The following is a 54,429-nucleotide window of genomic DNA, read 5'->3' as shown; positions in this document are numbered from 1 at the left end:
TGGCAACCGCGTCGGCGCGGCCGTCATTGATCGTTACCCACACGCCGGAATTCTGATCGGACTGGCGCTTCAGGTAGGTGTAGTCGGTGTCGGTCCAGGACAGCACCTTGGACTCCAGATTGTCGAGTATGAACTCGCCGAGGCTGGTGCGCACGGTCAGCACGGCATGGCCGTCGCCGTTCGGCTGGCGCGCTACCGTCATCAGCAGATTGCCGGCGGGAACGCCGAGCGCCATCAATTCGCGGCGCTTCTCCAGCGCATAATCCTCGCAGTCGCCGAAGCCGCTGTCGGGATAGGACCAGACCTCTTCCTTGCCCCACATTTCCATGTCGGTGCGCGGAACGATCCGGGTGTTGACCGAATTGTTGACGTTGACGATTGCCGCCCACAGCTTGCGGGTCAGTTCGACCGGCGCCTGCTTCGGTGTCCGCTGCGCGCATTCCTGCGGCAGCTTCTGGCAGAATTCGTAGTGACCAACCGGCTGTGTGGTGCGGCCGCCAGTGTGCATGTAGGCCGGCCCCGCTGCTTCCGCCGTTCCCCAAGCGGAAAGCTGCATCGCCATTGCCAAGAGCAACAGCTTGCCCCACGTCTTCGCCATTTGGTCAGTCTCCCCGTTTGAGAAGACAATGGCAGCGTTGGATTTATTTGACGCAAAAACGCGAAGTAGACATTGAGTAAAACCTCAATAGAATAAGCGTAAAATTTGATCTATTTTAATATAAAATCGTTCAGATCTCGACGCAAAACCGCGGTGTCGGGGGCTCGGATTCCGGGTGGAGCCATGGATTTGCGACGTGCCGCACCGCTAGAGCAGTTCACCGTTTCACGGAACACGGCGACCCGCTCTAACTCTTTGTTTTGGAGCAATTCCCAAGGGAAAGCGCTACGCGCTTTTCCCGGGAAAACCGCTTCACACTTTTCCTGGAATTGCTCCAGAAGAAGAACCAGATGGAATGCCGGGCAACAAAAAACCGGCCGCTAAGGGCCGGTTCGTTTTTGCTGCGTGTTGCCGATCGTTCAGGCGCGCGGCGCGTTGAACTCGGAATCAAGCGTTTCCGGGCGCTGGATGACAGCGAATTCGATGGCGACGCCGTCCTCGAAATGACGCACCACCTGGCCACGCATGGTTCCGAGCGTCACCTGGATGCCGAGCGCCGGCTTGACGTCGATCTCGACCGCCGCGCCCGACAATGACAGGTCGATGATGCGGCACTGGTACTGACGCCCGTCGGTGAGCTGCAGCACGCTGGTCGGGTTGCGCGGCGCCACGCGTTCGTGGCGGCGATCTTCCGGCAGGTCGAGCTCGTGCTTGTTGGCGAGCCAGGTCAACTGCGCGGCAAGCTTGTCCTTCTTGCGATCCGAGGCAATGACGGTCATGGCAAAGCCGTCCTGCGAGGTGCGCGTCACCACGCCCTCGATGCGGCCGATATGATCGATATAGGCAATGACTTTTTCGCCCGGCATGCCGACACGGTCGGTGCGCAGCGCGACGTTGCCCGGCGACATGTCGACCACCTGGCAGGGGTGTTCGGTGCGGTCCTCCAGCATGAAGCGCCCGTAGATCTTGACCCGGACGCGCTGAAAGTTACGCCTTTCGGCGCGGGACGGCGCATATTCGACCGCCGCTGACCTCATGACTGCCTACACCCCTTGGCATTCCCGCGCCGTGCGTGGAACTTCACGCCGAAACGCTACAGCAAATCAGGTTAACAAAGGGGAAAAGCGGGTCGCCAATACTTAAAGCCAGGCCCTGGATTTGAGCCTAAAGCGCGTCGCGTTTGAATGGATTCAGGCGACTCGCTTCAGGCCTTTGTCATTATGCATGTCGCTTTCTCAAAATCGGGGGCCAGTCCGGGGTCACTTTTGAGCGCCATGCATTATTCCCCACGCCCACCGTCGAACACGACCAAGTGGCGGATGCGACGCGACCGGCCGAGCGCCGAGATGGTCTCCGGGGCGTCGAGCTCGGTGGGAGCCAGTGAGGGAACCGGTATTTCCGGCCGGTTTTTCAGGAACATCGGTTCCTTGTCGGGATCGATGACGCGAATGGCGTCGATCAGCGCGTCGGTGATCGGGTCGGCGCCCAGCCAGAACGGCTTTTCGACGGCGCTGACGACGCCGAGGCAGCGCGGGTTCTCGACGCCGCCGTCGAGAGGCAAGGCAAGCAGTTCGAAGCGGTTGGAACGGCCGTTGCGGCTGAACCCCTCATAGGTGATGAGCACCACGGATTTCTGCTCGAAAACTCCGTGAATGAGCCGCGACACCAGCCGCTGGTCCTTCGCGCGCCACAACGAGGGAAACGAAAAACCCTTGAGTTCGCGGCCGTAGCCGGCGCAAAGCCTGGTGCCGGCAAGCCGGAACACCGCTTCGCCGCGCGTATCCTTTTCCAGGATGAAGGTGTCGGCCAAAAGCGCCTTGATATCGGCCGGTTCGACCTCCGAACGCTTTGGCGCAGCACGTCCATCACGCAGTCGGTTCCAATAATGGAACAGCGTGATTGATCCGTTCTGGTTCATGGTATGCAACTCCGCGCAATCTGCCGTCTGATGGTCCCATCGGTGAACAGAAAGGGCGCCCTCCGATGACCTACATGCGTTCCGGAGCAGGATGCGTGCCAGCGTCGTTAACACTTGTTCACGGGTCGGGGACGTTAAGGTTAACAAGTGGTTTACGTTGCGCGCCGACGGCCGTCGTGGCACACAAAAACCACTCCAGAAGCGGTCGTTTTAGCGACGACCAACAGCACTTCGGTCAAAGTTTTAGGGGAGCAAGGGGGCTCGACCAGCCGTTCAAGGGAAACCTTGGACGGCTTCTTTTTGATTCACGCCCGGTGATTCGCGGTCGAGATGCGTTGCGGCCAGCCAACAGCAACATTTGCCAATGGCTTCGAAGCGGTCGAGGCGTCTCGACGCCAAGCTTCCTGCCGTTGGCGAGCGATGAACGCGGCTGCCACCAGCTGGATCCCTCCAACTGATCCCTTCTCCTCTCCCTCGCTTACGGCCAGGAGATATCGTCGGGAGGGTGGGCTACCTGTCTTCCCTGGCCTAACCGCCGCTGATTGCCGTCAGGATAAAAACCTCGGTGCCGGGCGCGAGCCTGGTTTCCAGGGTTGCCTTCTCGCCATCGACGAAAACGTTCATATGGCGGCGGATGGCAGGGCGGGAATCGCACATCCGGTCGCGCATGCCGGGCCAGAGCGCGTCCAGCCCGTCGATCATTTCCTTCACAGTCGAGGCCGGCAGTTCGACCCGGCGCGGCGCGCCAGGAAACAGGTCGATGAGCACGCCCGGGAGCCGCGCGATAACATGGTGCACACTGCGGGCGGGGTTGTTCGACATTTGCCCTACTCTCCCACCACCATCGTCTCGACGGACAGAATCGTGGGCAGGTGCTGAGCGATCTCCGACCAGTCTTCGCCTTCGTTGGCGCTGGCAAAGAGCGAGCCGCCGCTGGTGCCGAAATAGACTCCGGCCGGCTCGAGGCTGTCGGTCGCCATAGCCTGCCGCAACACGCCCGCATAGCAGTTCTCCTGCGGCAGACCCTTGCGCTCGTCGAGCCATGTGGCGCCCGCATCCTCCGTCTTCCAGACCGCCGCCTTCGCGTCCGGCACGTAACGGCCGGCGCTGTCGCCGTTGAGCGGCAGAAGGAAGAGCGTGTCGGCGTCGCGCGGATGCGTGGCCGCAGGAAAACCGAAGGTCGAGGGAAGGCCCTTCTCGATGCTCTGCCAGTTCTTGCCGCCATCGTCGGAGCGGTACATGCCGCAATGGTTCTGCTGGTAGAGCCGGTCGGGCTTGCTGGGCGCCATCACCAGACAATGCACGCACTGGCCAAATTCTGGATAGTTTTGTCCTTCGGGCAGGAAGTCGGCGCGGGTGCCACGGTTGCGCGGCTCCCACGTCTTGCCGCCGTCCCAGGTGTAGAACACGCCTGCGGACGAGATGCCCACCCAGATCTGCGCCTCGTCTCTGGGGTGCGTGACGATGGAATGGAGGATGAGGCCCGCGCCACCTGGATTCCAGTCCTTGCGGCTTGGGTGATGCTGCAGACCCTCGATGTGGCTCCAGGTGGCCCCGCCGTCGTCGGAGCGAAACAGGCCGGCCGGCTGCACGCCGGCATAGAGGCTGCCGTTGCGCCTGGCGAGGCTCCACACCGCCTTGACCGGTTCCTCGCCAGCCGCATAGGCCAAGCCCTCGCTGGAATGCGTCCAGGTCTGGCCAAGGTCGTCCGACTTCCAGACCGCCGGACCGAACCATTCGTTGCCGCCGGCGCCGTAGATCGCGCCGGTCTCGGGGTCGCCGACGACATGGTTCATCGGCCAGTGCTCGCAGAACGGACCGCGCAGCTTCCACGACCCGCGCTTGCCATCGCTCTCGGCGATGAAGGCGCCTTTTTTCGTGCCGATGAGCACGAGGATTTTTTCCGGCATTTTCTCCTCCCGATTGCGTCCCTTTCATCAAGGACGGCGGAGCGCGGGCCTGGCCGACAGGGCCAACGATTTTTTTAGTCTAAACCCGTCGAGGCCAAGGTGAGAAGATATGCCGCCTGCCTGGCTCTGCCATCGGGGACAGCGCGATTTGTGCTGTCATCACCTGACGCCGCGCTGGAGCGCGCCATGCGAGGTGTTAGAGGATGCAGGGCAGTTTCAACCGAAGCATCCTTGCTCTAAAGCTCGCGGAACGAATCCCTGGACCCAAGTGAATGAGCGAACCGATAAGCCCCACCGAGACCGAACAGACCGAGGAGGCGCCGCCGCCGCGTCGCGAGCCGGTGTTCAACCTGCCACCGGTGGTGCTGGCGGTGATCGGCATCTGTGTGGCCGTCTTCCTGTTGCAGCAATATGTGCTGACCGAAGAGCAGCAGATAACGCTGCTCACCGACGGGGCCTTCATTCCTGTCCTCTACACCGGGCAATACGGCTTCGACTGGTTCCTCTTCACCCGTCCTTTCACCTATGCCTTCATGCATGGCGGCCTTGCCCATATTGCCATCAACATGGTTGCATTGGCCGCCTTCGGTTCGCCGCTGGCCAACCGTCTTGGCTGGTTCCGGTTCGCGTTGTTTTTCGCCGTCACCGGATTGGCCGCGGTGGTGCTGTTCTGGGCGGTCCACCCATTTGGTGAGGCGCCGCTAGTCGGCGCTTCCGGCGCGATATCGGGCATGATGGGTGCGGCGGCGCGTTTCGGGTTCCGTACCGACCGCTGGTCCGGCGGGGCTGCCTTTGCCGGCCCCGTGCTGCCGATCGCAATCGTTCTGCGCATGCGCGGCGTTGTCAACTTTCTCGGCGCCTGGATGATCATCAATCTTGTCACCGGCCTTTACGGCCTCGGGCTCGGCGAGGCCGGCCAGATCGCCTGGGAGGCGCATATTGGCGGCCTCGTTGCCGGCTTCTTCGGATTGCGCTGGTTCGACCGGCGCTGGCAGGCGCCTGAATGGGAAATCCCTGACGACCAGCACACTTGAAAAGCAACCGATCACGGCGCACGATGTTCACTCTTATGTGAAGCCGGTCAGGGGGGAGCTGGCTAGCCAAGCAGGAGGAGGAGGACGCCATGACGGTTAAGGCAATTCTCGAGAAAAAAGGCCATGACGTGTTCACGCTCGGGCCGAATGAAAAGCTGAGCGAAGCCATTCGAATCCTGGCCGACCACAAGATCGGTGCACTGGTCATCACCAATGGCGATCACAAGATCGTCGGCATCCTTTCCGAGCGTGACATCGTGCGGGTGGTTGCCAAGGAAGGCGCTGCCGCACTTGATATTGCGGTGCGCTCGGCGATGACGCCGAAAGTGAAGATCTGCAACGAGAACCACACGGTCAACGAGGTGATGGAGATCATGACCCGGGGCCGGTTCCGCCATCTGCCGGTGGAAAAGGACGGGATGCTCGATGGCATCGTGTCGATCGGCGACGTGGTCAAGCGTCGTATAGAGGATGTCGAACGCGAGGCTGACGAAATCAGGGCCTATATCGCTACGGCCTGACCCGCGATAAGAAACCGCCGGCCGGAATGCCGGCCGGCGGTATTTTGCCCTATCGGTTGTCGAGTTCGGAGCGGACGAGTTGCAGTCCGCGCCTTGTGATGCGGTAGGGGCCGCCATCGCAAGATGAAACCGCCTTCCTTCGCTCAGTTTTTAGGCGAAAGCGGCTGAAAAGGCCGGCATGCGGCTTTGGCCTTGTCTCTTTTGGCGGTTTGCACTAGCGAAGTTTCACATCCAAATATGCGTCTTATGCATATCCGAGAATTCAAAGTACGCAGGCCACCATGACCCTCATCGATACCCGCACGCCCGACGCCAAACGTTTTATCCCCGGCGCCACCGGCGATTGGGAGATCATCATCGGCCTCGAAGTCCATGCGCAGGTGACTTCGGAAGCAAAGCTGTTTTCCGGGGCGTCGACGACTTTCGGCGCGGCGCCCAACGCCAATGTCAGCCTGGTCGACGCGGCCATGCCCGGCATGCTGCCGGTCATCAACGAGGAATGCGTCAAGCAGGCGATCCGCACCGGTCTCGGACTGAAGGCGCAGATCAACCACAAGTCGGTGTTCGACCGGAAAAACTACTTCTATCCCGATCTGCCGCAGGGCTACCAGATCTCGCAGTTCAAGCAGCCGATCGTCGGCGAAGGCACGATCGTCATTTCGGTCGGCCCCGACCGGCAGGGCGAGTTCGAGGACATCGAGATCGGCATCGAGCGCCTGCACCTGGAACAGGACGCCGGCAAGTCGATGCACGACCAGCATCCGACCATGTCCTATGTCGATCTCAACCGCTCGGGCGTGGCGCTGATGGAGATCGTCTCCAAGCCCGACATGCGCTCGGCAGACGAGGCCAAGGCCTACGTCACCAAGCTGCGCACCATCGTGCGCTATCTCGGCACTTGCGACGGCAACATGGACGAAGGCTCGATGCGCGCCGACGTCAACGTGTCGGTGCGCAAGCCGGGCGGCGAATTCGGCACGCGCTGCGAGATCAAGAACGTCAACTCGATCCGTTTCATCGGCCAGGCCATCGAGTTCGAGGCGCGCCGCCAGATCGCCATCCTCGAGGATGGCGGCAAGATCGACCAGGAGACGCGGCTGTTCGACGCCGTCAAGGGCGAGACGCGCTCGATGCGCACCAAGGAAGAGGCGCATGACTACCGCTACTTCCCCGATCCCGATCTTCTGCCGCTGGAATTCGACCAGGCCTATGTCGATGCACTGGCCAAGGAGTTGCCGGAACTGCCCGACGACAAGAAGGCGCGGCTGATCTCTTCGCTGGGGCTGTCGACCTACGACGCCTCGATCCTTGTGTCGGAAAAGCCGATCGCCGATTATTTCGAACGCGTCGTTAGACCTAGTGATCTGGAGGTTTTTCCCGGCCAATTGCATCAAAAGAAGGCTCCGGGGGAGATCACAGTTAGAGATGCCAAAGTTGTGGCAAACTGGGTGATCAACGATCTTATGGCCGCCCTGAATAAAGCTGGCAAAACGATAGAGGAGTCGCCGATGTACCCTGGCCAGATCGGCGGCATCATCGACCTCATCAAGGAAGGCACCATCTCCGGCAAGATCGCCAAGGATCTGTTCGAGATCGTCTGGAACGAGGGCGGCGATCCGCGCCAGCTGGTCGAAAGCCGCGGCATGAAGCAGGTCACCGACACCGGCGCCATCGAGAAGGCGGTCGACGAGGTGATCGCCGCCAACCCCGACAAGGTCGAACAGGCCCGCGCCAAGCCGACCATGGCCGGCTGGTTCGTCGGCCAGGTGATGAAAGCAACCGGCGGCAAGGCCAACCCGCAGGCGGTCAACGACCTGGTCAAGGCCAAGCTCGGCATCGAATAGATGTTCGTCCGCACCGCCGGGGAACGCGACCTTGCCGCCATCCGCGCGTTGCTGGTCGAAACCTGGCACGCGACCTACGATGCGATCTATGGCGCCAAACGGGTGACCGAAATCACCGACGACTGGCATTCGATCGCCTCGCTCAAGGCGCGGCTGACGCGGCCGAATTCCGAGTTGCTGGTCGCCGATGACGGCAAGCGCATTGGCGGCATGGCTTTCGCCGCCGCTACTACGGATCCAAAGATCGTGCTGTTGAACCAGCTCTATGTGCTGCCCGCCTGCCAGAGGCAAGGCATCGGCCAGGCCTTGCTGGACGAGGTCGAGGCCAGCTTTCCCGAAGCGAACATCTTGCGCGTCGAGGTCGAAGAAGCCAACAAACCGGCCATCGACTTCTACCTCTCGAAAGGCTTTCTGCCGGCCGGCAGCACCACCGATTGCGGTGGCGGCTCGGGATTGCCGGCGCTGATCTTCGAGAAGGCTATCGGCTAGCGTCACCGGAACCGGCCGGGCGCAAGAAATCAGATCGCGTGCAGCGGCGGCGTCAATTCGCGCATCAGGAGCGCCAGCTCTCGTTGGTCGCCGGTGGCGGTCTTGTCGAAGATCGTCGCCAGTTGTGATTTGACGGTGCCATCCGAGACGCCGCTGGCAGCCGCGATTTCACGCCGTGTCAATCCGGCGGCGACATGGCCGGCGACACGCTTTTCCGCCGCGGTCAGGCCGAACAGTGCCGCGATCGCCTCCAGCGCCGGCACCGGTGCGGCGCCGGCAGCGGCAATGAAGATGGCGGCGGCGGCGCGTTGCGACATGCGGGCCGAAATGTCGCGTCGCGCCAGCGGCATGACATGCGCCACCGCCGGAGCCATGGCCCTCGCCAGGGGAATGTTGATGCCGGAAGGTCCGAGCGCGAATTCGTTTCGCGTGCCGAGCTGGACGGCGCTGCCGATCGCTGTGTTGGCATTGGCATAGGTGAAGGAGAGCTGGCCGCGAACCGAGGACACTGAGGTGTTTTGCGCGAGCAGCGCTTCGGCTGCCGGGTTGGCGAAAATGATCTGCATGTCGTCGGCGACGATCAGCACCGGATGGTCGAGGCTCTCGATGATCGAGGCAAAGATGTCAGCCTTGCGCCGCTCGGCCTCGAACAGGTCGCCGATGGTCACCGCTCGGCGGACATGTGGTGCGAGCGTGGAAATCAGGTCGATATCCCTGGCTGAAATCTGCGGTCTGTCCTTGTCGGTCACCACCATCAGCGTGCCGGTGCGGGTCGGCTGCTTCATCAGCGCCACCCAGAAGAAATCGTCGAGACGGTTGGGTTCCACCCACTCGCGCACGATGCGGCTTTCGATCCAGTTCTGCCGGGCATCGGGGCCTTGCAGCGCATAAACGCTATCGACGGTGAACGGCATGTCGATGTCCATCTTCGGCAGCGCCTTTAAGAAAGGCACTTCGCAGGCGTAGTCGCGCTGCAGCGGCTCAAGCAGTGCAGGGTCGCCGCAGGACATCGAAAACCGGGCGGAGTTGCTTGATGTGTCGACGACTGCCAGCATGGCAAGCCGGCCAATCGCCAATTTGCAGATCGCCTCGAGTGTCGACTGCCAACGCCCGACATCGGCAATCGAATCGTAGATAGCCTCGACGATCTGCGGCAGAGCGCGACCGAATATGTTGGCCTGGATAGACATAGAGCCTCGTATGTATCGCAGCGTAGTGGCAGGTAACACATTGTCTCTGCCTGAGGTCTCACACAACATTGCCGGGTACGTTACGTCTGTGAAACGTCTCACAGCGGCGTTTGGAGTGTTGTGATCGCTATCAGACCAGCCAATACGTGCCTGAGGGGCTGTTGTGTAAGAGCGCTCGGGCCAATCTGCGATACAAATCAAAGTGAACGAATTTGGAAATTTTCAGGGAATAAATGAGGAAACTTCCACATTGTCGATCAGCCTGGCCTTGCCAAGCCAGGCTGCGGCGAGGAGGCGGCCGTCGCTGTCACGCCGCCAGGGGGCAAGGGTCAGGCTCTCGCGCGCGGCGACATAGTCGACGCTGTCGAAGCCTGCCTCGAGAAGCGCGGCAGCAGCCTTGGCGGTCACGCTACTTTCGTCAGTGCCGGCTGCAAGCGCTGCCGCCGCCTGACGCAGGATGACATTGAGCTGCCGTGCGACACCGAGTTCGGCCGCGCCGAGATAGGCATTGCGCGACGACATTGCGAGGCCGTGCGCGTCGCGCACCGTTGGCGCGCCGACAATGTACACCGGCAGGTCGAGATCGCGGCAGAGTTTTCGGACGACGCAAAGCTGCTGGTAGTCCTTTTCGCCGAAAATAGCGCGATCGGGCAGGGCTTGCAGGAACAGCTTGGCCACGACCGTGGCGACGCCATCGAAGAAGGTCGGCCTGAAATCCGACTCCAGGCCAGCAGACGGGCCGCCAACCGAAATCTTCGTCGCAAAGCCAGTCGGGTACATCTCGGAAACCGTCGGCGTGAAGGCAAGATGGGCGCCGGCTTGCGTCAGCCGGTCGAGGTCACGCGCCAGCTGGCGCGGATATTTGTCGAGGTCTTCGCTTGGGGCGAACTGGGCTGGATTGACGAAGATCGAGACGATGCAGCGATCGGCCGTCGAAAGCGCGGCCCTGACCAGCGAGATATGGCCGTCATGCAGCGCGCCCATGGTCGGCACCATGGCGACGCTGAGGCCGTCGCGCCGCCAGTCGCGAATCTGCGCGCGAAGGGCAAGCACAGTGTCGACAACGACCGGCTGGTTCATGCGTTGTCCTTGCCTGTTTTTGCTGAAAAGACGTGGCTTGGTCCGGGGAAGGTTCGGCTGCGTACCTCTGCCGCGTAACGCTTGGCGGCGTTGGCGACCACGCTGCGCAAATCGGCATATTCCTTGACGAATTTCGGCACCCGGTCGACGGTCAGGCCGATCATGTCGTCGATGACCAGGATCTGGCCGTCGCAATCGCTACTGGCGCCGATGCCGATGGTCGGAATGGCGATGCGCCGGGTCAGATCGGCGGCGACGGTCTCGACCGTGCCTTCGATAACCAGCGAAAACGCGCCGGCCTTCTCGACTGCGTCGGCGTCACGCATGAGGGCGGCCACATTCTCCGGCGTGCGGCCCTTGATCTTGTAGCCGCCGTCCTTTTCCACCGATTGTGGCTGCAGGCCGATATGGCCCATGACTGGAATGCCGTCCGCGACGATTGCCGCGATCTGGCCAGCGACGTCAACGCCGCCCTCCAGCTTCACCGCGTGGCAGCCGGTTTCCTCGACGATGCGGCGCGCCGAGGCAACGGCTTGCGCGGCCGAATTCTCATAGCTGCCGGCCGGCATGTCGACCACCACGCAGGCCTTGGCCGACCCGCGCATCACAGCCTGGCCATGGGAGATCATCATCTCCAGCGAAGCGCCGAGCGTGGTCTCGTGGCCGTGCAGCACCATGGCAACGCTATCGCCGACCAGGAGCAGGTCGACATGGTCGTCGAGCAGGCGGGCGATGGGATAGGTGTAGGCGGTCAGGCAGACGATCGGCACGCCGCCCTTGCGGGTGCGTATCGTCTCCGCGCTGATCCTGACGACAGCTGGGGCCATTCCTCACCTCCCGCAGCCGGCGTTGACCAGCGCCGGCTGCGCAGAGCTTTAGGAACACACAGCCGGCTTGGCAAGCGCCTGTTCGCAGTTGCGAAATAGATCGGCCAATGACAGAGCCTTTCGGCATGCCGTCAGTGCCGCAGGCACCGCAAAACCCTTGCCTTCGCGAAGGCCTGACGCCATAAGCAGGAAGCAGGCACCGCCGCGCGCGCCGCGAGGATTTGAATGAAAACTTTCCTTCTGCAGTTTTTCACCTGGTGGAACAGCCAGACGCTGGGAACGCGTTTCCACACCTGGCGCCACGGCAGCAAGGTCGGCCAGGACGTGACCGGCAATGTCTACTACGAAGGCGGCGTCGATTCGGAAGGCCGCACCCGCCGCTGGGTCATCTACGCCAATTATTCGGAAGCCTCGGCGATTCCGCCAGGCTGGCACGGCTGGATGCATCACCGCGTCGATGTCGCGCCGCCGAGCGACGACTATCGCCCGCGCGAATGGGAAAAGGCGCACGAACCGAACCTCACGGGAACGCCGGCGGCCTATCGCCCGAAGGGCTCCGTGCTCACCAATCAGCACCGTCCGCAGGTGACGGGCGACTATGATGCGTGGACGCCTGGTTCTTGATCGCCGGCCGGTCTTTTGTCGCCACAATTGGCGTTTAGCTGCTTGCTGATATGACAACGGCGAATAGCCTTGGGCGTGACAGAATCACCCGGGCCCAAACCACCGGTATCTCCGCATGAACATTTTCAGCCTGACATCGATGGCCGGACTGACGGCAGTTGCCGCTGTTGCCATGTGCCCGACCGCGTTTGCGGCAGCCCAGGAGCCTGCCGCGGCGCCGGCAATCTCGGATCGCATCACCAACCCGGTCGCGGAATTTGCCGGCATCGACAAGATCACCGGCCGCATCATCACCTTCGATGTCTATATCGACGAAACCGTGCAGTTCGGCGCTTTGCAGGTGACGCCGCGCATCTGCTATTCGCGGCCGGAGAACGAGGAACCGAAGACCGATTCCTTCGTCGAGGTGGACGAGATCACGCTCGACCGCAAGATTCGCCGCATCTTCACCGGCTGGATGTTTGCCGAAAGCCCCGGCCTCAATGCCGTCGAGCACGCCGTCTATGACGTGTGGCTGAAGGGCTGCAAGCAGAAGTCGGATGTGCCGCCGCCCGATGCGGCCAAGGCCGAGACCCCCAAGGTCGATACCTCAAAGCCGAAGCCCGCTGCGGCTCCGGCTGCGGAACAGCCAGACCCCGCGGAACCGGACGCAACCACCACCAACTGATCTTCCGGAACCGTCGTGGCCACCATGCGTTGGGCCATGGATGACCGCGCATTTATGCGCTTGGAGGATTTCCAGATGTCAGACAGCAAGCGGATTACCGCCAGCAAGAAAGACCTGCTCGACCTCGAAAAGGGGTTCTGGACGGGTGACTCGGCCTACTACGCGGCCAATGCCGACACGGAATGCCTGGTCGCGTTTCCTGAGATGGCAAAGGCGATGGACAATGCCGATCTCGCCAAGACCGCGACCAAGCCCAACCGCTGGCGCGATCTGCGGATCGACCTCAAGGGCATCATCGAGCCCGGCAGCGACATTATCATGCTGACTTATGAGGCTCATGCCGTCAGGGAAAACGGCGAGCCCTACGCGGCGCTGGTCAGCACCGGCTACGTCCATCGCGTCACTGGATGGAAGATGATGTTCCATTCGCAGACGCCAATGGAGGCTGCTGCGAAAGGCTAATGGCCTCGGTCAGGGATAAAAAACCGCTTCGCCCTTCAGCGCATCGGCCAGCATCTTCTCGTATTTGCCACGCGGCACGTCGACCGCGCCGAAGCGCTTGAGGTGTTCGGTGGTGAATTGTGTGTCGAGCAACGCGAAGCCGCGCGCCTTCAGACGCTCGACCAGATGATAGAGGCACGTCTTGGAGGCGTCGGTCTCGCGAGCGAACATGCTTTCGCCGAAGAACACCCGGCCGAGCGACACGCCATAGAGGCCGCCGACCAGCCGTTCCTCGCGCCATGCTTCGACCGAATGGCAGTGCCCCAGCCGGTGCAGCTCGACATAAGCTTCGCGGATCGGCGCGTTGATCCAGGTCGAGCGACGTTCCTCGCGCTTTTCGGCGCAGCCGTCGATCGTCGCCTCGAAATCGAAGTCGAAGCGGATGTCGAATGGGTGCTTGCGGATCGTCTTCTTCAGGCTCTTCGGCGTGTGGAAACCGTCGAGCGGGATGATGCCGCGCGTCTCCGGCCGCACCCAGAACACCTCAGGGTCGGAAGCGCTCTCAGCCATCGGGAAGACGCCCGAGGCATAGGCCTTGAGCAAAAGGTCGGTCGGAATGCGATAGCCGGGCGCGTAGGGGCGGGTCATCGCGTCTTTGGTTTATTCCTCTTTGGCCAGATAATTTTCCAGCCAGTGGATGTCGTAGTCGCCATTGGCGATGTCGGCATTGCCGACGAGGTCGCRAAACAGCGGCAGCGTCGTCTTGATGCCGTCGACGACGAACTCGTCGAGCGCCCGGCGCAGCCGCATCATGCATTCGACCCGGTTTCGTCCATGCACGATCAGCTTGCCGATCAGGCTGTCGTAATAGGGCGGGATCTTGTAGCCGGAATAGACACCGGAATCGACGCGGATGCCGAGGCCGCCGGGCGTGTGGAAATGGGTGATCGTGCCGGGCGACGGCGTGAAGGTGCGCGGATCCTCGGCATTGATGCGGCATTCGATGGCGTGGCCGTTGAACTTGATGTCCTCCTGGCGCACCGAAAGTCCGCCACCGGAAGCGACGCGAATCTGCTCATGCACGAGATCGATGCCGGTGATCGCTTCCGTCACCGGATGTTCGACCTGCAAGCGCGTGTTCATTTCGATGAAGTAGAACTCGCCGTTCTCATAGAGGAACTCGATCGTGCCGGCGCCGGAATAGCCGAGATCGGCAATGGCCCTGGCACAGATGCCGCCGATGCGGGCGCGCTCCTCGGCGTTGAGGGCCGGCGAGGGCGCCTCTTCCCAGACCTTCTGGTGACGGCGCTGCAGCGAACAGTCGCGTTCGCCGAAATGCACGCCGCGGCCGGCGCCGTCGCCGAACACCTGCACCTCGATGTGGCGCGGCTTTTCCAGGTATTTCTCGATATAGACGGCGTCGTCGCCGAAGGCCGCACCGGCTTCCGTGCTCGCTGTCTGCAAGGCGATCTCAAGGTCAGCCTCGGTAAGAGCGACCTTCATGCCGCGCCCGCCGCCGCCCGCCGATGCCTTGATGATCACGGGATAGCCGATCTCGGCGGCAATGCGCCTGGCTTCCTTTTGATCGGTGACGGCGCCGTCGGAGCCTGGCACCACGGGGATGCCGAGGCGCTTTGCCGTGCGCTTGGCCTCGATCTTGTCGCCCATGATGCGGATATGGTCGCCCGACGGACCGATGAAGGTGATGTTATGGGCGGCCAGGATGTCGGCGAACTTGGCGTTCTCCGACAGGAAACCGTAGCCCGGATGCACGGCGTCGGCGCCGGTGATTTCGCAGGCGGCAACGATCTGGTGGATGTTGAGATAGCTGTCGCGCGACGGCGGTGGGCCGATGCACACGCTCTCGTCGGCGAGCCTGACATGCATGGCGTCAGCGTCGGCGGTCGAATGCACCACCACGGTCTGGATGCCGAGTTCCTTGCAGGCGCGCAGCACCCGAAGCGCGATTTCGCCGCGATTGGCGATGAGGATCTTCTGGAACATCCGGCCCGCTCTACTCGATCACGACGAGCGGCATGCCGTATTCGACCGGCTGGCCGTCCTCGAACAGGATCGCCGTCACCGTGCCGGGGCGCGGCGAAGGAATCTGGTTCATCGTCTTCATCGCCTCGATGATCAGCAGTGTCTGGCCTTCCTTGACCGTCTGGCCGACTTCGATGAACGCCTTGGCGTCGGGCGAGGGGGCAAGATAGGCAGTGCCGACCATCGGGGAGGGGACCGCGTTCTTGGACGGATCGGCCGCCGCGGGTGCGGCAGCTGCGCTCGCCGCGGGCTGCGCTGCCGGCGCATAGCCGGGCTGCGGTGCTGCAATGGCGTGGACGGCGGGCGCCTGGCGCGATACGCGCACCTTCAGGTCGCCGAGCTCGACCTCGATCTCGGTGAGGTTGGTGTCGTTCAGTATGCCCGCCAGATCGCGGATCAGTTGCTGGTCAACACCGGTCTTCTTTATCGACATTTTCGAGCCTTCTGTTTGTGGGCCGGTCATAGGCGTGCCGCCAGCGCCTGCAGCGCCAGCGAGTAGCCAAGCGGCCCGAACCCGCAGATCATGCCGACAGCAACCGGCGCAACCATGGAGACGTGGCGGAATGGTTCCCGCGCGTGGATGTTGGAGAGGTGAACTTCGGCGACGGGCAACGGCGCGATAGCGCGAATGGCGTCGTGAATGGCGATCGAGGTATGGCTGTAGGCACCCGGATTGATGACGATGCCGGCTGCCTTGTCGCCGGCCTCCTGGATCCAGTCGACGAGGTCGCCTTCATGGTTCGACTGGCGAAAATCGATCTCGAGGCCAAGTGCGGCGCCCGCCTGCTTGCAGTCGTCGGCGATCGCGGCAAGCGTCTTGCCGCCATAGATGCCGGGCTCGCGCTTGCCGAGCGCGTTCAGGTTGGGACCGTTCAGGACGAAAATCGTTTTCAAAAATGCCGACCTTTTCCGGCGCCAGCCTCAAGCCGGCGCGCAGGGCCTTCTATAATGGGCATAGCTGCCCGCGGAAAGAGCACAAGTGCGATCTTTCACTGTCCACAACAGGCGGAAATCTGCCCGTGAGAAATAGGCTCGCGCGCAAGATCAGAGCGCGGCTTTCGCCGCCTCGATCTTTTCGGCCAGCACTTGCTGGCCGAGCGCGCCGAACACCACCTCATTGCCGACCACATAGGACGGCGTTCCGGTGATGGCCAGCTTGTTGGCGAGGTCGTAGGTCTTGGTAAAAGCCTCGGTGATGGTCGGGTCCTTCATCTTCTCGCGCAAGGTCGCCTCATCGGCGCCGAGCGACAGCGCCACCTTGATGGCCGCCGCCTCCGTGGCGCGGCCCTGGCCGCCGAGCAGCGCATTGTGGAACTCGCCGTATTTTTCCGGCTTCATCAGGTGGAAAGCCATCGAGACGACGCTGGCCTTCTGTGAATCCGGACCGAGGATCGGGAATTCCTTGAGCACGAAGCGCAGGTCTGGATCGGACTTGGTCAGTGCTCGCATGTCCTCGATGGCGCGTTTGCAGAAGCCGCAATTGTAATCGTAGAACTCGACGATGGTGACCTTGCCGTTCGGATTGCCGACAACGCCGTCGAAGGTCGAGTTGAAGATCTGTTCCTTGGCGTCCTTGATGACGCCGAGGGCGGCGATCCGCTGTTCTTCCTTCTGCTTGGCCTCGAGCGCGTCCTGCACTTCGAGCAGAACCTCAGGGTTCTTCAGCAGATAGTCGCGGATGATGCCCTCGACCTCGGCGCGATCGATCTTGGTGTCCGAGGACGCTACCTGCATGATCTGCGCCGTATCGGCCTTAGCCATCTGCGGACTGCCGGCGACGAACCCGAAAGCCAGCATGGCAAGAGCAGCCGCCACTCCCGTCGTGCCGAGCAATATTGCCTTGTTCATCGTCTCATCCTCTTGCCGGTTCCAGTCTATCCTAGTCGCTACGGGCGACCGGAAGGTTCACTTCTTGAGTTTGCCTGAAGGGTTGTAGTTTATGATGTCCTGCGCCCGAATCCAGCCGGGCTCGCCGCGCTTCAAGTCTTTTTGCGCGCGCATGGCAAAGATTTTCGCATTCTTGTAGTCGCCAGAATAGAAATGGCCCTCGGCGGTGGCGAGTTCCGCCGCTGGGATGTTGCCGAGCTCGCCATAGGCCTGGGCCAGATAGCGGTACCCATCTGTGTTTTCCTTGTCGCGCCCGAGACCGTTGTTGATCTGCACCACGGCCTTCTTCAGCGAATCGGGCGTACCGATCGCCATCAGTGCCTGACCGAGCGAAACCGGCAGCAGACCTGACTTCACCGGATCGAGGCTGACCGCCTTGGCGTAGGCATCCGCCGCGTCCTTCGGCTTGTTGGCCTTCATCAGGATGTCGCCGCGCAATTCCTGGAAGTAGGGATTTTTCGGCTGTTCCTTGATCAAGGCGTTGGTCTTGGTCAGCGCCGCACCCAAATTGCCGTAGAGATAGGCCATCTGCGCTTCGCCATAGCGCGATGCGAGGCTGCCCGGGGCCTTGCGGATCAGCCGCGTCGCGGCAGCCTGGCCGCCCATATAGGCGGCGATCTTGATCCGCATCATGTCGTGCCGCTGCTGCAGTGCCGGTGGATCGACCTTGTCGACATTGGGGCTCTGCTTGACCAGCACTTCGAGATTGGCGATGCGCTCTTGCGGCATGGGATGGCTGATCCGGTACGGATCGACCTGCGTGCCGGACAAAGACAGCGCGTTCTGGAAGCGGGCGAAGGTCTTCAGCATGCCCATGCCGGACTGGCCGGTGGCATTGAGATAGGTGATCGCCGAGCGGTCGGCGGTCGACTCTTCGGTGCGCTGGTAGGCGAGGATGCTGCGCTGCGCCATCTCGCCGCCGCCGGCAGCGACGCCCATGCCGGCGCCGGCAAGGCCGCGGCTGTTGGTGGTTGCGCCGGCAACGATGGCGCCGGCGCCAAGCAGCGTGGCGATGATGGCCATCGTCTTGGCGCGCTCGAGCTGATCACGCAATTTCTGCTGGTGGCCGCCGGCGATGTGGCCGGCTTCGTGGGCGATGACACCGATAATCTCGTTGGGCGTTTCGGCCTGCATCAGCGCGCCGGTGTTGATGAACAGCCGGCGCCCGGTGACGAAGGCGTTGAAGCTCTGATCGTTGACCAGGACGATATCGACGCCGTCATTGGCGAGACCAGCCGCCTTGAAGATCGGCCGCGCATAGTCGCGCACCAGCGCCTCGATCTCGGCATCGCGCACCACCGGCACGGCCTGCGCAAACGCCGTCACCGAGCCGGAGATCGCAACGGCGGCGGCAAGCAAAAGCGTCGCGAAGCCGCGCGCTGTCTTCCCGATGGAAGATTTGGAAATCGTCGATTTGGGTCGGCTCAGCATGAGGGTCCACTGGTAAACGAGCGGGCGAACGATGAAAAGAGTCGGCACCGAAACTAGGTGAACTTGTGATCCTCACATCAATCGGGCATTTGTGCGGCGCTGCCACCCGGGTTGATCGCCTGGAGCGGCGGGTTTGGGCGGAAAGAGTGAGGTCAAATGGTTGTTTCGCTGTCGCGCCGCGGTGAAGTCGAGCCCTTTCACGCCATGGACATTCTGGCCGAGGCCAACCGGCTGAAGGCGACAGGCGTGCCTGTTGTGTCCATGGCCGTCGGCCAGCCATCCGATCCGGCTCCGGTGGGGGTCAGGGAAGCGGCGACGAATGCGCTGAAGATCGGCCGGATCGGCTATACCGATGCGCTGGGACTGGCGGATCTGCGCAAGGTGATCGCCGGACATTACGGCGATCACTACGGCATCGACGTCGCGCCGAACCGCATCGCCGTGACGACGGGATCGTCGGCCGCTTTCAATCTGGCCTTCCTGGCCATGTTCGATCCGGGCGACCGCGTCGCTATCGCGGCACCCGGCTATCCCGCCTACCGCAACATCATGGCCGCGCTCGGCATCGAGATCGTCGAGATCGAGCTCGGCAGCGACGCCTATCTGCATGCCGAGCATTTGAAATCGGCACATCGCGAAAAACCGCTGAAGGGCGTGTTGTTCGCGAGCCCGGCCAACCCGACCGGCGCGGTCATTCCCGCCGACGAGCTGTCGGCGCTGGTGGCGACTGCCGAGGAATTCGGCATCGCGGTGATTTCCGACGAGATCTATCACCGGCTGGCCTACGCCGCGCCGGACACCACGGCGCTGGCCTACGGCTCGGGCGTGACGGTGATCAATTCCTTCTCGAAATATTATTGCATGACCGGCTGGCGCATCGGCTGGATGGTGCTGCCGGAAGCGCTGGTCCGGCCAATCGAGCGCATTGCCCAGAGCCTCTACATCTCGCCGCCGGAACTGTCGCAGATCGCGGCGATCGAAGCCTTCAAGGCGACGGAAGAGCTGGAAGAGGTGAAGGCGCGCTATGCCTGGAACCGCGAGCTCTTGATGCAGCGCCTGCCGGAGCTTGGATTTCCGCTGGCGGCACCCATGGACGGCGCCTTCTACGCCTTTTGCGATGTAACCCGGCATACCAATGACAGCATGGCCTTTGCGCGCAAAATGCTGGCCGAGGCGCATGTGGCGGCGACGCCCGGCCGTGATTTCGATCCGCTGGCCGGACACCGCACGATGCGCTTTTCCTATGCCGGCAGCCATGACGACATGGTCGAGGCGATGGCGCGCATCGAGCGCTGGCTGAAATAGCGGGGACGACAATGCCGGAACTCGAACAAGCGCTGGCCGATGTTGCCACTGAGATGGCCGAGCGCACCGATCGCGGCGACGTCGCCACCTACATTCCGCAGCTCGGCAAGGTCGATCCGAAGAAATTCGGCATTGCCGCTGTCACCAATGACGGTCGCGTTCTTGTCGCCGGCGACGCAGACCAGGCGTTTTCGATCCAGAGCATTTCGAAGGTGTTTACGCTGACGCTGGCGCTCGGCAATGTCGGCGACGCACTCTGGCAGCGTGTTGGGCGGGAACCGTCGGGCAATCCGTTCAACTCGATCGTCCAGCTCGAGCATGAGAACGGCATTCCGCGCAATCCGTTCATCAATGCCGGCGCCATCGTTGTCTCCGACATCCTGCTTGCCGGCCACCAGCCGCGCGAGGCGATCGGCGAGATCCTGCGCTTCATCCAGTTCCTTGCCGATGATGAGACCATCATCATCGACCGCGAGGTCGCGGCCTCCGAACGCGCCACCGGATATCGCAACTTTGCGCTTGCCAACTACATGAAATCGTTTGGCAATCTCCACCATGCGCCGGAGCTGGCGCTGGGCGTCTACTTCCACCATTGCGCCATCGCCATGAGCTGCCGGCAACTGGCGCTTGCCGGCCGTTTCCTCGCCAATGGCGGCAAGAACCCGGCGACCGGCTATCAGGTGGTGTCGGCCGAGCGGGCGCGCCGCATTGGCGCCATGATGCTGGCCTGCGGCCACTATGACGGCTCCGGCGACTTTGCTTTCCGTGTCGGCATTCCCGGCAAAAGCGGCGTTGGCGGCGGCATATTGGGGATCGTGCCGGGCGTCGCCTCGCTCGCCGTGTGGTCGCCAGGCTTGAACGCCAACGGCAATTCAAAGCTGGGGTCGATCGCCTTGGAAAAACTGGCCAGGATGATGAACTGGTCGATCTTCGCTCCCTGACGGTTTCGGCCATTCCCCAGATACGAAAATCCCGCGCCGTCTTTCGAACGGCGCGGGATTTTTATTATTCAGGCAATCAGTTCAACTGACTGAAAAGTTTAGAAAAAACCCTTCCGCTGCCACCAGCCGGCACGCTTCGGCTTTTCCTCGGCCTTGGCCTCGTCGGCAACGCTGGAGGAAACCACCGGTACCACCGGCGTATCCGCCGCTACCGCTTTGCGACGTGAAGGACGGGCAGGCGCTTCCTCCTTGGCGGCCGGCGCGGGCGCGGGCGTCGCCGCCTCGGCCGGTGCAGCGTCCTCGACAGGTTCGGCTGGCGCTTCCGCAACCGTCTCGGCGGCGATTTCCGCTACGGCCTTCTTCGCCCTCGAGGCGCGCTTCTTCTTCGGCTTTTCGGCAACCGGTTCGTCGTCGTTCGCCGCCGCAGGAGCCGCAGCTTCTTCAACCGCTACCGCCGCGACAGGCTCGCTGACAGTCGCATCGGAGGCATCGGCCACCGAAACGTCAGTGGTTTCGCCGGCTTCGGTCTCCGTGCCGCCTTCGCCGTCCTCACGGCGATTGCGCTTGCCGCCACGCTTGCCGCGCCGGCGCTTCTTGCCCTGGGCGTCATCGGATGCTTCCACCGTTTCGATGGCGCCAACCGGGGCTTCGTCTTGCTGTGTTGCATCGTCATCGCCTGGTTCAGCGGCAAAGTCGTCGCCTGCTGCCGAGACCGAAGCACCGTCGGCCGCATGGCCAGGCTCGCGCTCGCCGTGCTCGCGGTCGCGATCCTTGCCGCCACGCCGCCTGCGGCGCTTGCGACGCTTGCGATCGCGGCCTTCGCCGTCCTCGGCCGATCTCGGCTGCTGCTGCGACTGCGGCTGCGCCGGGCGCGGCTGCTCGGCCTGCACCACGACCTCGTCGTCTTCCTCCTCGATGACGATCTCATCCTCGGGTTCTTCCGGCTCGACATAGGCCGGGAAGCTGCGTGCCTCGACAAAGCCTTCGGGCTTTTCGGCAATGGCGCCGCGGAAGATCGCATAGTGCTGCACACCGACCGTGTCATCGGCCTCGATGGTGATGGTCAGGCCGAAGCGACCTTCGAGTTCCACCAGCGTGCCGCGCTTGTGGTTGAGCACATAGAGCGCGGTTGCCGCCGGCGTCCGCACGGTGATGTGGCTACGCGAATCCTTGAGCAGGAATTCCTCGATCGCCCGCACCACCATCAGCGCCACCGACGAGTCGGAGCGCACATGGCCGGTGCCGCCGCAATGCGGGCAGGGCTTCATGGTCGATTCCAGCACACTGGCGCGGATACGCTGGCGCGACATCTCCATCAGGCCGAAATGCGAGATGCGGCCGACCTGGATGCGCGCCCGGTCGTTCTTGAGGTGATCCTTCAGCCGCTTTTCGACGGAGCGGTTGTTGCGGTTCTCCTCCATGTCGATGAAGTCGATGACGATCAGGCCGGCGAGATCGCGCAGCCTCAACTGCCGGGCGACTTCTTCCGCCGCTTCAAGGTTGGTGTGAAGCGCGGTGTCCTCGATCGAATGCTCCTTGGTGGAGCGGCCCGAATTGACGTCGATGGCGACCAGCGCTTCGGTCTGGTTGATGATGATGTAGCCGCCGCTCTTCAGCGTCACCTGTGGCTGCAGCATACGGTCGAGCTGCGCCTCGATGCCGTTGCGCACGAAGATCGGCGTCGTGTCGCGGAACGGCTGAACCACCTTGGCGTGGCTCGGCATCAGCATGCGCATGAAGTCCTTGGCCTCGCGATAGCCTTCCTCGCCGGAGACAAGGATCTCGTCGATATCCTTGTTGTAGAGGTCGCGCACCGAGCGCTTGATCAGGCTGCCTTCCTCATAAACGAGCGCGGGAGCGGTGGATTGCAGCGTCAGATTGCGGACGTTTTCCCAAAGCCGCATCAGATATTCGTAGTCGCGCTTGATCTCTGCCTTGGTACGGCTTTCGCCGGCGGTGCGCAGGATGACGCCCATGCCCTGCGGCACTTCGAGATCGGCAACGACCTCCTTCAGGCGCTTGCGGTCGACCGCGCTGGTGATCTTGCGCGAAATGCCGCCGCCGCGCGCCGTGTTGGGCATCAGCACCGAATAGCGGCCGGCAAGCGACAGATAGGTGGTGAGAGCAGCGCCCTTGTTGCCACGCTCTTCCTTGACAACCTGGACCAGCAGGATCTGCCGGCGCTTGATGACTTCCTGGATCTTGTACTGGCGGCGCACCGGCTTGCGGCGGTTGCGCACCTCTTCCAGCGCATCCTCGGCACCGACCGATTCAATCTCGTGGTCGTCGGGATGCGAGGACTGCACCTCTTCCAGCATGCCGCGATCATTGTCGGAGGATGTGGCTTCGCCGCTGTGATCGGCCGATACAGCTTCGCCGCTTGCCTCGCTGGAGGCGGCTTCGTCGCCGGCCTCAGCCTGCGGGACGGCTTCGGAGATCACATCCGCTTCGACGCTTGCCGCGATCGATGTCGGGCCGCCTTCTGACGGCTCGGCCTCGGATGTCTCGGTGTCGGAGCTTTCGCTGTCGCTGTGCCCGGCAGTATCGGCCGCGGCATGCTCGGAAGCAGGCCCTTCGGCAACGGCGTCGCTGCCGGTGTCGCCATGTTCGCCACCTTCATCATCGGTGCCGGCGTCGCGCTTGTGTTCGCCACGCTCGCGGCCTTTGCCGCCGCGCCGGCGGCCGCGCCGGCCGCGATCGCGGCTCTGGCGGTCGTCGCCGTCATTATCCTCGTTCTCCTCGTCCTCGGCTTCCTGCGCTTCGGCGCGCAGCAGAGCCTGGCGATCGGCGACCGGGATCTGGTAGTAGTCGGGGTGTATTTCACTGAAGGCGAGGAAACCGTGACGGTTACCACCATATTCGACAAAGGCTGCCTGAAGGGAAGGTTCGACGCGCGTTACGCGAGCGAGATAGATGTTTCCTTTGAGCTGCTTCTTGTCCTGGGATTCAAAGTCGAATTCTTCGATACGGTTACCGCGGATAACGACAACGCGTGTTTCCTCCGGGTGGGAGGCGTCTATCAGCATTTTGTTGGGCATTATTACGTTTCCTCCCGGCAGCCGTCAGCCGCAGCTTGCGAGGCAAAGCCCGCTGCTGCGTGTCTGTGATGTGGGTGCCGGATGTCTGAATGTCCGCGGGACGCCGCTTGAGCGCCATGGCGGTGCCGCCCGCAGCCAAAATGGCGCGGTTTGATGCGGACCTTTCCATGATTGCGCTTGAAGCCATCGTCACCAGCAGAACCTTTTGAACCAAAGCCCGGAAGTACCGGACCAGCTTGTTTGCTCATACAGAGCCGGCACGGGAACAAACCCGGCCGTTTTCCTCACGCAGGCGATTCCCCCGCCACGGGCGCACACCTGCGAAATTCGTCGCGATCACCTGAAGCCTTTTCGCTGGAAGCGAAAGGAGCCGCCTTTCATCTGACCTGTAGCGGGAAGCTGCGGGAGAAGCGGTTCCAGGATTGCAGTGATCCACCATCGCTTTTATGATTTGACGGGGTGGAAGGCAACCCCGATTTCGGATGCCGGCAAAAAGCAGTGCCGTAACGGAAGCACAGGCCCTAATCCTCAATGAAAAGGCTTGGTTAACCTTCTCTGGATACCAATCGTTAATCGAGTCCGCGGGCTGACCGGCATTTCGACCAACCACGCGGGCGCAAGGCGCCAAACCGGGAGCGACTGCAAAGAGATGGGACTGGCGGGCACCACAGACAAGGGCCATGGCCGTGCAGGCCTTTTGCTGCGCGCTGCTTGTGTGCTTTTGCTGCTGGCGCTTTGCTTCGCCTTTGCGCCGGTTTCACGCGCCGCCGATGTGCCGCTCGGCGCCACCGCCTATAAGATGGCGGGCGACGCCACCAAGATGCGCATCGTCATCGATTTCGACCGCGAGCCTGATATCAAATGGTTCCTGCTGCGCGGCCCCAACCGGCTGGTCGTCGACCTGCCGCGCACACGATTCGCCATCAGCGCGAAGGACGCCAAGGCGCGCGGCCTGATCAAGGCGGTGCGTTATGGCGACCAGGGCGAGGGATCGCGGCTGATCCTGACCGGCAAGGGGCCGTTCTCGGTCGACAGGCTGGATGTGCTCAAGAACGAAGACGGCAACGGCTACCGGATCGCCATCGACATGTCGGCGGCTTCCGACCGCGAGTTCGATGAAGCCCTTGCCAACCAGGCGCTGACCACCGGCTCGACCGTCTCCACCGACAAGGGCGCCAGGGTCGGCACCGGGCCGATCTCCAATCCTGGGCATCGCTTTACCGTCGTCATCGATCCCGGCCATGGCGGCATCGACGGCGGCGCCGAAGGCCTCAACGGCACCATCGAGAAGAACGTGACGCTCGCCTTCGCCACCGAACTGCGCGACAAGCTCGCCGCCGTCGGCAACTACGACGTGTTCATGACGCGCGAGACCGACGAATTCCTGCGCCTCGACGACCGCGTGCGCATCGCCCGCCAGCACGAGGCCGACCTTCTGATCTCGATCCATGCCGACACGATCAGCGTCAAAGGTATCAGAGGCGCCACCGTCTACACGGTCTCCGACAAGGCATCCGATCCGGAAGCGCAGGCGCTGGCCGATCGCGAAAACCTCTCCGACCAGTTCGCCGGCATGGTGATCAAGGACGACAACAAGGAAGTCACCGACATACTGATCGACCTGATCCGCCGCGAGACGCATAATTTCTCGATGAGCTTCGCCCACACCCTTGTCGGCCAGCTTTCCACCAGCGTCGGCCTGATCAACAATCCGCAGCGCTCGGCCGGCTTCAAGGTGCTGAAGGCGCCCGATGTGCCTTCGGTGCTGGTCGAACTCGGCTATCTCTCCAATGCCAAGGACGAGGCGCAGCTGCTCGACGCCGACTGGCGCGGCAAGGCGGCGCAGAGCATCACCAATGCCGTCGCCCTGTTTGCCTCCGCCAAGATGGGAACGGGAACCGGGGGCTAAGATGGCCGCCGCCGCCCACAACCAGAGGCAGCGTTGCACGACGACAACACCAGACGCTTTTATTTCCGCCAGGGGATGCCGAAATCGGACGCTGCCGTATTTTGTCCACATGGTGGCGACAAGGGTTTGCCATTGCGGATTTGGGACCGTTGCGAAAGCTTGCGCGAAAGGCGGCTTCGTCTAGGAAATTCCCGAACCTCGGACTGGAGCGGGCATGATTCGTCTCATCGGCTATTTCTTTGGTATCGGCACGACGCTGGCGCTTCTGGTCGCCGCGGGCGTGGCGATATACATCAGCCATCTGTCGAAGGACCTGCCCGACTACGAGGTGCTGGCCAAGTACGAGCCGCCGGTGACGACCCGCATCCATGCCTCCGACGGGGCGCTGATGGCCGAGTATGCGCGCGAACGGCGGCTCTATCTGCCGATCCAGGCGGTTCCGGACCGGGTCAAGGCGGCGTTCCTGTCGGCTGAGGACAAGAATTTCTACAACCACCCCGGCATCGACATCACCGGGCTCGGCCGCGCCATCTACGTCAACCTGCAGAATATGGGCTCGGGCAGGCGCCAGGTCGGCGCCTCGACCATCACCCAGCAGGTGGCGAAGAACTTCCTGCTGTCCTCGGACCAGACCTATGAGCGCAAGATCAAGGAGATGATCCTGGCCTTCCGCATCGAGCAGGCCTATTCGAAGGACCGCATCCTCGAGCTCTATCTCAACGAGATCTTCTTCGGCTTCGGCGCCTATGGCGTGGCGGGCGCGGCGCTGACCTATTTCGACAAGTCGGTCAACGAACTCACCGTCGCGGAAGCCGCCTATCTGGCGTCGCTGCCGAAGGGGCCTAACAACTACCATCCCTTCAAGCATGCCGACCGAGCCATCGAGCGCCGCAACTGGGTCATCGACCAGATGGTCGAGAACGGCTACGTGACGCGCGAGGAAGGCGACAAGGCCAAGGCCGAGCCGCTCGGCGTGACGCCGCGCCGCAACGGCTCCTATCTGTTCGCGGGCGAATACTTCACCGAGGAAGTGCGCCGCCAGATCATCGCGCGTTATGGCGAGAACGCGCTCTATGAGGGCGGCCTGTCGGTGCGCACGACGCTCGATCCGAAGATCCAGCTCATCGCCCGCAAGTCGATGCAAAACGGTTTGCTCAAATACGATACGCTGCGCGGTTATCGCGGACCGGTGACGCATATCGATGCTTCCGGCGACTGGGGCGCTGCGCTAGGCAAGGTCAAGGGGCTGGAAGACGTTCCGGAATGGTCGCTTGCCGTCGTCCTCGACAGTTCCGACATAGGTCTTTCCATCGGCCTGCAGCCGACGCGGCAGATTTCAGGCGATATCGTCAAGGAACGCGTCGAAGGCACCGTCAGCAAGGAAGACATGAGCTTTGCCATGCGCCATGTGGTCGATGGCAAGACGGTCAAGGCCAAGTCGCCGGCCGATGTGCTGCAGCCGGGCGATGTCATCTTCGTGCAGAAAAACGAAGGTTCGGAAGGCGCCTACACGCTGCGCCAGGTGCCGGAAGTGGAGGGCGGCCTGATTGCCATGGATCCGCATACCGGCCGCGTGCTGGCCATGGTCGGCGGCTTCTCCTACGCGCAGTCGGAGTTCAACCGCGCCACGCAGGCGATGCGCCAGCCCGGATCGTCGTTCAAGCCGATCGTCTATTCGGCAGCGCTCGACAATGGCTATACGCCGGCCTCGGTGATCATGGACGGCCCGATCACCATCCAGAGCGGCAACACGACATGGACGCCGAAGAATTATGACGGCACGGTCGCCGGTCCCGCGACCTTGCGCTCCGGCATCGAAAAGTCGCGCAATCTGATGACGGTGCGGCTCGCCAACGACATGGGTATGAAGCTGGTGGTGGAATATGCCGAGCGTTTCGGCGTCTACGACCATCTGGCGCCCTATCTGCCGATGGCGCTGGGGTCCGGTGAGACGACTGTCATGCGCATGGTGTCGGCCTATTCGATCATGGCCAATGGCGGCAAGTCGATCAAACCCTCGCTCATCGACCGCATCCAGGACCGCTACGGCAAGACCGTGTTCAAGCAGGACGAGCGCGGCTGCGAAGGCTGCAATGCGTCCGAATGGAACAACCAGCCTGAACCGGAACTGGTCGACAATTCCGAGCAGGTGCTCGACCCGATGACCGCCTACCAGATCACCTCGATGATGGAAGGCGTGGTCCAGCGCGGCACCGGCGCCACCATCGCCGAGCTTGGCCGTCATATTGCCGGCAAGACCGGCACGACCAATGACGAGAAGGACGCCTGGTTCATCGGCTATACGCCGAACCTCGTCGTCGGCCTCTACATGGGCTACGACACGCCGCGCGGTCTTGGCCATGGCGCCACCGGTGGTGGTCTGGCGGCGCCTATCTTCAAGGACTTCATGCGCGTGGCGCTGGACGGCACGCCCAATGTCGACTTCAAGGTGCCGGAAGGCATGAACCTGGTCGCCATCAACCGCAAGACCGGCATGCGTGCCGCGTCAGGCGATCCCGGCACCATCATCGAAGCCTTCAAGCCCGGCACCGGCCCCGCCGACAGCTATTGGGTGATCGGCATGGGCGCCGACGGTTCCAACGGCGCCGGCGGACCGCTGTCGCCGGAGGCTTCGCAAGCCATCCAGGCGCCCGGCGGCGGGCTTTACTGACATCATGAGAACTCGCAAATGGGCCGGCCTGTTGAGCCGGCCCATTTCGCTTTACAGGCGGCGGTGCCGTGCCTATGTATCGCGCCTAAAGCGCGTCGACGCGCTTTAGGTCTTTGTTTATGCATGCCGTTGTCTCAAAACCGGGACCACTTTTGAGCGACATGCATATCCCGGACAAGAAGCAGAACAACAGGACAGAACCAGAAGCCATGCGCGCGGAAACGCAGAACATTGTCGACGAAATCAGGCAGGCGATAACCCTGCTGAGGAGGCATCTTTGACTGGGATCAGGCCATAAAGCGGCTTGAATACCTGAATGTGCGGGCCGAGGACGCCAGCCTCTGGAACGAACCGCTGGAAGCGCAAAAGCTGATGCGCGAACGCCAGGGCCTCGAAGAAGGCATCGCGGCGGTCAGAGGCCTGACGCAGGCGCTGGAAGACAATATCGGCCTGATCGAACTTGGCGAGGAAGAGGGCGACGAAGGCGTCATCGCCGAGGCCGAAGCCGCCATCCGCTCGATGCAGGGCGAGGCCAAGGCTCGCCAGGTCGAGACGCTGCTGTCGGGCGAAGCCGACGCCAACGACACCTATCTCGAAGTCCATGCCGGCGCCGGCGGCACCGAGAGCCAGGACTGGGCCTCGATGCTTTTGCGCATGTATACGCGCTGGGCCGAACGGAGGCGCTTCAAGGTCGAGGTGCTGGAAGTCCATGATGGCGAAGAGGCCGGCATCAAGTCCGCCACTTTGCTGATCAAGGGCCACAACGCCTATGGCTGGCTGAAGACCGAATCCGGCGTCCACCGCCTGGTGCGCATTTCGCCCTATGACAGCAATGCGCGCCGCCATACGTCCTTCTCCAGTATCTGGGTCTATCCGGTCGTCGATGACAGGATAGAGATCGATGTCTCTGAATCCGACGTGCGCATCGACACCTATCGCTCGTCCGGTTCGGGCGGCCAGCACGTCAACACGACGGACTCGGCGGTGCGCATCACGCATATCGCCACCGGCATTGCGGTCGCCTGCCAGGCTGAGCGCTCGCAGCACAAGAACAAAGCCAAGGCCTGGGAGATGCTGCGCTCACGCCTCTACGAGGAAGAGCTGAAGAAGCGTGAAGCGGTGGCCAATGCCACCGAGGCATCGAAGAGCGACATCGGCTGGGGTCACCAGATCCGTTCCTATGTGCTGCAGCCCTACCAGCTGGTGAAGGATCTGCGCACCGGCGTCGAGAGCACCAGCCCGTCGAGCGTGCTCGATGGCGATCTCGACGACTTCATGGAAGCCTCGCTGTCGCAGCGCATCGAAGGCGGGGCCGGCGAAGCGGTGGCCGATCTAGACTAGGATATGTCCATATTCAGGTGGGGCCGGCCTGCGAATGGCTGATCCCTGTGCCTCCGGTGCCACGGTATCAGTCATTCTCGACTCGGCCTGACCTGACTCAGAACATATCCTCAGGCGGGGAGCGAAGGAGGAACCATGTCTCGCAAGGTCACCGGAAAATGCTTTTGCGGCGCGGTCCAGTATGAAGTGGCGGACGAATTCGTCTATGCCGCGAACTGCCATTGTTCGAACTGCCGGCGCACCACGGGTTCGGCTTTCAAGCCCTTCGCCGGCATCGAGCGCGACAAGTTCGCGCTCGCCGAAGGGCATCACGGGCTCATCCATTTCGGCGACGGCAGCGGCTATGACGCGCATTGTAGCCGCTGCGGCTCCTTGCTCTATTCGCTGGTCCGCGACGGCGCCTATGTCCATGTCGCCATGGGCACGCTGGTCGACGATCCGACGATCCGGCCGACCGCACATATTTTCGTCGGCTCAAAGGCGCCGTGGTTCACCATCGCTGACGACCTGCCACAATATGAAGGGCACGCCTCGGACGGCTAATGCCTCTTGGGCGTCGCGTCGTTAACTGCTCGTTAACCAAGCCGGCGCACCCTTTTGGACGGCGGATGTCGGCGCTCCGAGTGCGGCACTGTACCTATGCACTTCTTGCGCCGACCAAGGAATCAGCCCAGCATCTGGGGCTGAGCGGTGAAAAAGCATTTATGGCCGGACGCGGCATATCTGCGGCCTGACGATTCGGCCACTGGGAAGACACGTTCCAAGAACGGGCAAGCAAACGCTTGATGCTCGCTTGAAAGGAACGTTTCCATGTCTGCTGCCATAGTCCGATCGGCCAGAGCCGTTCAACCGGCTGGCCGACTTCTGTTTTCTCTGTTTGTGGTCGGCGCGATCGCGATGCTGACCGCACCCGCCTTTGCCCACGACGCCAAGCCGACGGCGGCGAAACCGCAAGGCTGGAGTTATCCCTTCGCCTGCTGTGCAAACTATGACTGCCGCGCCACCCATACGGGCGAGGTACTGGAAAAACCCGAGGGTTATGTCATCGCCGGAACGGGGGAGGTCGTTCCGATGAGCGACAAGCGGGTCAAGGATAGTCCGGACGGCGATTTCCACTGGTGCGCGCATCAGGCTGGTCTCGACGCCGGCAAGACGATCTGCCTGTTCGTGCCGCCGCGTTCCTACTGAGTTCTGTTGACAAAGTTCATCGGTAGGCAGGCCGTAGTTCCAGATCATTATTGCTGAGAAGGCTGGCATGTGACGTGAGGCCATCCATGGCACTGGCAAGCGCTTCTCAGTTTTAGATGTTTTTGGTGCTTGGCCGCTCCCGAGGAACAAGCGCGCGTCGCGTGCTTTGAGTTCGAGACCCTCCCACACCCGAGCGCGTCAACCTAGGTTCGCCTTCCGGGTTACCGGAACACTGGCAGTCGAATAGACCGAGGGTGATAGTCTTTTCGAGACAGAAGTTGCTTCCGTCAGACGGAAGCAGCGACTGCTGAGGCGAAGTCGCGATATGAGCGCAGTGGGCGGCCCAGAAGCGCAGTCAAGCGCTCGACGTCGCCGGCCTCAGGCAGCATCCCGTCGGTGAAGAAGCGCTCGCCCATCAGGCGCATGTCGTAGGCCATCCAGGCGGGCAAGAACTGCTTGAGGTTCTGCTCAAAGCCCTCTGTATTGTCGCCGCTGTAGCTGATCGGGCGGGCAAGCTCGTCTGACCAGATTGCGGCAATATCGGTCCCGGTCAGTGTCTGCGGACCGACGAGGTTGATCCGGTCGAGCGCAAGCGGCTCCTCGGACTGTTCGCGGCGCAGCAGCTCAAGAGCGGCGATCTCGGCGATATCACGGGCGTCGATCATGGCGAGACCCTTGGCGCCGATCGGCATTGGGTAGGTGCCATAGCCGGTGATGATGTCTTCGATCATCAGATCATTCTGGATGAAGTAAGCCGGGCGCAAGATCGTAGCCTTGAAGTCCATCTGCTCGATCATTCGCTCGACGCCGAACTTGCCCGCGAAATGCGGCACGTTCACATAGACGTCAGCGTGGATCACCGACAGATAGACGATCCGCTCGATGCCGGCCGACCGGGCGACGTTCAGCGCGATCAAAGCTTGGGTGAATTCATCCGGTACCACGGCGTTCAAGAGGAACAGCGTGGAAACCCCAGACATGGCTTTGCGCAGCGAATCGACGTCGAGAAAGTCGCCTTGCACGACGGATACGCCAGCCGGGAAGCTGGCTTTCGACGGATCGCGGACGAGAGCACGCACATCGGCGCCGCGCTTGACGAGGTGGTCGACGACTTGGCGGCCAATATTGCCCGTGGCGCCGGTAACGAGAATGGTCATGAAATTTCTCCTGTTGGATTGCTTGACACCTCCAATATGAGTGGCTCACAAAGCGCCCAGTAGGCGGAAATTTTAGACACATCGTCTCACTGGTGGAACACTAATGGATCTTCTTGCCCTCGCCGATTTTAACCTCGTTGCCCGCCATGGCGGCTTCGGCAAAGCGGCAAGGGCCACCGGCCGGCCCAAGGCGACGCTGTCCCGGCGCGTTGGAGACTTGGAAAGCAGTCTTCATCTGCGCCTGTTTGAACGGGGTGCGCGTAACCTGAAGCTGACCGAGGAAGGACGGGCGCTCTTCGAGCGGACGGGGGCGTTGCTTGCCGAACTGGACGAGACGGCGTCGGCGATTGCGTCGGGCGGTCAGAGGCCTAAGGGCAGACTACGGATCAGCGCACCCTTACATTTTTCGCAGACCGCAATGGGGAGGATCGCTGCGGGGTTTGCCCTTAAGTATCCGGAAGTGAAGCTTGAAGTGACGACTGAGGACCGGCATGTCGACATGATCGAGGAAGGCTACGATCTGGTAATCCGGGTCAATCCAGATCCCGACGAAAGCCTGGTCGGACGGGCGTTTCTCCGCGACCGCCTGGTCGTCGTGGCGAGCCCCGACCTTCCTCGTACGACCGCAGGGCTCGCCGCTCCTGGCGTTGCGCGCGGGACAGACGAGCGGCAAACTTGGCAGGTGAAGACAGCCGGTGGCCGGTCAACAATTAGAATCGAACCTGTCCTCGCTTTGTCAACGCTCATCATGGTCCGGGATGCGGTGCGAGCCGGCGTTGGCGCAGGACGGCTTCCCATTTCGTTGGTGGCCCACGACTTGGCCGACGGCACGCTGGTGAATTGGGGGGATATTGATGGCCCCGAGATCTCTTTGTGGACGCTATATCCATCTCGGCGGCTGCTCAGCGCGCGAGTGTCGGCGTTCCTGGATTTTCTAAAACAGGCTTTCCCAAATGGGACGCCGGACGAACTAGCTGCCTATATTGGCAGGTGACGACAGACCGCTCAGCCAGAACGCCGCTCGGCTCAATCGATCAAAGCCAGCTGACAGACAGTTGTCAGGAGCGTTCCTTTATGTTGCCTTTGCCGCACGGGCGGCGGGCAATGGAGAGGAAAGCAATACATGACCATCAAGGCCAGCTGTCACTGCAAGGCGACGACATTCGAGGTTTCGCAGGCGCCCGAGACGGTAACGCAATGCACCTGCTCGTTCTGCTCCAAGCGCGGCTCGCTGTGGGCCTACTACGTTCCGTCGCAATTCAAGCTCACCAGCTCGCCGAAAACCGTCTCCGTCTATCTCTGGGGATCGAAGACCGTCAAACACGGATTTTGCGCCATTTGCGGCTGCGGCACCTTCACCGAAACGCCGGACTGGTCGACCGGCAAACCGGACTTCGACAACCCCAAAATCTCAGTCAATTCGCGGCTGTTCGACGATTTCGACCTCGACAAGGTCGAAGTGGTTGTCATCGACGGCAAGAACCTCTGGTAGGCCGGCGCCAACCGCCGAAGCAGAAGAGTGGCGCAAGCGGGGAAAAGCCGCTTTCGCCGCTCGGTTTTTCGCCGCATTTCATGTTACAAGACCGGAGAAGGGCTTATATGCGCGAGCCGTAAAGGCTGCGGTTTGGAGAGGGACGATTTCTATGAAAAAGACTGTGCTCGTCGCCGTTGCGACGGCTGTGTTGGTGAGCGCCTGCACGACGACCGATCCGTATACCGGGGAGCAGAAGGTTTCGAACACTGCAGCCGGCGCCGGCCTTGGCGCGCTGGCGGGTGCGGGCCTCGGCCTGCTTGCCGGCGGCAATGACCGCCGCAACGCGCTGATCGGCGCCGGTATCGGCGCGCTGGCCGGCGGCGCCATCGGCGCGACGATGGACCAGAACGAGGCTGAACTGCGCCGCCAGTTGCAGGGCACAGGCGTCAGCGTCACCCGCACCGGCGACCAGATCATCCTCAACATGCCGTCCGACATCACCTTCAACGTCGACCAGGATGCGGTGAAGCCCGGCTTCTACCAGGTGCTGAATTCGGTGGCGCTGGTGCTGAACAAGTTCCGCCAGACGACGGTCGACGTGTTCGGCCACACCGATTCGACCGGCGGTGACGAGCACAATTTCGACCTGTCGCAGCGCCGTGCATTGGCGGTGGCCAACTATCTGTCGGGACAGGGCGTCGATTCGCGCCGCTTCGCCGTCACCGGTTTCGGCAAGACCCGCCCGATTGCATCCAACGCAACCACGGCCGGCCGCGCGCAGAACCGGCGCGTCGAGATCCAGCTTTCGCCGCTTACCTGATCAGGTCGGCATCGAAATGCGAAGGCGGCCCCGCAAGGGGCCGTTTTCATTTTGGCTCCTGTGGTCCGCCAAAAGATCTAAAGCATTAGAGTTTTCTAATGATCCCTTTCCGGAGGCCTTGGAAAGGATTAGCATTGGCACCGTTCCAGAGGGGATGGGGCGGTACAAATGGCCGCGCAATCATCATCTATCCGGCCCCGGTCCTGCACGGCCAGATCATGAAATCTGGGAGGAATGCATGTCAAGAACAGCTCGCCTTGGGCGTTGCGGTGTCCTCGTTTTGACAGGTCTGGTCTCTGCTTGGTGCGCGGCCGCCACGGCTCGAGCCGAGGACGCCAACAAGGCCGACATCGAAGCCTTGAAGAAATCGCTCGCCAAATATGAGGATTACACGGCCGCCGTCCGCGACCTTTATCTGTCGACCGTCGGGTGCGTCTACTTCACCGGGGAAAAGATCGCCGGCACAATGGACTATCCGAAGGGCGCTATGGGCATCCATTTCGTCAACGTCCCGAGTGTCGGCCAGAAACTCGATCCGATGCGCCCCAATGTGCTGATCTACGAGCCGACCAAGAAAGGCTTGAAGTTGGTTGGCGTGGAATGGCTGGTGCCCCTGACGCCAGACACCAAGGAAGCTCCAAAACTCTTTGGCCAGACCTTCATGGGACCGATGGAAGGGCACTATCCGCTCATTCCGAGGGAGTTCGTCCACTACGACCTTCATGCCTGGCTGTTCAAGGACAATCCGAACGGCATGTTCAGCCCGACGAACCCGAACGTGAAATGCAGCAGGGCCGAGTTTCCGATGCTGGAAAAACCGACCAAGATGATGCCCGGCCCGATGTGACGGGACAGATATGATCTGGACAGGCAAGCCGGGCGATCGGCTTGCCTCGCGAAAACGAAACTGGAAATCAGACCTTGGCGACGATCTTCATGAAGGCCGGCATGTCATCGCCGAAGCCGACCGTGCCGTCATTGTCGTCGCCGCCGCGGTTGTTGCGGGCAGGACGGCTGTTATTGGCGCGCTGCGGCCTCGTGTCGCCGCGTTCGGGGGCGCGGTTCTCGTTGTTGCGATCGGAAACCTTGCGGTCGCTGTTTTCGGAGCGGATCGCTTCCTTGCGCTGACGCCGTTCGCCGATGTCGGCGACCGCGGCTTCGGCTACGACCGGCTGTTCTTCGCGCACGACATCCGGTGCTGCGTCTTCGCTATGCCTGGCATGGCGCTCGCGTGGCTTGCGCTCGCCGCTGTCTTTGCGATCATGGGCCTTGCGGTCTTCGTCCTTGCGGCCGGCACGGCGCGGGGCGCCACGGCCACGGCGGGGCGCTTCGTCCTCACCGCCTTCGCTAGCAACCACCGTCGACAGGTCGCCGTCATGCCACTCGATCTTGTTGCCGATCAGCCGTTCGATGGCGTCGATGTATTTGGTGTCTGACTTGGTGGCGATGGTGAAGGACTTGCCCGAACGTCCGGCGCGGCCGGTGCGGCCGATGCGGTGGACATAGTCTTCGGCGTGGATCGGCACATCGTAATTGAAGACGTGGCTGACATCGGGGATGTCGAGGCCGCGTGCGGCGACGTCGGACGCCACGAGATAGCGCAATTTGCCGTCGCGGAAATTGGCCAGCATCTGCATGCGGGCGCGCTGATCCATGTCGCCATGCAGCGCACCGGCGTCGAAATCATACTTCAACAGCGAGCGGAACAGTTCCGACACTTCGACCTTGCGGTTGCAGAAGATGATGGCGTTCTTCAGCTCGGCATCTTCGGCCTTCATCAGATTGCGCAGCGTCTCGCGCTTGTCCCACGGCTTCGAGCCGGACTTGACCAGGCGCTGGATGATGTTGGTGGCAGCGGATGCTGCCTTGGAAACCTCGACACGCACCGGCGTATGCAGGAATTTTTCGGTGAGCTTGGTGATCTCCGGCGGCATCGTCGCCGAGAAGAACAGCGTCTGCCTTGTGAACGGGATCATTTCGCAGATGCGCTCGATGTCGGGGATGAAGCCCATGTCGAGCATGCGGTCGGCTTCGTCGATGACGAGGATCTCGACGCCGTTGAGCAAAAGCTTGCCGCGTTCGCGGTGGTCGAGCAGTCGGCCGGGCGTCGCGATCAGCACGTCGGCGCCACGCTCAAGCTTTTTGTCCTGCTCGTCGAAGGAGACGCCGCCGATCAAGAGCGCAATGTTGAGCTTGTGGTTCTTGCCGTATCGGATGAAATTCTCTTCGACCTGCGCGGCGAGTTCGCGCGTCGGCTCGAGGATCAGCGTACGCGGCATGCGGGCGCGGGCCCGACCTTGTTCGAGGCGGGTCAGCATCGGCAGCACGAAGGAGGCCGTTTTGCCCGTGCCGGTCTGGGCGATGCCCAGAATATCCTTGCCGAGCAGCGCATGCGGGATGGCGCCGGCCTGGATCGGCGTCGGCTGGGTGTAGCCGGCATCGGTGACTGCGGAAAGCACCTTCGGCGACAGGCCGAGGTCTGAAAAGGTCAACGCTTCTGGAGCGGTCGTGGTGTCTGAGGACAAGTGTTGATGTCTTTGGCTGGTTCGGGGAAGCGCAACGGCATCCGTCGCGGCAAGCACAGCGTGCCTGCAAGATTGGTATTGCGATTAGGCGCAAGCCCGCGATTTGTCAACAGAAACGGGCGAGATTGGCACGATTGTGAAAACGTAAGCTTAATCGCGATGCTTAATCAGGTAGTCAATCTTTGCGCCGGCTCAATAGCGAAATTGCTCGGCGAGAATGCGTTCGTTCCACGAATGGTTGGGGTCAAACAGCAGTGTCGCCGTCGCGCTCAGTGATTCCCGAACCGTGACGGATGCCACCGCCTTGACCTCGGTGTGGTCGGCGGCGGCGTTCACCGGGCGCTTCTCCGGCTCCAGAATATCGAAGCGAACGGTTGCCTTGTTGGACAACAGGGCACCCCGCCAACGGCGTGGCCGGAACGGGCTGACCGGGGTCAGCGCGAGCAGCGGCGCGTCGAGCGGCAGGATCGGCCCGTGCGCCGACAGATTGTAGGCGGTGGAGCCGGCCGGTGTTGCGATCATCACGCCGTCGCAGTTCAGTTCCTCGATGCGGATCTGCTCGTCGACGGTGATGCGGATCTTTGCCGTCTGGTAGGATTGGCGCCACAGCGCCACCTCGTTGATGGCAAGTGCCGAAACCGTCTCGCCCTCATGCGTCACCGCCAGCATCTCCAGCGGGCGGATCGTTTCGGCGACGGCGGCGGCGATGCGCTCGGTGAGGCCGCCGACGCGGTATTCGTTCATCAGGAAGCCGATGGTGCCACGGTTCATGCCGTAGACCTTCTTTCCCGTGCTCATCGTGTCGCGCAAGGTCTGCAGCAGGAAGCCGTCGCCACCGAGAGCCACCACCACCTCGGCATCGTCGAAGGAGGCCTGGCCATAGCGGGCCGACAGGCTCTCCATCGCCGCCTTGGCATCGGCAGTGTCGGAGGAAACGAAGGCGAGACTGGGTTTGCTCATGACTTCCCGATGGCGGTCGGCGGCGGTTGCGTGGGGTAGCATGGGCAGGCGCGTCTGCAAAGGGAGGCAGCATCCGGTTCCGCCAGGGCTGTGGCAGCGCGAAAAGCGGCTTCTCTCGCTTCATGTCGCCGGAGCGGCGAATGTGATGGTTAAGAGCAAGCTTAAACACTCGTAAAGTCCGATCGATCATGTTAGCCGGCAGAGGATGGGTGGCTGGGGGGCTAGCCAGTCGAGACCTGTCTATTGCCGGTGACACGCCTGATTATCGTCTTCCTCATGCTGGGAAGTTTCGCCCTTCTCTTCGCCGAACTTGTGCGACAGTCCGAGGACATGAGTTCGAGGCCGACGGCCTCGCGCTGCGGCGACGCCGGCATGCCATGCCCGCAAAACGCTTTGTAGGCTGAAAGCGCAGCCGATCCGCCGACTAAGCGGCTGCAATCCATCACCCACTGCCTGACAATCTGCAGGTTTGACGGCATCGACCATGCGTCCCAGAGGTCTGGCCGATGCCTGTCGCCATGCCAGCAAAAAGATATTGACTGTATGTTTAGTAATTAATACCGTTGCGGACATACCGAGTTGGTCAGCCGGCATCCGCCGGTGAATGGCCACCAGTACGAAGGGAACATACGGACTCGAGGCGGCAATCCCGCCGGTCCCGACAATGGGAGACAATAAGCATGCATCTGAAATCGACCGCGACAGCGCTCGCTCTGCTCGCCATGACCGGCATGGCCCGCGCCGATGGCGAGCTCCAAATCTACAATTGGGGCAACTACACCAGCCCGGACCTGATCAAGAAGTTCGAGGAGACCTACAAGGTCAAGGTCACCGTCACCGACTACGATTCCAATGACACCGCTTTGGCCAAGGTCCGCCAGGGCGCTTCCGGCTATGACATCGTCGTGCCCTCGGCCAGTGTCATGCCGATCTGGATCAGCGAAGGCCTGCTGCTGGAAACTGATCCCAACACGATGGAGAATTTCAAAAACGTCGATCCGAAATGGGTCGACGTGCCGTTCGATCCGGGCCGCAAATACTCAGTGCCGTGGCAATGGGGCACAACCGGGATCTCGGTCAACAAATCGGTCTATGCCGGCGACCCGAACACCTCGGCGCTTTTCCTCGACCCGCCGCCGGAGCTCGTCGGCAAGATCAATGTCGTGCCCGAAATGGGGGACATCATGTTCCTCGCCATTGCCTATGAGGGCGGCAAGTACTGCACCGACGACAAAGTGCTGCTGAAGAAGGTGCATGACAAGCTGGTCGAGGCGAAGGGCAAATGGCTGTCGCTCGACTACGCTGCCGTCGATGGCCTGGGCCGGGGCGACATTGCCGCCGGCGTCAACTGGAACGGCATATCGCTGCGCCAACGGCTGCAAAACGACAAGATCGTCTACGGCTACCCCAAAGAAGGCTTTCCGATCTGGATGGACAATGTCGCGGTGCTCAAGGACGCCAAGAATGTCGAGAACGCCAAGCTTTTCCAGAATTTCATCATGGACCCCAAGAACGCCGCGCTGATCTCGGCTTTCGCGCACTACGCCAATGGCATCAAGGGCTCCGAGCCCTTCCTGCCGGACGACATGAAAGGGGCGCCCGAAGTGGACGTTCCAGCCGAATTTGCCGACAAGGGCCAGTTCATGCCGGCCTGCCCCGCCGACATCCAGGCGCTCTACACCAGGATCTGGACCGACCTGCAGAAATAGCCGCGCCGCCAGCCGAACTTGACCACACCATCGGGCCGCCMCGCGGCCCGACCATCCCTTCATGCCAGATGCGGTCCAGCCGCCGCGGGAGATTTTTGATGTCCGATCTCGACCTTTGCTACATGCCGGCCAGCGAGGCGTTGCGGCTGTTCAAGGCGAAGAAACTTTCGCCTGTGGAGTTGATGCAGGCGACCATCGATCGCGCCGAGGCGACCAAGGCGACGATCAACTGCTTCACCTTCACGCATTTCGACGAGGCGATGGATCTCGCCAGAAAAGCCGAGGCGAAATACGCCAAAGGCGCCAAGACTGGTGCGCTCGAGGGCCTGCCGATCGGCATCAAGGACGAGAGCTACATCAAGGGCAAGCCGACCTCGCATGGGTCGCTGCTGTCGAAGGACGCCATTGGCGGCCATACCTCGACGATGAACGAGCGTGTTATGAAGGCCGGAGGCATTGTGCACGCCCGCACCGCAACGCCGGAATTCAGCTGCGCCGGCTATACCTGGTCGAAGCGATGGGGCGTGACCCGCAACCCGTGGAATCCGGATTTTACGCCGGGCGGGTCGTCGGGTGGTTCGGCCGCAACGCTGGCGTCCGGCACATCGTCGATCGCCACCGGCTCGGACATTGCCGGGTCGATCCGCATCCCTGCCTCGGCCTGCGGCCTGGTCGGCTTCAAGCCGCCTTACGGCCGCAACCCGGACGAGCCGCCCTTCAACCTCGATTTCTACTGCCACACCGGGCCGCTGGCGCGGAATGTTACAGATGCGATCCTGTTGCAGAACGTCATGGCTGGCCCGAGCCCGCTCGACATCGCCACGCTTCGCCCAAAACTGCGTCTGCCGCTCGACTACAAGCCTATCAAGGGCTGGAAGATCGCTTTCTCCATGGACCTTGGATTTTTTGAGGTTGACCCTGAGGTACGCAAGAACACGCTCGCCGCCTGTGACGTGTTCCGCTCGCTTGGCGCCACGGTCGAGGAGGTCGATCTCGGCTGGGGCGACGAGGTGTTGAAGGCCGGCATGGCCTATCTGGAGCATCTCTTCGGCGCCTCGCTGTCGCCGCTGCTTGCCAGGCAAGGCAAGGACATGACCAGCTACGCCAGACAGTTTGCCGAGGATGGGCAGAAGTCGAAGGCGACGGATTTTGTCGCGACCCTGGACGTAGCGGCCAGGATGTACCAGACGCTGGGGCCATTGCTGGAAAAATACGATGTGCTGATCTGCCCCACAAACGCGCTTCCCGCGGTGCCGGCGGAATTCGACCAGACCAAAGGCAAGGTCGAGATCAATGGCAAGCAAGTAAACCCGTCGCTGGGCTGGGTGATGACGACGCCGTTCAACATGCTGAGCCGCTGCCCGGTTCTGTCCGTGCCGTCGGGCCGCGCCGCCAACGGTGTGCCGACTGGCATCCAGATTGTCGGCCGCACCTATAGCGACGCCGACGTGTTCCGAGCGGGTATGGCCTATGAGACGGCTCGGGGTCAGTGGTATGCAAACGCCGGGACACGCCCGTCGCTTTGAGTCCGCGACGAGCCGGCGTAGCAAAGGCGGGATGTTCTGACCGTCGAGGAAAGGCTTGACGACGATGGCGCAACGCAAAGCCACCGCGGATGCGGGAAAAGACAAGGCAGCCAAGGGTGCGGCAAACGACGCCGCGCCCAAGGACCGTCGGCGCGAACGCGGCGAAGCGAGCATACAGCGCATCATCGATGCCACTATCGAACTCATCGCGGATGAAGGCCTGGCCAGCGTCACCATGCAGCGCATCGCCGAGCATGTCGGCTCGTCCAACGCGCTGGTCGTCTTTCATTTTCGCAGCAAGGAGAACCTGTTCCGGGCCGTGCTGCAGTATCTCAGCGACCAATATGATGCGCTGTGGCTGACGCTGGTGCGGGCGCCCGGCCTGTCGCCGGTCGAGCGGGTCCTGGGCGCGGTCGACTGCGCGCAGCGCTTTGCCCGCCTGCATCCGAAATGGGTTTCGGTGTTCGTCGTGTTCTCCAGCGACCGCAAGAGCATGCAGCTGTACAACGAGATCGGCCTGCCCAGCGATCTCGCCTACACCGCCGAAGCCCGTGACCTGTTGATCGAGATTTCGCAGCGCGGCGGCTACACCGGCGTCGACATCCACACGCTGTCGGAGAGCCTGAACTATCTGGTTCACGGCGCCTGGTATTGGGATCACCTCAACCCGTCCGGCCGCGACACCGACGTGCTGCGCAAGACCATGCTGCTCCTGCTGCATCAGGCATTTCCACGGCATTTTGAGGTGATGCGTTGATCTGTTAGGGCGCTACCGCCGTTAACAGCCGGCCTGGCGCTTCTGCGCGCCAGATACCCATCGATCAACTCGCGCCGGCGTCATACAATGTCCCTATTGAGTTGAATCCAGAATATGGTACAACTTCAGGGTGTATTGATGGAGGGGTGGGTGCAGTTTTCAATTTGGCATTGGGTGATCCTGCTGCTGCTGATCGGAGTGCCTGTATTTTTCGCTGTCCGGTCAGCACGCAGGCCATCACAGAATTCGACTGATCTGGTGGGGTTTGGAGGGTGGCTTTTGCTGCTGGCAATCGGTCAGACCTTGTCGCCATTGCGCACACTGGCCGAATTCGGCAATTCGATCGAGGGCTATCAGCAGCTCATGGCGCTGCCCAATGGTCCCTTGGCGACTTATGGCGAGATCGCCTTGTTGCTGGCATTTCTGGTGCTTCAGCTGGTTGTTCTCATTGCCATGTTCCGGCGCAGTCCCCGTTTCAAGAAGCTGTTCCTCCTCCAGTGGTTTGCAATACCGGTCGTGTTCCTGGTCGACGTCATTTGGATCTCCACTCTTATCAAGGTTCCGGTGAGCCAGGTCCTTGCGGGAGATGCCCTGGTCAAGCCGACAGTTTCCTTCGTGGTGACCGGAATTTGGGTTGCCTACGTCTACAACTCCGTCAGGGTCAGAAACACCTTCGACAGGGCTGCGGCAAATGCGGAGATCGCGACTGCCTTCCAATAAAGGCGAGGAGTTCAGCTCTTCGCGTGGCGGCGGTTCTCCGTTCGCCAAGGTTCGGAGGACACTCCTTCGCTCTTCGAGCTTCAGGTGGCTTGCCACCCGAAGCTCGAAGAGCGAAGGGTGGTGCCCCCGGACGGAATCGAACCGCCGACCTTCGGTTTACAAAACCGCTGCTCTACCAGCTGAGCTACAAGGGCACGGCGCTCCGGTTAGCATATTTGTTGCGCCAGTAAAGACAAAACTCCGTTTTCGATTGCTAATGAACCCTGCCGAGGCGAGACGGGCCGCCATGCTAAAAACCGCCAATGGGCTTCCTACATATTGGAGAGGTGCAACCGCATCGAACGGGGTGTCGCATGATTAGATTTGTCATCATCCTGCCGCTTGTCGTCATCGCCTGGTTTCTCGTGGTGAAGCTCATCAAGGATGTGAAGAGCGCCAATATCGACTGGACCGGCGTCGCCACCATCGTCGGTTTCGTCGTGCTGGCTTTCTGGCTGCGGCATGTCACGGGCATGGGGTAGGCAGTAGGCAGTACGGGATTTCAGCGCTGTGACGGGAAGATTTTGCGCGTGATGAAACCTCGACCGCAGCAGATTTTTCCGGCTCCAGAAGAAATCTTCAAAACCCTTCGAACCTTTTTCCGCGCCGAAACGACAGATGATCAAGAGGCGGATGGATCGCCTCTCCCAACGAAACAAGGAGATCGTCATGTTCACGCGCAAAATCGCTTCTGCCCTTATCGCCAGTACTGTCGCCGCCACTTCGCTGGTCGGCACCGTCCAGCCCTCGGCCGCCCACAGCCATCACCACAACCGCGAAATCGGCATCGGCATCGCCGCCGGCGTTGGCGGCTTCGTGCTCGGCAGCCTGCTCAACCAGCAGCCGCGCACCGTCTATGTCGACGACGAGGGTGGTTCCTGGCACGTCCGCCGCTGCGCCAACCGCTATGCCAGCTACGATCCGTACTCCGACACCTATGTCGGCTACGACGGCTACAGCCACTACTGCCGCCTCTAACAGTTCGGTTTCAGGCAATGAAGAAGGGGCTCCACAGCCCCTTTTTCATTGTTCACGCTAGGATTTCCGCGTGTCGATCGGCAACCCTGCCGCGCGGCAAACACCCACAATCCCGCCTTGCGACGTGTTGCCCATTGCGGCGAGTTCGAAGCTGTTGTCGGCATCCGGGTAAATCTTGCCCAGGAAAGGCTCATAGTCAGCAGAGCCGCCCGCAGCGTTCTTGTCATCGACAGAGCCGCATACCACGATCTCTTTGCGGCCGTTCACTGTGCGCTCACCGGCAAGTATGGGTCCGAACCTCGCCGCCACCGGGTTTTTCAAGTGCTGGCGCACGCCAATGGTGATGGTCTCCTCCAGGGCGAGCGAGACCGCAATGGGATCGGCGCGCTGGCTCGCGGCGGGTTCAGGTCGCGGCGGTGTCGTCGCCACGCAACCGCAAAGCGAAGCGAAGAGCAAAAGCTGGACCGTTTTCCGCATGCTCGCCTTTTTGCATGCCTGCGAAAGCCGCGGCAAGACGGGCAACGTCCATGTGGCCGGCGATGTACAGCGATTTTGCGAAAGTCTAGTCTGCCACCCGAGCGCCAATTGAGGGGAGGGTGGTTTGGACGAGCAGGACCCGAAGGAAGACCTGATCGAGCCGGTTTTCCGCAATGGCACGGTCACAACCGTCGGCATTCTGCTGGCGTTCTCGCTGGGTTTCGTCACCCATTGGGCGGCCAACCCGATACCGTGGCAACTCCATCATCTGCTTGCCGTGGTGCCGATCCTGGTTGGCATCGCCCTGCAGATGCGGGCGCTGTCGCTGCTGCTCGACCTGGATTCGCTCCGCCGGCCAATCTACGAACGCGCCAACCGCATCTTCATGGCCGGCATCATCCTGACCGCCTGCGGCGTCGGGCTGGCGATTCTGCTCGATGTCTTCGAGGTGTCGGCGAGGAGCACGCTGGTCGGGGCTTAGTCAGGTCAGCCGGACTTATGTCCGCCAATCATCTTGGTCACCTCGGCCGCCGCGTCACGCACCAGCGGCCCAATCTCGTCCAGTCGCTCCGGCGTTACCCGAACCGTCGGGCCGGACACCGAAACGCCGCCGATCGGCTCGCCGAACTCGTTGAAGATCGCGGCGGCGACGCAGCGCATGCCGGGATGCCGTTCCTCGTCGTCGACCGACCAGCCGCGCAGCTTGATCCTCACCAAATCGTGGGCCAGCGCGGAGATGTCGGACAGCGTGTTTTCGGTAAAGCGCTCCAGCCCGGCCTTGCGCAGGATCGCGCCAACACGCTCGGGCTCCAGATGCGCCAGCACCGCCTTGCCGATGCCCGAGGCATGAAACGAGCTGCGCGTGCCCGGCCGGAAGAAGGCGCGGATTGCCTGATGCGTTTCGACCTGGCTGACGAAGACGACGCAGTCGTCCTCGGCGACGCCGAGATTGGCGGTCTCGCCGGTTTTCTCCATCAACTCCTGCATGACGATGCGGGCGCGGTCGACCAGCTTGCGGCGGCGCAGGAACGCAGCGCCCATGCGGTAGGTCTCGACGCCGATCGACCACAGTTGGTCGGTGCTTTCGAACTCGACCATGCCGTGGTTCTGCAGCGTCGTCAGCATGCGGTAGGCGGTGGACGCGGCGAGACCGCTTTGCGCGGCGATCTCGCTCAGCGACAGGCCAGCGCCCTCGGCGACGATGGCCAGGATGCGCAGCGCCCGGTCGAGCGACTGCACCGAAGCGGCCTCGGAGGGGCCGTTGAAAGCGCGCGGACGGCCGCGCTGGCGTTTTTCGGTCGTTTCCATGGTTCCATTCTTGCCGATTTCGCCAAACAAGCAATGAAAAAGTTTTTCACTGGTTTGTGCCGCCGGATTCTGGAAAACGGAAAACTCAATAAAATCAGTGAGCAGTCGTCGTTTTCTAGAAATGAAAAAATATTCTGAAAAAATTGAAAAATGGTGAGAACGCTGCCATCCTTGGCCATCAACACATTTGCGGAGGCTGGACATGGCCAGGATGCGCGCTGTCGATGCAGCGGTTCTCGTTCTCGAAAAGGAAGGCATTTCCTGCGGCTTCGGCGTGCCGGGCGCGGCGATCAACCCGTTCTATTCGGCGCTGAAGGCGAGGGGCTCGATCCGCCATATACTGGCGCGCCATGTCGAGGCGGCGTCGCATATGGCCGAAGGTTACACGCGGGCCAAGGCGGGCAACATTGGCCTCTGCATCGGCACATCCGGCCCGGCCGGCACCGACATGATCACCGGGCTCTATTCGGCGGCGGCGGATTCGATCCCGATCCTGTGCATCACTGGGCAGGCGCCGCGGGCGCGGCTGAACAAGGAGGATTTCCAGGCCGTCGACATAGCCGCCATCGCAGCACCGGTCGCCAAATGGGCCGTCACCGTCATGGAGCCCTATCTCGTGCCGATGGCGCTGCAGAAGGCATTTCACCTGATGCGCTCATCGCGGCCGGGTCCGGTGCTGATCGACCTGCCGGTGGATGTCCAGTTGGCCGAGATCGAGTTCGACATCGACGCCTATGAGCCGCTTGTCCCGTTCAAGCCGGCAATGTCGCGCGCCCAGGCCGAAAAGGCGCTGGCGATGCTCAACGCGGCGGAAAAGCCGCTGATCGTCGCCGGCGGCGGTATCATCAATGCCGATGCGTCGGATCTTCTGATCGAATTCGCCGAAATCACCGGTGTGCCGGTCATCCCGACGCTGATGGGCTGGGGCGCGATCCCCGACGATCACCGGCTGATGGCCGGCATGTGCGGGCTGCAGACGTCGCATCGCTACGGCAATGCGACGATGCTGGAAGCCGATTTCGTCTTCGGCATCGGCAATCGCTGGGCCAACCGCCATACCGGTTCGGTTGATGTCTACACCAAGGGCAAGAAGTTCATCCATGTCGATATCGAGCCGACGCAGATCGGCCGGGTTTTCGCGCCGGATCTCGGCGTCGTCTCGGATGCCGGTGCGGCACTGAAGATCCTGCTTGACGTCGCCACCGAATGGAAGACGGCGGGCAAGCTGCGCGACTGGTCGGGCTGGGCGAAGGAATGCCAGGCCCGCAAGAAGACGATGAAGCGCAAGACGCATTTCGAGCAGGTGCCGCTGAAACCGCAGCGCGTCTATGAGGAGATGAACAAGGCGTTCGGCCGCGACACCACCTATGTCACCACGATCGGCTTGTCGCAGATCGCTGGGGCGCAGTTCCTGCATGTCTACAAGCCGCGCAACTGGATCAATTGCGGCCAGGCCGGCCCGCTCGGCTGGACGCTGCCGGCGGCCCTTGGCGTGCGCGCCGCCGACCCGGATCGCACCATCGTGGCGTTGTCGGGTGACTACGACTTCCAGTTCATGATCGAGGAACTGGCGGCCGGTGCGCAGCATAAATTGCCCTACATCCATGTCGTCGTGAACAACGCCTATCTCGGCCTGATCCGCCAGGCGCAGCGCGGCTTTTCCATGGATTTCGAGGTCAGCCTGGCCTTCGAGAACGTCAACCGCGCCAACGATCCAGAGGCCGGCTACGGCGTCGACCATGTCGCGGTCGCCGAAGCCATGGGCTGCAAGGCGGTCCGGGTGAGGAAGCCGGAGGAATTTGCCGGCGCGTTCAAGGAAGCGCAGCGGCTGATGAAAGAACATCAGGTGCCGGTTGTGCTCGAATTCATCCTCGAGCGGGTCACCAACATTTCCATGGGCACGGAAATCGACAAGATCACCGAATTCGAGGACCTTGCCGAAAACCATGAGGACGCGCCGACGGCGATCGTGATGCTCGACTAGGGAGAAAAGAATGCCGCGTTTTTCAGCCAATCTGTCGATGCTCTTTGGTGAGCACGATTTCCTCGACCGTTTCGATGCCGCCGCCCGCGCCGGCTTCAAGGGTATCGAATATATCGGCCCCTACGACCATGCGCCTGACGTGGTCGCGGCGCGGCTGAAAAAGAACGGCCTCAGCCAGGTGTTGTTCAACCTGCCGGCCGGCGACTGGGCAAAGGGCGAGCGCGGTATCGCCGTCCTGCCCGACCGCGTACCGGAATTCCGGCAAGGCATCGCCAAGGCGATCTCTTATGCCCACGCGCTCGGCTGCGAGCAGGTCAATTGCCTCGCCGGTATCGCGCCGCAAGGTGTCGACCGTTCCGTGCTGGAAAACACCTTTGCCGAGAATCTGGCGTTCGCGGCCGAGAAGCTGGAGCAGGCCGGCATCCGGCTTTTGATCGAGCCGATCAACACCCGCGATATTCCGGGCTTTTTCCTGAACACTTCGGAGCAGGCGCTGGCGCTGATCGACCGCGTCGGATCGAAGAACCTGTTCCTGCAATACGACATTTATCACATGCAGATCATGGAGGGGGATCTCGCCCGTACCATCGAGGCTAACCTTGGCCGCATCGCGCATATCCAGCTTGCGGACAATCCCGGCCGTCACGAGCCGGGGACGGGCGAGATCAATTATCCCTTCCTCTACGAGCACATCGACAGGATTGGGTATTCCGGCTGGGTCGGGGCGGAATACAAGCCGAAGGCGGGGACGGAGGCCGGGTTGGGGTGGTTCCGGGAGCTTAACGGGCAGGGGAGCGCTGCGGCTTAGCTGTTGCAATTGAAGTCGCGATCCTTCGCGCCCCCCTCTGGCCTGCCGGCCATCTCCCCCACTTGTGGGGAGATTGGCAGCTTCGGTGTATCGCTCACTTCCACAACGTTGGAGATTGGCGAAAGCCGAGATGACATCCGATCTCCCTCCTTGTGGGGGAGATGGCCGGCAGGCCAGAGGGGGGCGCGAAGGAACTCGGCCTCAACAAAAGGAGAAAAACTATGGAAACCATCGGCTTCATCGGCCTCGGCATCATGGGCGCGCCGATGGCCGGGCATCTGCTCGATGCCGGCTACACCGTCATCGCCAGCGACCATCGCTCGAAGCCGCCGGCCGATCTCGTCGCCAAGGGCATGAAGACCGTTACCGGCCATGCCGCAGTGGCGAAAGCCGCCGACATCGTCATCACCATGGTGCCCGACACACCGCAGGTGGCCGACGTGCTGTTCGGCGATAATGGCGTGGCGTCGGGCCTCAGCAAGGGCAAGCTGGTCATCGACATGAGCTCGATCTCGCCGATCGAGACCAAGATCTTTGCCAAAAAGATCAACGATCTCGGCTGCGACTATCTCGATGCGCCGGTGTCGGGTGGCGAGGTTGGCGCCAAGGCGGCATCGCTGACCATCATGGTTGGTGGCGAGGACAAGGCCTTTGAGCGCGCCAAACCCGTGTTCGAGAAAATGGGCAAGAACATCACGCTTGTCGGGCCGAACGGCGTCGGCCAGACCACCAAGGTCGCCAATCAGATCGTCGTCGCGCTGACCATCGAAGCCGTTGCCGAAGCGCTGGTCTTTGCCTCAAAAGCCGGCGCCGACCCGGCCAAGGTCAGGCAGGCGCTGATGGGCGGGCTGGCGGCCTCGCGCATTCTCGAAGTGCATGGCGAACGCATGGTCAAGCGCACCTTCGCGCCGGGCTTTCGTATCGAACTGCACCAGAAGGACCTCAACCTGGCGCTGGAAGGCGCCAAGGCGCTTGGGGTCTCGCTGCCCAACACCTCGACGACGCAGCAGCTCTTCAACTCATGCGCCGCCAATGGCGGGGCGAAAGAAGATCACTCGGCGCTGGTGCGCGCGCTCGAGCGGATGGCCAATTTCGAGGTCGGTAGCGAAGCAACCGAAGCCAAAGGCAAGGCAGCATAGGTCAGGAGAGGGCGGCGCAACGTTCCCAAGCCGCCAACTCTTGTCCGATCAGAGAACGGGTTCCTGCGTCCGTCGCCGGAGCCCGTTTCTCGTTTCGTCATATCTCTTGGCCGGCGGCCTGCCGCTTCCGGCTCAGTTGCATTTCAGGAAAGCCCGCGCCGCATAAAGGCTCACCGCCGCTGCGTTCGACACATTGAGCGAGCGGATGGCGCCGGGCATGTCGAGGCGGGCGAGCGTCGTCACCGTCTCGCGCGTCTTCTGGCGCAGGCCTTTGCCTTCGGCGCCCAGCACCAGCGCGATCTTCTCGCCTGAAAAACTCGTTTCGAGCTCCGCCGGGCCGTCCGAATCGAGGCCGATGGTCTGGAAGCCGGCTTCGTGCAGCTGTGCCAGCGCGTCGGCCAGGTTCTTCACCTCGATCTGGTCGATATGCTCCAGCGCGCCGGAGGCCGATTTTGCCAGCACGCCGGATTCCTGCGGGCTGTGGCGGGCCGTGGTGATCAACGCGCCGGCGCCGAAGGCGACGGCCGAGCGCAGGATGGCGCCGACATTGTGCGGGTCGGTGACCTGGTCAAGCACCAGCACCAGTTTCGTGTCGCCGAGCGCGTCGAGGCGCTTCGGCTTCAGTGGCTCGGCCTCGATCAGCACGCCCTGATGCACGGCGTCCGACCCGGTGACCTTGTCGATGTCCTTCGGCTCGACCAACTCGGCCTTGAACGGCAGAGCGGCGAGGTCGGCGATCGCCAGCCTCTCGGCGGCGTTGCGCGTCACCAGCATCTTTTTGATCCGCCTGCGCGGGTTGTCGAGCGCAGCCCGCACCGTATGCAGGCCATAAAGCCGCACCAACCCGTCGGCGGCATTCTCGCCCGGTGGCACCGGCTGGCGCGGCCGGAAGGCAGGCGCGCCGCCGGCCTTCTCGTCGCGGTGGGCGCGACGCAGCTTGGCGTAATGGGTGTCTTTGGCGGTCTTGGGCGTGTTGTCATTGCTCATGGCCGGCTTCTATAGCCGCGTCGCCGGGCCGTGGATACAGGCAGAAAGCCGGCTTGCCGGGCAGGCTGTCAATTTCAGCGCATTTTGCCCAGAGGTGCGGTTGACACCCACTGGCCTTGCCGCCATAAGGCGCTTCGCTGATTTCGGACAAAACCTTGGTTTCGACCTGATCGGCGAGAATGCCTCGTTGCAAGGCTTCGACGGCAGGCTGGAGAGGTGCCCGAGTGGTTAAAGGGGACGGACTGTAAATCCGTTAGCTTAGCTTACGTTGGTTCGAATCCAACCCTCTCCACCACTGCCAGCCCGCGAGCCCCAGGACGATGCGGGTATAGCTCAGTGGTAGAGCAGCAGCCTTCCAAGCTGAATATGCGGGTTCGATTCCCGCTACCCGCTCCAAACTTCCCACCAAGGCTCAAATCTCAGCGAATATCTCCACGACGTTGCCGTCAGGATCGCGGAAGAACACCGTCCTGTGACCCCATTCCTGGTCGGTGAGTGGCAGGACCGGCTGCACGCCCTTGGCCTGGAGGGCCTCGGCGCAGGCCGCCACCATCTCCGGTACGACCCGGAACGCCAGCTGCAGCGACAGCGCGTCCTTCTGCTGCGGCGTGTCATTGAACATCATGCCGAGGCTGGTCAGCGCCAGCGTGTTCGGGCCGACCCGGTATTCGATCCAGCTTTCGCCCAGCTCGCGCTGCAGCTCAAATCCCATCACATCTCCGTAGAAGTGGCGCATGGCAGCCGTGTCACGGGCAAAGATGACGGTGTAGTCGATCCGACGGATTTCGCGCAGTGCGTTCATTGCAGGGTGTCCCTTGGGCTTATGTTGCGATCGCTCGCAAACTAACTTCCCTTTAAAGGGGTACAAGACTATAGCTTATACTGGTATTGAGGGTGATAGCATGACGGACCAGGGTGCCCGCCACGACGAGCTTGCCCGCTTCCTGCGTGAGCGGCGGGACCGTCTGCCACGGAGCGATGGCGCCAACAGCCGCCGCAGGGCGCCGGGCCTTCGCCGTGAAGAGGTTGCAGCCGAGGCGGGGATCAGCACCACCTGGTATACCTGGCTGGAGCAGGGACGGGAGGTGAACGCATCACCGCAAGTGCTTCGCTCGCTGGCGCGGGTGCTGAAGCTGAGCCGATCCGAGCAGGCCTATCTGTTCCAACTGGCACGCCCCGATCTCGACTGGCGAAACCGCCTCGGCGAGCAAGGCCTGCCCAGCCTGCCGCTTTTGAACCTGCTCGAAGGGCTGGCGCCGCATCCGGCCTACATCGTCAACCGCTATTGGCAGGTCGTTGCCTGGAACCACCCGGCGACGGTGCTGCTCGGGGATTTCGAGCCCGATGATGAGTGGTCCGGCAGCCTGCTCGCCCGGCTGTTTCTCGACTTGGAATGGCGACAGCGCTTTGTCGATTGGCCGGAGGTTTCCCGCTCGGCCGTTGCGCAATTCCGCCTCGCCACCGTGGCCATGACCCGCGATCCGGTGCTGGCCGCATTGATTTCGTCCCTGGAAGCGGCGAGCGAAGCGTTCGCCACCTGCTGGAACAGCCGCGACATCGCCGAGCCGCCGATCTGGCGGAAGTCCATCCGGCACCCTGTCGCCGGCGAGATGGCGTTCGATTTCGCGACGCTGCAACCGGGCGGCCGCGACAGCGATTTTTCGGTTTCCGTTTATACGCCGGTCGATCCAGCGACCGCCGGGCGGTTCGCGGTGCTGGTCGAAGCGACGCCCGACAACCGCAAGGCGGTGCCGGGCGTCTTGGCTGAAGATGCTGGAGCGAAAGCGGCGCCCTAGTTGTTGAAAGCCGACGCGACCTGGTGTTGCTGCGGCACCTGGCCGTTCGGCGTCAGCTTGTCGACGATGCCGGGCAGGGCGGTGGACAATTGTTTGAGCAGTTCCTGCTCGTCGAGCCCGGTCCTTTGCGCGATCTCGCGGATGACCTGCGGACCGATTGCTCTGCCAAGATCATTGGCGTTGATCGGCTGGTTTTGGCCGGTTCCGACCCACGAGTCGGCGACGTTGCCCTGGCCAGCGTCTTTCAACTTGTCGAGCAGACCGCCCAGTCCGCCGAGCAGGCCGCCGTCGCCGGAGGCGGTGGTACCGGTGGGGGCGGGCGTTTGAGGCTGGGCGGGCTCGTCGGGCTGTTCGGCACCTCTGCCGCTCAGCATCTTTCCGACCAGCAGCGCGCCGAGCGCGATCATCAGCGGTTTGGTGATGTTGCCGCCGGGTACGGCGTTGTCAAAAAGTCCCATAGATCCAATCCTCCATTGCGACCGCGCCCGATCCCATTGGCTAGAATGGTGCAGGCGGTCGGAATTTCAAGTTGGCTTGAGCTTTTGACAATCATGTGACCATGATCGGCCGGCGAGGGAATGGAGAGGAAAAATGGGTATCATCAGCTGGATTATCCTCGGCGCCATCGCCGGCTTTATCGGCAGCAAGATCGTCAACAAGACCGGCCAGGGCATAATCATGGACATCGCGCTTGGTATTGTCGGCGCCATCGTCGGCGGGGTGATCTGCAGTCAACTCTTTGGCGTGGGTATTACGGGCCTCAATATCTACAGCCTGATCGTTGCCGTCGCCGGCTCGGTGGTCGTGCTGTGGGCCTATCACCAGTTCTCCGGCAAGCGAACGCTTTAAGCCGCTTCCTTGCTACCACGGACTGTCGTCGCGAGGATTATGCGACCACGGTCAGTCTGCGCTTGCGTTCATCCAGCGACACGATCGTCAGTCCGCTCGCGACCACCAGCAGGATGCCGCACACGGCCAGGGCATTCGGGAACTGTCCGAACACCAGCACACCTGAAATGACTGCCCAGACGGTAAAGCAGTAGTAGAACGGCGCCACGACGCCGGTCGGCCCGACGCGATAGGCCATGAAGATGAAGAAGTGGCCGAAGATCAGGAAGAACCCGGCGCCGGCCATCAAAAGCAGGTGACGGGCTTCCGGCATCACCCAGCGCTCTGAAACCAGATGCGCGGCACCCGCGCCGATCAGCACCACCACGACAGCGGAAATGGCGACGATCATGCCCGGTACCTCGGCCGGAACGCGCCTGCCGGCGAGATCGCGCGCCGCCGACAGGGCGGCGTTGCCGAGCGCCAGCAAGGCATAGACCGAGATGCCCTCCATGGTCGGCTGCGCCACCATGACCGCGCCGATGAAGCCGAGCCCGATCAGCGCCATGCGCACGCCGCCGATCCGCTCGCCGAACAGGATGGAGGAGCCGACCAGCATCAGGAGCGGGGTGATCTGCCCGAGCGCGGTCGAATCGGCGATCTGCATGTTGGCCAGCGCCACCACGTAGCAAAGGATGGCCGCCAGCTCGAGCAGGTTGCGGCGCAGCACGCGCCTGTCGAAGATCAACGGGACCTGCTTGCCATAGCCCAGCAGGAACAGCAGCGGCATGCCCCACAGCGTGGCCGCGACCCCGCGCAGGAACAGCACTTCATAGGACGGCAATCCCGCGGTGGCGAGCTTCATCATCGTGTCGTTGACGAGGTAGGACCCCGTCGAAACGATCATGAACAGCGGGCCGCGTATGGAGGTGGGGATGAAATGCATCGGACGAGCAAATCAGACCGCCGCCGCAGCGGCAATGGGCCACGCGCGGGCTGCCAATCCGGCAGGGAAGGGCCAGGACATGGCCGGGAGTTGCAGATACGCGCTGAAGCCCGCAGCCCCCATTTCATTTCCGGTCGCGCGTTCCTATATCGACGCCATATCCCCGCAATCGGATCATCGGTTCGGACCGAGTGGACAGCGCACCCGGCCACAAGGCACTTGTGTTTTTCGGCCGTAGTCGCTAATCGCCCCGCATTCGACTGAACTGAAGGTCAAGGCCGTCCAAGGAAAGAGACTATGGCAAAAGGTAAATTCGAGCGTAACAAGCCTCATGTGAACATCGGCACGATTGGTCACGTCGATCATGGCAAGACGTCGCTGACGGCGGCGATCACGAAGTATTTTGGCGAATACAAGCGCTATGACCAGATCGATGCGGCGCCCGAAGAGAAGGCCCGCGGCATCACCATTTCGACGGCTCACGTCGAATACGAGACGGCTGCCCGCCACTACGCCCACGTCGACTGCCCCGGCCACGCCGACTATGTGAAGAACATGATCACCGGTGCCGCGCAGATGGACGGCGCTATCCCT

56 protein-coding genes, 3 tRNA genes and 1 pseudogene (1 of these 60 only partly in view) are annotated in these 54,429 nt (G+C 62.2%); 34 read left to right on the top strand and 26 right to left on the bottom strand.

The window, feature by feature from the left end; translation table 11 throughout:
• The 5 genes from AC1DYO_RS28355 to AC1DYO_RS28335 form a co-directional block, all read right to left on the bottom strand.
• Positions 1 to 598, bottom strand: partial view of a transglutaminase-like cysteine peptidase gene (locus AC1DYO_RS28355; RefSeq protein WP_477267701.1) — the 5' portion only. Its footprint begins 11 nt before the window's first position; the window shows 598 of its 609 coding nt (coding positions 1–598); the start codon lies at positions 596 to 598; its stop codon lies off the left edge, out of view.
• A 419-nt stretch (positions 599 to 1,017) separates the two neighbouring features.
• Positions 1,018 to 1,635, bottom strand: a complete 618-nt coding sequence (locus tag AC1DYO_RS28350; RefSeq protein ID WP_477267700.1) for a PilZ domain-containing protein — start codon at positions 1,633 to 1,635, stop codon at positions 1,018 to 1,020.
• 242 nt (positions 1,636 to 1,877) lie between these two features.
• The gene (locus AC1DYO_RS28345) at positions 1,878 to 2,516 is read right to left on the bottom strand and encodes a PAS domain-containing protein (RefSeq protein WP_477267699.1); all 639 of its coding nucleotides are present in this window, start codon (positions 2,514 to 2,516) and stop codon (positions 1,878 to 1,880) included.
• A 528-nt stretch (positions 2,517 to 3,044) separates the two neighbouring features.
• On the bottom strand, positions 3,045 to 3,338 hold the full coding sequence (locus AC1DYO_RS28340; protein ID WP_477267698.1) for a MoaD/ThiS family protein: 294 nt from the start codon (positions 3,336 to 3,338) through the stop codon (positions 3,045 to 3,047).
• Between the two features lie 5 nt (positions 3,339 to 3,343).
• On the bottom strand, positions 3,344 to 4,426 hold the full coding sequence (locus tag AC1DYO_RS28335) for a WD40/YVTN/BNR-like repeat-containing protein (RefSeq protein ID WP_477267697.1): 1,083 nt from the start codon (positions 4,424 to 4,426) through the stop codon (positions 3,344 to 3,346).
• Positions 4,427 to 4,698: 272 nt separating this feature from the next.
• Between AC1DYO_RS28335 and AC1DYO_RS28330 the strand changes: the two genes are divergently transcribed.
• Both AC1DYO_RS28330 and AC1DYO_RS28325 read left to right on the top strand, forming a co-directional pair.
• Entirely contained in the window at positions 4,699 to 5,460 is a 762-nt protein-coding gene (locus AC1DYO_RS28330) for a rhomboid family intramembrane serine protease (RefSeq protein WP_477267696.1), read from the top strand.
• A gap of 89 nt (positions 5,461 to 5,549) precedes the next feature.
• Positions 5,550 to 5,981: a CBS domain-containing protein gene (locus AC1DYO_RS28325; RefSeq protein ID WP_477267695.1), complete on the top strand. Its 432-nt coding sequence runs from the start codon at positions 5,550 to 5,552 to the stop codon at positions 5,979 to 5,981.
• Between the two features lie 49 nt (positions 5,982 to 6,030).
• On the opposite strand, the pseudogene AC1DYO_RS28320 reads toward AC1DYO_RS28325, so the two are convergent.
• Positions 6,031 to 6,132, bottom strand: a pseudogene (locus AC1DYO_RS28320) (YjhX family toxin); the annotation flags it as partial.
• 130 nt (positions 6,133 to 6,262) lie between these two features.
• On the opposite strand from AC1DYO_RS28320, the gene gatB reads away from it, so the two are divergent.
• The gene (gene gatB, locus AC1DYO_RS28315; RefSeq protein ID WP_477267694.1) at positions 6,263 to 7,825 is read left to right on the top strand and encodes an Asp-tRNA(Asn)/Glu-tRNA(Gln) amidotransferase subunit GatB; all 1,563 of its coding nucleotides are present in this window, start codon (positions 6,263 to 6,265) and stop codon (positions 7,823 to 7,825) included.
• Complete coding sequence (locus AC1DYO_RS28310; RefSeq protein WP_477267693.1) at positions 7,826 to 8,314, top strand: N-acetyltransferase family protein; 489 nt, start codon at positions 7,826 to 7,828, stop codon at positions 8,312 to 8,314.
• A 29-nt stretch (positions 8,315 to 8,343) separates the two neighbouring features.
• On the opposite strand, the gene AC1DYO_RS28305 is transcribed toward AC1DYO_RS28310, so the two are convergent.
• From AC1DYO_RS28305 to panB, 3 genes are all read right to left on the bottom strand, one after another.
• Positions 8,344 to 9,504, bottom strand: coding sequence for a helix-turn-helix transcriptional regulator (locus tag AC1DYO_RS28305; protein WP_477267692.1), 1,161 nt, complete (start codon positions 9,502 to 9,504; stop codon positions 8,344 to 8,346).
• Between the two features lie 222 nt (positions 9,505 to 9,726).
• Entirely contained in the window at positions 9,727 to 10,584 is an 858-nt protein-coding gene (gene panC / locus AC1DYO_RS28300; protein ID WP_477267691.1) for a pantoate--beta-alanine ligase, read from the bottom strand.
• A complete protein-coding gene (gene panB, locus AC1DYO_RS28295; RefSeq protein ID WP_477267690.1) occupies positions 10,581 to 11,411 on the bottom strand; it encodes a 3-methyl-2-oxobutanoate hydroxymethyltransferase in 831 nt (276 codons plus the stop codon). The genes panC and panB overlap by 4 nt, the downstream gene beginning before the upstream one ends.
• A 225-nt stretch (positions 11,412 to 11,636) precedes the next feature.
• Between panB and AC1DYO_RS28290 the strand changes: the two genes are divergently transcribed.
• The 3 genes from AC1DYO_RS28290 to AC1DYO_RS28280 all read left to right on the top strand — a co-directional run bounded on the left by AC1DYO_RS28290 (position 11,637) and on the right by AC1DYO_RS28280 (position 13,164).
• The gene (locus AC1DYO_RS28290) at positions 11,637 to 12,035 is read left to right on the top strand and encodes an NADH:ubiquinone oxidoreductase subunit NDUFA12 (RefSeq protein WP_477267689.1); all 399 of its coding nucleotides are present in this window, start codon (positions 11,637 to 11,639) and stop codon (positions 12,033 to 12,035) included.
• A 115-nt stretch (positions 12,036 to 12,150) separates the two neighbouring features.
• Entirely contained in the window at positions 12,151 to 12,702 is a 552-nt protein-coding gene (locus tag AC1DYO_RS28285) for a DUF2155 domain-containing protein (RefSeq protein ID WP_477267688.1), read from the top strand.
• A gap of 75 nt (positions 12,703 to 12,777) precedes the next feature.
• On the top strand, positions 12,778 to 13,164 hold the full coding sequence (locus AC1DYO_RS28280) for a hypothetical protein (protein ID WP_477267687.1): 387 nt from the start codon (positions 12,778 to 12,780) through the stop codon (positions 13,162 to 13,164).
• Positions 13,165 to 13,173: 9 nt separating this feature from the next.
• Here the strand turns inward: AC1DYO_RS28280 and aat are convergent, their stop codons facing one another.
• The 6 genes from aat to AC1DYO_RS28250 form a co-directional block, all read right to left on the bottom strand.
• The gene (aat, locus tag AC1DYO_RS28275) at positions 13,174 to 13,791 is read right to left on the bottom strand and encodes a leucyl/phenylalanyl-tRNA--protein transferase (RefSeq protein ID WP_477267686.1); all 618 of its coding nucleotides are present in this window, start codon (positions 13,789 to 13,791) and stop codon (positions 13,174 to 13,176) included.
• Between the two features lie 12 nt (positions 13,792 to 13,803).
• Positions 13,804 to 15,147 carry an acetyl-CoA carboxylase biotin carboxylase subunit gene (accC, locus tag AC1DYO_RS28270; RefSeq protein ID WP_477267685.1) on the bottom strand — a complete coding sequence of 448 codons (1,344 nt, stop codon included), beginning with the start codon at positions 15,145 to 15,147 and terminating at the stop codon, positions 13,804 to 13,806.
• A 10-nt stretch (positions 15,148 to 15,157) separates the two neighbouring features.
• Positions 15,158 to 15,619, bottom strand: coding sequence for an acetyl-CoA carboxylase biotin carboxyl carrier protein (gene accB / locus AC1DYO_RS28265; protein ID WP_477267684.1), 462 nt, complete (start codon positions 15,617 to 15,619; stop codon positions 15,158 to 15,160).
• 26 nt (positions 15,620 to 15,645) lie between these two features.
• Positions 15,646 to 16,080 carry a type II 3-dehydroquinate dehydratase gene (gene aroQ, locus AC1DYO_RS28260; RefSeq protein ID WP_112564337.1) on the bottom strand — a complete coding sequence of 145 codons (435 nt, stop codon included), beginning with the start codon at positions 16,078 to 16,080 and terminating at the stop codon, positions 15,646 to 15,648.
• Between the two features lie 150 nt (positions 16,081 to 16,230).
• Positions 16,231 to 17,034, bottom strand: a complete 804-nt coding sequence (locus AC1DYO_RS28255; RefSeq protein ID WP_477267683.1) for a DsbA family protein — start codon at positions 17,032 to 17,034, stop codon at positions 16,231 to 16,233.
• A gap of 57 nt (positions 17,035 to 17,091) precedes the next feature.
• Positions 17,092 to 18,504 (bottom strand): M48 family metalloprotease, encoded by a 1,413-nt coding sequence (locus AC1DYO_RS28250; protein ID WP_477267682.1) that lies wholly within the window; start codon positions 18,502 to 18,504, stop codon positions 17,092 to 17,094.
• 156 nt (positions 18,505 to 18,660) lie between these two features.
• Here AC1DYO_RS28250 and AC1DYO_RS28245 point away from each other — a divergent pair, with 156 nt between their 5' ends.
• Both AC1DYO_RS28245 and AC1DYO_RS28240 read left to right on the top strand, forming a co-directional pair.
• The gene (locus tag AC1DYO_RS28245) at positions 18,661 to 19,809 is read left to right on the top strand and encodes a pyridoxal phosphate-dependent aminotransferase (protein WP_477267681.1); all 1,149 of its coding nucleotides are present in this window, start codon (positions 18,661 to 18,663) and stop codon (positions 19,807 to 19,809) included.
• 11 nt (positions 19,810 to 19,820) lie between these two features.
• Complete coding sequence (locus AC1DYO_RS28240) at positions 19,821 to 20,750, top strand: glutaminase (protein WP_477267680.1); 930 nt, start codon at positions 19,821 to 19,823, stop codon at positions 20,748 to 20,750.
• Between the two features lie 98 nt (positions 20,751 to 20,848).
• Here AC1DYO_RS28240 and AC1DYO_RS28235 read toward each other — a convergent pair whose 3' ends face one another.
• Positions 20,849 to 23,788, bottom strand: coding sequence for an Rne/Rng family ribonuclease (locus tag AC1DYO_RS28235; protein ID WP_477267679.1), 2,940 nt, complete (start codon positions 23,786 to 23,788; stop codon positions 20,849 to 20,851).
• 649 nt (positions 23,789 to 24,437) lie between these two features.
• Between AC1DYO_RS28235 and AC1DYO_RS28230 the strand changes: the two genes are divergently transcribed.
• From AC1DYO_RS28230 to AC1DYO_RS28210, 5 genes are all read left to right on the top strand, one after another.
• A complete protein-coding gene (locus AC1DYO_RS28230) occupies positions 24,438 to 25,697 on the top strand; it encodes an N-acetylmuramoyl-L-alanine amidase (RefSeq protein WP_477267678.1) in 1,260 nt (419 codons plus the stop codon).
• Positions 25,698 to 25,911: 214 nt separating this feature from the next.
• The gene (locus AC1DYO_RS28225; protein WP_477267677.1) at positions 25,912 to 28,368 is read left to right on the top strand and encodes a penicillin-binding protein 1A; all 2,457 of its coding nucleotides are present in this window, start codon (positions 25,912 to 25,914) and stop codon (positions 28,366 to 28,368) included.
• Positions 28,369 to 28,577: 209 nt separating this feature from the next.
• Positions 28,578 to 29,709 (top strand): peptide chain release factor 2 gene (prfB, locus tag AC1DYO_RS28220; protein ID WP_477267708.1). Its coding sequence is split into 2 segments (ribosomal slippage): positions 28,578 to 28,643 and positions 28,645 to 29,709, totalling 1,131 coding nucleotides; the frame shifts between segments, so codons are not numbered across the junction.
• A 135-nt stretch (positions 29,710 to 29,844) separates the two neighbouring features.
• The gene (locus AC1DYO_RS28215) at positions 29,845 to 30,252 is read left to right on the top strand and encodes a GFA family protein (protein ID WP_477267676.1); all 408 of its coding nucleotides are present in this window, start codon (positions 29,845 to 29,847) and stop codon (positions 30,250 to 30,252) included.
• 267 nt (positions 30,253 to 30,519) lie between these two features.
• Positions 30,520 to 30,897, top strand: coding sequence for a hypothetical protein (locus tag AC1DYO_RS28210; RefSeq protein ID WP_477267675.1), 378 nt, complete (start codon positions 30,520 to 30,522; stop codon positions 30,895 to 30,897).
• Between the two features lie 287 nt (positions 30,898 to 31,184).
• Here AC1DYO_RS28210 and AC1DYO_RS28205 read toward each other — a convergent pair whose 3' ends face one another.
• A complete protein-coding gene (locus AC1DYO_RS28205) occupies positions 31,185 to 32,054 on the bottom strand; it encodes an SDR family oxidoreductase (RefSeq protein WP_477267674.1) in 870 nt (289 codons plus the stop codon).
• 103 nt (positions 32,055 to 32,157) lie between these two features.
• On the opposite strand from AC1DYO_RS28205, the gene AC1DYO_RS28200 reads away from it, so the two are divergent.
• From AC1DYO_RS28200 to AC1DYO_RS28185, 4 genes are all read left to right on the top strand, one after another.
• Positions 32,158 to 33,048, top strand: a complete 891-nt coding sequence (locus AC1DYO_RS28200; RefSeq protein ID WP_477267673.1) for a LysR family transcriptional regulator — start codon at positions 32,158 to 32,160, stop codon at positions 33,046 to 33,048.
• A gap of 129 nt (positions 33,049 to 33,177) precedes the next feature.
• A complete protein-coding gene (locus AC1DYO_RS28195) occupies positions 33,178 to 33,546 on the top strand; it encodes a GFA family protein (protein WP_477267672.1) in 369 nt (122 codons plus the stop codon).
• A 151-nt stretch (positions 33,547 to 33,697) separates the two neighbouring features.
• Positions 33,698 to 34,348 (top strand): YiaD family glycine zipper/OmpA-like lipoprotein, encoded by a 651-nt coding sequence (locus AC1DYO_RS28190; protein ID WP_181061880.1) that lies wholly within the window; start codon positions 33,698 to 33,700, stop codon positions 34,346 to 34,348.
• A gap of 238 nt (positions 34,349 to 34,586) precedes the next feature.
• Positions 34,587 to 35,195, top strand: a complete 609-nt coding sequence (locus tag AC1DYO_RS28185) for a hypothetical protein (RefSeq protein WP_477267671.1) — start codon at positions 34,587 to 34,589, stop codon at positions 35,193 to 35,195.
• A gap of 67 nt (positions 35,196 to 35,262) precedes the next feature.
• Here AC1DYO_RS28185 and AC1DYO_RS28180 read toward each other — a convergent pair whose 3' ends face one another.
• Together AC1DYO_RS28180 and AC1DYO_RS28175 are read right to left on the bottom strand one after the other, a co-directional pair.
• Positions 35,263 to 36,873, bottom strand: a complete 1,611-nt coding sequence (locus AC1DYO_RS28180) for a DEAD/DEAH box helicase (RefSeq protein ID WP_477267670.1) — start codon at positions 36,871 to 36,873, stop codon at positions 35,263 to 35,265.
• 192 nt (positions 36,874 to 37,065) lie between these two features.
• Positions 37,066 to 37,833 carry an NAD kinase gene (locus AC1DYO_RS28175; RefSeq protein WP_477267669.1) on the bottom strand — a complete coding sequence of 256 codons (768 nt, stop codon included), beginning with the start codon at positions 37,831 to 37,833 and terminating at the stop codon, positions 37,066 to 37,068.
• 680 nt (positions 37,834 to 38,513) lie between these two features.
• On the opposite strand from AC1DYO_RS28175, the gene AC1DYO_RS28170 reads away from it, so the two are divergent.
• The 4 genes from AC1DYO_RS28170 to AC1DYO_RS28155 all read left to right on the top strand — a co-directional run bounded on the left by AC1DYO_RS28170 (position 38,514) and on the right by AC1DYO_RS28155 (position 42,545).
• Entirely contained in the window at positions 38,514 to 39,542 is a 1,029-nt protein-coding gene (locus AC1DYO_RS28170) for an extracellular solute-binding protein (protein WP_477267668.1), read from the top strand.
• 98 nt (positions 39,543 to 39,640) lie between these two features.
• Complete coding sequence (locus tag AC1DYO_RS28165; protein ID WP_477267667.1) at positions 39,641 to 41,068, top strand: amidase; 1,428 nt, start codon at positions 39,641 to 39,643, stop codon at positions 41,066 to 41,068.
• A gap of 64 nt (positions 41,069 to 41,132) precedes the next feature.
• Positions 41,133 to 41,825 carry a TetR/AcrR family transcriptional regulator gene (locus tag AC1DYO_RS28160; protein ID WP_477267666.1) on the top strand — a complete coding sequence of 231 codons (693 nt, stop codon included), beginning with the start codon at positions 41,133 to 41,135 and terminating at the stop codon, positions 41,823 to 41,825.
• Positions 41,826 to 41,975: 150 nt separating this feature from the next.
• Positions 41,976 to 42,545 carry a DUF2569 family protein gene (locus AC1DYO_RS28155; protein ID WP_477267665.1) on the top strand — a complete coding sequence of 190 codons (570 nt, stop codon included), beginning with the start codon at positions 41,976 to 41,978 and terminating at the stop codon, positions 42,543 to 42,545.
• A 118-nt stretch (positions 42,546 to 42,663) separates the two neighbouring features.
• Here the strand turns inward: AC1DYO_RS28155 and AC1DYO_RS28150 are convergent.
• Positions 42,664 to 42,739 (bottom strand) — tRNA-Thr (locus AC1DYO_RS28150).
• Positions 42,740 to 42,898: 159 nt separating this feature from the next.
• Between AC1DYO_RS28150 and AC1DYO_RS28145 the strand changes: the two genes are divergently transcribed.
• Both AC1DYO_RS28145 and AC1DYO_RS28140 read left to right on the top strand, forming a co-directional pair.
• A complete protein-coding gene (locus AC1DYO_RS28145) occupies positions 42,899 to 43,066 on the top strand; it encodes a hypothetical protein (RefSeq protein ID WP_477267664.1) in 168 nt (55 codons plus the stop codon).
• Between the two features lie 187 nt (positions 43,067 to 43,253).
• On the top strand, positions 43,254 to 43,562 hold the full coding sequence (locus AC1DYO_RS28140) for a BA14K family protein (RefSeq protein ID WP_477267663.1): 309 nt from the start codon (positions 43,254 to 43,256) through the stop codon (positions 43,560 to 43,562).
• 57 nt (positions 43,563 to 43,619) lie between these two features.
• Here AC1DYO_RS28140 and AC1DYO_RS28135 read toward each other — a convergent pair whose 3' ends face one another.
• Complete coding sequence (locus AC1DYO_RS28135) at positions 43,620 to 44,039, bottom strand: hypothetical protein (RefSeq protein WP_477267662.1); 420 nt, start codon at positions 44,037 to 44,039, stop codon at positions 43,620 to 43,622.
• A 124-nt stretch (positions 44,040 to 44,163) separates the two neighbouring features.
• Here AC1DYO_RS28135 and AC1DYO_RS28130 point away from each other — a divergent pair, with 124 nt between their 5' ends.
• Positions 44,164 to 44,520, top strand: a complete 357-nt coding sequence (locus tag AC1DYO_RS28130) for a hypothetical protein (protein ID WP_477267661.1) — start codon at positions 44,164 to 44,166, stop codon at positions 44,518 to 44,520.
• 5 nt (positions 44,521 to 44,525) lie between these two features.
• Here AC1DYO_RS28130 and bhcR read toward each other — a convergent pair whose 3' ends face one another.
• Entirely contained in the window at positions 44,526 to 45,347 is an 822-nt protein-coding gene (gene bhcR, locus AC1DYO_RS28125) for an HTH-type transcriptional regulator BhcR (protein ID WP_477267660.1), read from the bottom strand.
• A 202-nt stretch (positions 45,348 to 45,549) separates the two neighbouring features.
• Between bhcR and gcl the strand changes: the two genes are divergently transcribed.
• From gcl to AC1DYO_RS28110, 3 genes are all read left to right on the top strand, one after another.
• Positions 45,550 to 47,331, top strand: coding sequence for a glyoxylate carboligase (gene gcl, locus AC1DYO_RS28120; protein ID WP_477267659.1), 1,782 nt, complete (start codon positions 45,550 to 45,552; stop codon positions 47,329 to 47,331).
• Positions 47,332 to 47,341: 10 nt separating this feature from the next.
• On the top strand, positions 47,342 to 48,139 hold the full coding sequence (gene hyi / locus AC1DYO_RS28115) for a hydroxypyruvate isomerase (protein WP_477267658.1): 798 nt from the start codon (positions 47,342 to 47,344) through the stop codon (positions 48,137 to 48,139).
• Between the two features lie 221 nt (positions 48,140 to 48,360).
• Entirely contained in the window at positions 48,361 to 49,278 is a 918-nt protein-coding gene (locus AC1DYO_RS28110) for a 2-hydroxy-3-oxopropionate reductase (protein ID WP_477267657.1), read from the top strand.
• A gap of 132 nt (positions 49,279 to 49,410) precedes the next feature.
• Here AC1DYO_RS28110 and AC1DYO_RS28105 read toward each other — a convergent pair whose 3' ends face one another.
• Positions 49,411 to 50,265 carry a TrmH family RNA methyltransferase gene (locus AC1DYO_RS28105; protein WP_477267656.1) on the bottom strand — a complete coding sequence of 285 codons (855 nt, stop codon included), beginning with the start codon at positions 50,263 to 50,265 and terminating at the stop codon, positions 49,411 to 49,413.
• Here AC1DYO_RS28105 and AC1DYO_RS28100 point away from each other — a divergent pair.
• The 3 genes from AC1DYO_RS28100 (at position 50,258) to AC1DYO_RS28090 (ending at position 50,661) form a co-directional block, all read left to right on the top strand.
• Positions 50,258 to 50,497 (top strand): hypothetical protein, encoded by a 240-nt coding sequence (locus AC1DYO_RS28100; RefSeq protein ID WP_477267655.1) that lies wholly within the window; start codon positions 50,258 to 50,260, stop codon positions 50,495 to 50,497. The genes AC1DYO_RS28105 and AC1DYO_RS28100 overlap by 8 nt on opposite strands.
• Positions 50,476 to 50,560: transfer RNA gene (locus AC1DYO_RS28095), tRNA-Tyr, on the top strand. The genes AC1DYO_RS28100 and AC1DYO_RS28095 overlap by 22 nt, the downstream gene beginning before the upstream one ends.
• 27 nt (positions 50,561 to 50,587) lie before the next feature.
• A tRNA-Gly gene (locus AC1DYO_RS28090) sits at positions 50,588 to 50,661 on the top strand.
• 16 nt (positions 50,662 to 50,677) lie between these two features.
• Here AC1DYO_RS28090 and AC1DYO_RS28085 read toward each other — a convergent pair.
• On the bottom strand, positions 50,678 to 51,067 hold the full coding sequence (locus AC1DYO_RS28085; protein WP_477267654.1) for a VOC family protein: 390 nt from the start codon (positions 51,065 to 51,067) through the stop codon (positions 50,678 to 50,680).
• Positions 51,068 to 51,167: 100 nt separating this feature from the next.
• Here AC1DYO_RS28085 and AC1DYO_RS28080 point away from each other — a divergent pair, with 100 nt between their 5' ends.
• Positions 51,168 to 52,061 carry a helix-turn-helix transcriptional regulator gene (locus AC1DYO_RS28080; protein ID WP_477267653.1) on the top strand — a complete coding sequence of 298 codons (894 nt, stop codon included), beginning with the start codon at positions 51,168 to 51,170 and terminating at the stop codon, positions 52,059 to 52,061.
• Here the strand turns inward: AC1DYO_RS28080 and AC1DYO_RS28075 are convergent.
• Positions 52,058 to 52,519, bottom strand: coding sequence for a YidB family protein (locus AC1DYO_RS28075; RefSeq protein ID WP_477267652.1), 462 nt, complete (start codon positions 52,517 to 52,519; stop codon positions 52,058 to 52,060). The genes AC1DYO_RS28080 and AC1DYO_RS28075 overlap by 4 nt on opposite strands.
• 133 nt (positions 52,520 to 52,652) lie before the next feature.
• Between AC1DYO_RS28075 and AC1DYO_RS28070 the strand changes: the two genes are divergently transcribed.
• Complete coding sequence (locus AC1DYO_RS28070; RefSeq protein ID WP_477267651.1) at positions 52,653 to 52,910, top strand: GlsB/YeaQ/YmgE family stress response membrane protein; 258 nt, start codon at positions 52,653 to 52,655, stop codon at positions 52,908 to 52,910.
• 37 nt (positions 52,911 to 52,947) lie between these two features.
• On the opposite strand, the gene AC1DYO_RS28065 is transcribed toward AC1DYO_RS28070, so the two are convergent.
• Positions 52,948 to 53,835 (bottom strand): DMT family transporter, encoded by an 888-nt coding sequence (locus AC1DYO_RS28065; RefSeq protein WP_477267650.1) that lies wholly within the window; start codon positions 53,833 to 53,835, stop codon positions 52,948 to 52,950.
• Positions 53,836 to 54,132: 297 nt separating this feature from the next.
• Here AC1DYO_RS28065 and AC1DYO_RS28060 point away from each other — a divergent pair.
• A partial coding sequence (locus AC1DYO_RS28060; RefSeq protein ID WP_477267649.1) for a GTP-binding protein occupies positions 54,133 to 54,429 on the top strand: 297 nt, incomplete at its 3' end.

The organism is Mesorhizobium sp. P2_F5, from assembly GCF_056403715.1.
The sequence above is the reverse complement of the archived record's forward strand: the minus strand, read 5'-3'. Positions and strand labels throughout refer to the sequence as shown.

Bases quoted from the DNA above. Each gene is read 5' to 3' on its own strand.
- AC1DYO_RS28350 (WP_477267700.1), bottom strand. From the start codon at position 1,635: ATGAGGTCAGCGGCGGTCGAATATGCGCCGTCCCGCGCCGAAAGGCGT.
- AC1DYO_RS28345 (WP_477267699.1), bottom strand. From the start codon at position 2,516: ATGAACCAGAACGGATCAATCACGCTGTTCCATTATTGGAACCGACTG.
- AC1DYO_RS28340 (WP_477267698.1), bottom strand. From the start codon at position 3,338: ATGTCGAACAACCCCGCCCGCAGTGTGCACCATGTTATCGCGCGGCTC.
- AC1DYO_RS28335 (WP_477267697.1), bottom strand. From the start codon at position 4,426: ATGCCGGAAAAAATCCTCGTGCTCATCGGCACGAAAAAAGGCGCCTTC.
- AC1DYO_RS28330 (WP_477267696.1), top strand. From the start codon at position 4,699: ATGAGCGAACCGATAAGCCCCACCGAGACCGAACAGACCGAGGAGGCG.
- AC1DYO_RS28325 (WP_477267695.1), top strand. From the start codon at position 5,550: ATGACGGTTAAGGCAATTCTCGAGAAAAAAGGCCATGACGTGTTCACG.
- gatB (WP_477267694.1), top strand. From the start codon at position 6,263: ATGACCCTCATCGATACCCGCACGCCCGACGCCAAACGTTTTATCCCC.
- AC1DYO_RS28310 (WP_477267693.1), top strand. From the start codon at position 7,826: ATGTTCGTCCGCACCGCCGGGGAACGCGACCTTGCCGCCATCCGCGCG.
- AC1DYO_RS28305 (WP_477267692.1), bottom strand. From the start codon at position 9,504: ATGTCTATCCAGGCCAACATATTCGGTCGCGCTCTGCCGCAGATCGTC.
- panC (WP_477267691.1), bottom strand. From the start codon at position 10,584: ATGAACCAGCCGGTCGTTGTCGACACTGTGCTTGCCCTTCGCGCGCAG.
- panB (WP_477267690.1), bottom strand. From the start codon at position 11,411: ATGGCCCCAGCTGTCGTCAGGATCAGCGCGGAGACGATACGCACCCGC.
- AC1DYO_RS28290 (WP_477267689.1), top strand. From the start codon at position 11,637: ATGAAAACTTTCCTTCTGCAGTTTTTCACCTGGTGGAACAGCCAGACG.
- AC1DYO_RS28285 (WP_477267688.1), top strand. From the start codon at position 12,151: ATGAACATTTTCAGCCTGACATCGATGGCCGGACTGACGGCAGTTGCC.
- AC1DYO_RS28280 (WP_477267687.1), top strand. From the start codon at position 12,778: ATGTCAGACAGCAAGCGGATTACCGCCAGCAAGAAAGACCTGCTCGAC.
- aat (WP_477267686.1), bottom strand. From the start codon at position 13,791: ATGACCCGCCCCTACGCGCCCGGCTATCGCATTCCGACCGACCTTTTG.
- accB (WP_477267684.1), bottom strand. From the start codon at position 15,619: ATGTCGATAAAGAAGACCGGTGTTGACCAGCAACTGATCCGCGATCTG.
- AC1DYO_RS28255 (WP_477267683.1), bottom strand. From the start codon at position 17,034: ATGAACAAGGCAATATTGCTCGGCACGACGGGAGTGGCGGCTGCTCTT.
- AC1DYO_RS28250 (WP_477267682.1), bottom strand. From the start codon at position 18,504: ATGCTGAGCCGACCCAAATCGACGATTTCCAAATCTTCCATCGGGAAG.
- AC1DYO_RS28245 (WP_477267681.1), top strand. From the start codon at position 18,661: ATGGTTGTTTCGCTGTCGCGCCGCGGTGAAGTCGAGCCCTTTCACGCC.
- AC1DYO_RS28240 (WP_477267680.1), top strand. From the start codon at position 19,821: ATGCCGGAACTCGAACAAGCGCTGGCCGATGTTGCCACTGAGATGGCC.
- AC1DYO_RS28235 (WP_477267679.1), bottom strand. From the start codon at position 23,788: ATGCCCAACAAAATGCTGATAGACGCCTCCCACCCGGAGGAAACACGC.
- AC1DYO_RS28230 (WP_477267678.1), top strand. From the start codon at position 24,438: ATGGGACTGGCGGGCACCACAGACAAGGGCCATGGCCGTGCAGGCCTT.
- AC1DYO_RS28225 (WP_477267677.1), top strand. From the start codon at position 25,912: ATGATTCGTCTCATCGGCTATTTCTTTGGTATCGGCACGACGCTGGCG.
- AC1DYO_RS28215 (WP_477267676.1), top strand. From the start codon at position 29,845: ATGTCTCGCAAGGTCACCGGAAAATGCTTTTGCGGCGCGGTCCAGTAT.
- AC1DYO_RS28210 (WP_477267675.1), top strand. From the start codon at position 30,520: ATGTCTGCTGCCATAGTCCGATCGGCCAGAGCCGTTCAACCGGCTGGC.
- AC1DYO_RS28205 (WP_477267674.1), bottom strand. From the start codon at position 32,054: ATGACCATTCTCGTTACCGGCGCCACGGGCAATATTGGCCGCCAAGTC.
- AC1DYO_RS28200 (WP_477267673.1), top strand. From the start codon at position 32,158: ATGGATCTTCTTGCCCTCGCCGATTTTAACCTCGTTGCCCGCCATGGC.
- AC1DYO_RS28195 (WP_477267672.1), top strand. From the start codon at position 33,178: ATGACCATCAAGGCCAGCTGTCACTGCAAGGCGACGACATTCGAGGTT.
- AC1DYO_RS28190 (WP_181061880.1), top strand. From the start codon at position 33,698: ATGAAAAAGACTGTGCTCGTCGCCGTTGCGACGGCTGTGTTGGTGAGC.
- AC1DYO_RS28185 (WP_477267671.1), top strand. From the start codon at position 34,587: ATGTCAAGAACAGCTCGCCTTGGGCGTTGCGGTGTCCTCGTTTTGACA.
- AC1DYO_RS28175 (WP_477267669.1), bottom strand. From the start codon at position 37,833: ATGAGCAAACCCAGTCTCGCCTTCGTTTCCTCCGACACTGCCGATGCC.
- AC1DYO_RS28170 (WP_477267668.1), top strand. From the start codon at position 38,514: ATGCATCTGAAATCGACCGCGACAGCGCTCGCTCTGCTCGCCATGACC.
- AC1DYO_RS28165 (WP_477267667.1), top strand. From the start codon at position 39,641: ATGTCCGATCTCGACCTTTGCTACATGCCGGCCAGCGAGGCGTTGCGG.
- AC1DYO_RS28160 (WP_477267666.1), top strand. From the start codon at position 41,133: ATGGCGCAACGCAAAGCCACCGCGGATGCGGGAAAAGACAAGGCAGCC.
- AC1DYO_RS28145 (WP_477267664.1), top strand. From the start codon at position 42,899: ATGATTAGATTTGTCATCATCCTGCCGCTTGTCGTCATCGCCTGGTTT.
- AC1DYO_RS28140 (WP_477267663.1), top strand. From the start codon at position 43,254: ATGTTCACGCGCAAAATCGCTTCTGCCCTTATCGCCAGTACTGTCGCC.
- AC1DYO_RS28135 (WP_477267662.1), bottom strand. From the start codon at position 44,039: ATGCGGAAAACGGTCCAGCTTTTGCTCTTCGCTTCGCTTTGCGGTTGC.
- bhcR (WP_477267660.1), bottom strand. From the start codon at position 45,347: ATGGAAACGACCGAAAAACGCCAGCGCGGCCGTCCGCGCGCTTTCAAC.
- gcl (WP_477267659.1), top strand. From the start codon at position 45,550: ATGGCCAGGATGCGCGCTGTCGATGCAGCGGTTCTCGTTCTCGAAAAG.
- hyi (WP_477267658.1), top strand. From the start codon at position 47,342: ATGCCGCGTTTTTCAGCCAATCTGTCGATGCTCTTTGGTGAGCACGAT.
- AC1DYO_RS28110 (WP_477267657.1), top strand. From the start codon at position 48,361: ATGGAAACCATCGGCTTCATCGGCCTCGGCATCATGGGCGCGCCGATG.
- AC1DYO_RS28105 (WP_477267656.1), bottom strand. From the start codon at position 50,265: ATGAGCAATGACAACACGCCCAAGACCGCCAAAGACACCCATTACGCC.
- AC1DYO_RS28085 (WP_477267654.1), bottom strand. From the start codon at position 51,067: ATGAACGCACTGCGCGAAATCCGTCGGATCGACTACACCGTCATCTTT.
- AC1DYO_RS28080 (WP_477267653.1), top strand. From the start codon at position 51,168: ATGACGGACCAGGGTGCCCGCCACGACGAGCTTGCCCGCTTCCTGCGT.
- AC1DYO_RS28075 (WP_477267652.1), bottom strand. From the start codon at position 52,519: ATGGGACTTTTTGACAACGCCGTACCCGGCGGCAACATCACCAAACCG.
- AC1DYO_RS28070 (WP_477267651.1), top strand. From the start codon at position 52,653: ATGGGTATCATCAGCTGGATTATCCTCGGCGCCATCGCCGGCTTTATC.
- AC1DYO_RS28065 (WP_477267650.1), bottom strand. From the start codon at position 53,835: ATGCATTTCATCCCCACCTCCATACGCGGCCCGCTGTTCATGATCGTT.